The following is a 57,671-nucleotide window of genomic DNA, read 5'->3' on the forward strand; positions in this document are numbered from 1 at the left end:
CTGGCCTCCGTCCAGCCAGCATCTTGAATCACAATCACGCCGCTTTGGGAATCCTACGATTCTCTCAAGAGATGAAACGCTCTAGCCTGCAAGAGCAGGACTGCTGGCCAATCGATTTTGCTACAGAGCAAACTCGTCGGCGGTGTGGGCGACCCGAGCGATATTCTGAATTGAAGCGGCTTGGCCGACGAGCCGTGCCGCGAAAGTACGATTTGTCGCCTGGATGCCAAGCGGAACAGCTGCGATAGCTATGCAACGAATCGCTTGAGTTAACAGCCTCCGGAGGGCACGACTAACCTGTTGGGTTCACTGATCCTGATGCGGGTTCGCTACCCGCTCCAGCCGTCAGCCCACCTCTCTCAAAATGAAGTCGTGCAGCATCTTGGCCGCCGGCGACAGCACGCGATTCTTCACGGTGATCAGGCTGTAGGGCCTGACCTCGATGTCGAACTCGGTCTGGACTACGTCGATGGCGCCCGCCAGCCCCTCGGGGTTCTGGATGAATTTCGCCACCTGGATCGACACCGGCGCGATGGCATCCGACTGCGCGACCATGACCAGGGTGAGCAGCAGCGAGCTGGTGTTGAGGATGCGGTCCGGCAGCGCGATGTTGCGGTTCAGGAAATTGCTTTCCATCGCCTGACGCAGCGGCGAGCCGCCCGACTGGAAAACCCAGTCGTAGGCGGCGGTCTCCTCCAGCCGCACCGCCTTGCCCTTGGCGAGCGGGTGGCCGCGGCGCACGATCAGGCAGGCTTTTTCGACGCCGATGACGCGAGCCTCGAACAGCCGCGGATTGAGGTCGTCGGGGACGCGCGCGATGATGAAATCGTGACGCGTGGCGATCAGCTCGCGCGCCAGCACATTGGAGGTCTCGACCTGCATGGTGATCTCGATACGCGGATAGATGCGCCGGATTTCGCGGATCGCCGGCACGGCGAGCTCGATCGCAGGGGCAGTTACCGCGCCCAGGAACACCGAGCCGCCCTTGCCAGCCTTGAGCTCTGAAATTTCGCGGTCGACCTCACGCATCTCGAGCAGGATCGAACGCGCGCGCCTCGCCAAGGCCTTGCCGTAGGGCGTCAGCGTGATGCCGCGCGGCAGCCTGTCGCACAGCTTGACGTCGAGCACCGCCTCCATCTCGGCGATCATGCGCGAGGCGGCGGGCTGAGAAATGTTCATGACCTGGGCTGCCGCGCTGACCCGGCCATGGTCATCGAGGGCTGCGATCATGCGCATGTGACGCAGGCTGAGGCCGCTGCGCAGCAGGATCTCTCCGTCGCCGGGGGGCTCTTCGTAACTGGCTGAAAGTCCATCAGGATTCCGCAGCGCCGCCATGGTCTTTTCTTGTCCCGCTCGTGGCCGACCCGGCAATTCGGCCAAGTCTTCGTCGGCTTTCAATATATCAGTTTCGGTATAGCAACCATCAAAGATCGCATTTGACAGTTATGGCAAAGAGCCACACCCTTTGCACGTCCTGAGGCTTGACCGTCGCCAGCGAGAAAAATCGCATCGACAGGAACCAGAGTCTCAGGGCCGATTGGGAGGATACCGGAGATCGATATGACGGCAGCGGCGCGTTTGGGCGCTCCTGCACGATCGCGCGGCCCACGAAACCCAGGGTGCGCGTCCATCAACCAGGGAGAGTTAATGTGAAGATCATCAAGACACTGGCCGCCGTCGCGGCCCTTGGCATCGCGGCCATGACGCTGCCTGCACAGGCAGGCGAAGGCCTCGTCGGCGTGCTGATGCCCACCAAGACCTCGCAGCGCTGGATCAACGACGGCGACGCCGTCAAGTCCCAGCTCGAGGCTCTGGGCTACACTGTCGACCTGCAATATGCGCAGGACGATATCCCCAATCAGCTCAGCCAGCTGGAAAACGAAATCACCAAAGGACCGAAAGCGCTGATCATCGCCTCGATCGACGGCACCACGATGTCGGACGCACTGCAGAAGGCGGCTGACGCCGGCGTCGTCGTCGTCGCCTATGACCGTTTGATCAAGAAGACGGCGAATGTCGACTACTACACGACATTCGACAATTTCGGCGTCGGCGTCATCCAGGCCAAATCGCTGCTCAAGGGCCTCGGCTATCCCGAGAACAAAGGTCCGTTCAACATCGAGCTGTTCGGGGGTTCGCCGGACGACAACAACGCCTTCTTCTTCTACAACGGCGCCATGTCGGTGCTGCAGCCGCTGATCGACGACAAGACGCTGGTCGTGAAGTCGGGCCAGATGGGCATGGACAAGGTTGGCACGCTGCGCTGGCTGGCGGCGACCGCTCAGGCCCGCATGGATAATTTGCTCTCCGCCAACTACTCGGATGGCAGCCGCGTCGATGGCGTTCTTTCGCCCTATGACGGCCTGTCGCGCGGCATCATCGCCTCGCTGCGCGCCGTCGGTTACGGCACTGCCGACCAGCCATGGCCAATCGTCACCGGCCAGGACGCCGAGACCGCTTCGGTCAAGGCGATCATCGCCGGCGAGCAGTACTCGACCGTGTTCAAGGACACCCGCGAACTCGCCAAGGCGACGGTCGAGCTCGTCGACAAGGTGCTCTCGGGCGGCAAGCCGGAAGGCCTCGACACCACGACCTACAACAACGACGTCAAGGTCGTTCCCTCGATCCTGCTGACGCCACATGAGGTCGACAAGTCGAACTACCAGGCCCTGGTGGTCGACTCCGGCTACATCAAGGCCGACGAGCTGAAGTAATCTCTGATATAAAGACTGGGGTCCTGCGCAATGCAGGGCCCCTTTTCGTTAACCAGCGAGGCCGGTATGTTTTGCCGATCTCGGAGGAGCTTAATTCCTGATGACCTCGACGATTTTGGAGATGCGCGACATCACCAAGACGTTCCCCGGCGTCAAGGCGCTGTCCAACGTCAATTTGCGCGTCGAAGAAGGCGAGATCCACGCCGTGGTCGGAGAGAACGGTGCCGGCAAGTCGACGCTGATGAAGGTGCTGTCGGGCGTGTATGCGTCCGGCACCTATGACGGCGCGATCATCTACCGTGGCGAAGAATGCCATTTCAAAGGCATCCATGACAGCGAACACAAAGGCATCGTCATCATCCACCAGGAACTTGCTCTGGTGCCGATGCTGTCGATCACAGAGAACATTTTCCTCGGCAACGAACACGCAAAATATGGCGTCATCGACTGGAATGCCAACGAGACGCGCACCAGCGCCCTGCTGAAGAAGGTGGGCCTCAAGGAGGATCCCAAGACGCTGATCACCAATATCGGCGTCGGCAAGCAGCAACTGGTCGAGATCGCCAAGGCGCTCAGCAAGGAAGTGAAGCTGCTGATCCTTGACGAGCCGACCGCGAGCCTGTCCGAAAAGGACAGCCAGGCGCTGCTCGATCTATTGCTCGAATTCAAGCGGCAAGGCATCACCTCGATCCTGATCTCGCACAAGCTCAACGAGGTCAACCGGGTCGCCGACAAAGTTACGATCATCCGCGACGGGCGGACCATCGAGACGCTGGCCAAGAAAGACATCCGCGAGGACCGCATCATCACCTCGATGGTCGGCCGCTCGCTCGACAACCGTTTCCCGCCGCGCGAGCCGAAGATCGGCGAGACCGTGCTCGAAGTGAAGGACTGGTCGGTCTATCACCCGATCCACGCCGATCGGCAGGTGATCAAGGGCATCGACATCGACGTCCGCAAGGGCGAGGTGGTCGGCATCGCCGGGCTGATGGGCGCCGGACGTACGGAATTCGCGATGAGTCTGTTCGGCAGGTCGTACGGCCGCCGCATCACCGGCGAAGTGCGCCTCAAAGGCAAGCCGATCGATATCTCTTCGGTGAGCAAGGCGGTGGAGCACGGCATTGCCTATGTCACCGAAGACCGCAAGACCTACGGGCTCAACCTGATCGATCATATCAAGCACAATATCACGTTGGCCAATCTTCCCGGCGTGTCGCGCCATAGCGTGATCGACGATATGCGCGAACTTGCGGTCGCCAACGAATACAAGGCCAAGACCAACATCCGCTCGTCCAGCGTCTATCAGATGACGGGCAATTTGTCGGGCGGCAATCAGCAGAAGGTGGTGCTGTCGAAATGGCTGTTCGCCAATCCGGAAGTGCTGATCCTCGACGAGCCGACGCGTGGCATCGACGTCGGTGCCAAGTATGAAATCTATACGATCATCGCGCGTCTTGCCTCCGAGGGTAAGGCGATCATCGTCATTTCGTCCGAGATGCCCGAGCTGCTCGGCATCACCGACCGCATCTACGTCATGAATGAAGGGCGCATCGTGGGAGAAATGGCCGCGGCCGACGCGAATCAGGAAAAAATCATGCGCGCCATAGTCCGGGGAGAAGGAAAAGCATCATGAGCACCGAAAGCGCTCCCGGGCCGCAGAGCGGCGTCGCCCAGGACCTCCAACAGACACCTCGCGTTGCCGTCTCGGCCCTGGTCACCAATCTGCGCGAATACGGCCTGATCCTGGCGCTGATCGCCATCATGCTCTTCTTCCAGTTCACGACGTCCGGAACGCTGTTCAAGCCGGTGAACCTGAGCAACCTGGTGCAGCAGAACAGCTTCATCATCGTGATGGCGCTGGGCATGCTTTTGGTGATCGTCTCCGGCCATATCGATCTCAGCGTCGGCTCCGTCGCCGGCTTCATCGGCGCGCTCGCGGCGATGATGATGGTCATCTGGCCGCTCGGCCCTTTGAGCAATCCGCTGGTGGTGTCGATCATCTGCCTGATCGTCGGTGGCGCAATCGGCGCGGCGCAAGGCTACTGGATTGCGTATCACCGAATACCGAGCTTCATCGTCACACTGGCCGGGATGTTGATCTTCCGCGGCATCTGCCAGGCGCTGCTCGGTGGCGGGTCTTCCGTGGGGCCGCTTCCGGTCGGTTTCAAGGCGCTCAGCTCCGGCTTCATTCCTGACGTGATCGGCTCATTGACGCTGATCCCGCCGGTCGTCAACGCCGCCGGCAAGACGATCGTCGGCAGCGGGCTGACGCTGCACATGACGACGATCGTGATCGGCCTCGTCGCCGTATTCGCTTATGCCTATTTCGGGCTCAGGGCACGGCGCAGCCGCGAGCGGCATGGCTATGAAGCCGAACCTTTCATGCTGTTCGTCGTCAAGACCCTGGTGACCAGCGCCCTGGCGCTGTTCCTGGTCTACCAGTTCGCCACCTACAGAGGCCTGCCGATCGTCCTTGTGGTGATGGGCGCGCTGATCGCCCTGTTCGTCTTCGTCACCAAACGCATGACGATCGGCCGCCGCATCTATGCGATGGGCGGCAATGCCAAGGCGGCGCAGCTATCAGGCATCAAGACCGAACGGCTCACCCTTCTGGTGTTCGTCAATATGGGCGTGCTGTCGGCGCTTGGCGGCCTGATCATCGCGGCGCGCCTGGGGCAGGCCGTGCCGGCGGCGGGCCTCGGCAGCGAGCTCGATGTCATCGCCGCCGTGTTCATCGGCGGCGCTTCGGCGATGGGCGGCGTCGGCCAGGTCATCGGCGCTGTGGTCGGCGGTTTCATCATGGGTGTCATGAACAACGGCATGTCGATCATGGGCGTCAATGTCGACTGGCAGCAGGTAGTCAAAGGCCTGGTGCTGCTCGGTGCCGTGGTCTTCGACGTCTACAACAAGAACAAGGGTTGAGCCGGGAGAAACCTGGCCGGACGAGGAAACCATACGGGTCACATCGCGGCTGCCGGCAAGAGCCGGTGCGAAGAAGTCTCCTGAGAGACCAGGCCAGCGAGCGCAATCCGGACAAAGAATTTCACCCGTGGCACGGATTGGTCCCGAGCCGCGCAGGTCAGGGTTTGCCGAATGGGCAGCCGGGCCAAAGCACCAGAGAGAAGAGGGTACATCATGCTGATCTCCCAGATCCTCGACGACGCCGAAACGATTCGGGTCGTTGCCCGCAATGGCGGCAAGACCAGGATCATTAACGGCGCCCGCAGCGTTTATTCGCTGGCAATGGAGGCTGCACGCACCGGCAGCGGACTTGTCGCTCTCATCGAGCGCAAAGGATTCGGTGAAGCGATCGACCTCGATGCCGCCTATAAAAAGGGACGGCTTTTGTCGCCGATCAACCATCCGGATCCGGCGCATCTCCACCTCACCGGCACTGGATTGACGCATCTCGGTTCTGCCGCGACACGCGACGCCATGCACAAGAAGCTAAGCACCGACGGCGGGGAGCAGCTCACGGATTCCATGAAGATGTTCCGCATGGGACTGGAAGGCGGCAAGCCGGCCAAGGGCCAGACGGGGGTCCAGCCTGAGTGGTTCTATAAGGGAAACGGCACCATGGCGGTGGCGCCCGGTGCGGCGCTTCTGTCGCCCGCTTTCGCCCAGGATGCCGGCGAGGAACCGGAGGTTGCCGGCATCTATGTCATCGGCGACGACGGGGCGCCGTTCCGTGTCGGCTTCACGCTGTCGAACGAATTTTCAGACCACGTCACCGAGCGCGTGAACTATCTGTTCCTGGCGCACTCGAAGCTGCGCAACGCCTCTTTCGGGCCGGAGATCCTGATTGGCGATTTGCCGGCCGACATCAGGGGTTCGTCGCGCATCGTTCGCGACGGCAAGCTGCTGTGGGAAAAGCCGTTCCTGTCGGGCGAGGCGAACATGTCGCACACCATCGCCAATCTCGAACATCACCACTTCAAATACTCGGCCTTCCGCCAGCCGGGCGACGTGCATGTGCACATGTTCGGCACGGCGACGCTGTCCTTCGCCGACGGCGTCAGGACCGAGGCCGGCGACGTGTTCGAGATCGAGGCCAAGGATTTCGGCCTGCCGCTGCGCAACCCGCTGGAAATCGAGCAGCCGATGAAGGTGTCGGTGAAGGCACTGTAGCGGGTGATCTCCGGGGAGATGTCGCCGAAGGCGACAGAGGGGGTCGTCTCGCGTAGAGCGCCAGCCCCTGCGTCCGTGATAAGAGCCGAGCCCGGCCGGACCGACCCCCTCTGGCCTGCCGGCCATCTCCCCTCAAGGGGGGAGATTGGCAGTTCCTCAATAAATATCGAAGTCGAAATACTTGGCCTGGATCTTCTTGTAGGTTCCGTCGGCGACGATGGCGTCTATGGCGGCGTTGAGTTTTTCGCGCAGCGCATTGTCTTCCTGACGCACGGCGATGCCTGCTTCCGTCTCGGTGCCCTTGACGTCACCAACCATCTTGCAGCAGCCGTCGCTCGATTTCTTCATCCAGTCCATCAGCACGAACTTGTCTGAGAGGACCGCATCGAGGCGGCCGTTCATCAGGTCGGCAACCGCCTCCTCCTGGGTCGGATAGAGCTTAGCCTCGGCGCCGGCCTTGCCATAGACATCCTGTGCATAGTCGGCCTGGGTGGTCGAAGCCTGGGCGCCGACTGTCTTGCCGGCGAGTGCGGCGGGTTCGGTCGAGGCAATATCGCTGTCCTTCAAGGCCACCAGCGAAAGCGGTGTCGTATAGTATTTGTTGGTGAAGGAGACCTGCTTCTTGCGCTCCTCGGTAATGCTCATGGACGCGACGATGGCGTCGAATTTTCTGGCCTGGAGCGCCGGAATCATGCCGTCCCAGTCCTGCGTGACAAGTTCGCACTCGGCCTTCATCTGAGCGCAAAGCGCCTCGGCGATGTCGATATCGAAGCCGACGAGCTTGCCGTCCGCGGCGATGGTGTTGAACGGCGGATAGGCGCCTTCGGTGGCGATCTTCAATTTTTCCTGTGCTTGCGCCGACAAGGAGCCGGCCGATATCACCAGCATGGCGGCTGTTGCTGCCGATGCGATCCATCTTGAAATCTGCATTTTTTGTTCCCTTGGTTCAGAGCCACCCTGACGGCTGGGCATAGCCAAGCACGACCCGCATGGTTCAGGCAAGCACGGTCTCAGTCGTGATCGGCGATCAGCGCGGCGCGGAAATGCTTGGACAGTTTCAGGCCCTGCGCCTGGTAGTTCGAGCCGAGATCGGTGCCGTAGAGCGCCTGCGGCCGCTTCAGCATGTGCTCGTAGACCAGCCGTCCGACGATCTGGCCGTGGTCGAGGATGAACGGCACTTCGTGACTGCGCACTTCGAGCACCGCCCTGCTGCCGGTGCCGCCGGCCGCCGAATGGCCAAAGCCCGGATCGAAGAAGCCGGCATAATGGACGCGGAATTCGCCGACCAGCGGATCGAAGGGCGTCATCTCGGCGGCATAGAGCGGCGGCACATGCACCGCCTCCTGGCTGACGAGGATATAGAATTCGTCCGGATCGAGCACCAATTCGCCGGCACCGCTCTTGTAGAGCGGCTCCCAGAAGTCGACGACATCCTGCGCGGCGCGCTTGTCGACGTCGACCAGCCCGGTGTGGTGCTTGCCACGGTAACCGACCAGGCCATCCTTATCGCCATCGAGATCGATCGACAGCGCGATGCCGCCACCGGAAATATTGGGTGGCTCGGTGGCGACGAGCGTCTCGGCACGGTGCAATTCGTGCAGCTCGCCTTCCGACAAAAGCGCATTGCCGGTGCGGAACCTGATCTGCGACAGCCGCGAGCCGGCGCGGACGACGATCGGAAAGGTGCGCGGACTGACTTCCAGATAGAGCGGGCCGCTATAGCCGGCAGCGATCTTGTCGAACTCGTGGCCGCGATCGGTCATCACGCGGGTGAAGATGTCGAGCCGTCCGGTCGAGCTCTTCGGGTTGGCCGAGGCCGAAATGTTTGCCGGAAGCGCCAGGCTCTCGAGCAGCGGGACGATATAGACGCAGCCCGTCTCCAGCACCGCACCGTCGGCAAGATTGATTTCGTGCAGCTTCAGACGGTCGAGTTTTTCAGCGACCCTGTGGTTTGGGCCAGGCAGGAAAGAGGCGCGTACCCGCCAGGCCTTGTCGCCAAGCCTGAGGTCGAGGCTGGCTGGCTGGATCTGGTCGGCGTCGAGCGCGCGCAGCGACGTCAGCGCACCCGACTGGAACAGCGCGGAAATGTCCTGATCGGGAAGAATGCCTGTCTGCCGCAAAGTCTGGCTCCGCTTGAAGGCCGGGCAAGGTCTCGTTTCTTGCAGATTCGTGTCGCAAAACCGTGAGACACCCTCAGGGCGGACCCGAGGGCAGGCTTTTGCGGAACCTGCTGGTACAAACCTCTTAATCATGCCGGCAATTGACGCAAGCGAGGTCCGGGTCTAAAGGATCGTTATCCCGTGGTGATTTGGCCGGTCGGCTTGCAGCCACGTTAAACAAGTCGCTAAAGGACCGTCGGGCCGCAAGGCCGTATGGACCGGTTGCGACTTTCGCGGCCGGTTTTTTTGTGTCTGGAACAAAAGTGATGACAAGCAAGAAGCGTAACTGGAAACCTCAGACAGCACTCGTGCATAGCGGGACCTTGCGTTCCGGCTTCGGCGAGACCTCCGAGGCGATGTACCTCACCCAGGGCTATGTCTACGACACCGCGCAAGCGGCCGAGGCCCGCTTCAAGGGCGAGGAACCGGGCTTCATCTATTCGCGCTACGCCAATCCGACGGTCGACATGTTCGAGAAGCGCATGTGTGCGCTGGAAGGCGCCGAAGATGCCCGCGCCACAGCGTCCGGCATGGCTGCGGTGACGGCGGCGCTGCTGTGCAGCGCCAGGGCCGGCGACCATATCGTGGCGGCGCGCGCGCTGTTCGGCTCCTGCCGCTGGGTGGTCGAAACACTGGCGCCGAAATACGGCATCGAGGCGACGCTGGTCGACGGCACCGAAATCGGCAATTGGGAAAAGGCGGTCAGGCCCAACACCAAGCTGTTCTTCCTTGAAAGCCCGACCAATCCGACGCTGGAAGTCGTCGACATCGCAGCCGTTGCCTCGCTTGCCAATTCAATCGGCGCGCGGCTGATCGTCGACAATGTCTTTGCCACGCCCTTGCAGCAGAAGCCGTTGCAGCTCGGCGCCCATATCGTCGTCTACTCGGCGACCAAGCACATCGACGGCCAGGGCCGCTGCCTCGGCGGCGTCATCCTGTCGGACAAGAAGTGGATCGACGAGAACCTGCACGACTATTTCCGCCACACCGGCCCCAGCCTGTCGCCGTTTAACGCATGGACGCTGCTGAAGGGCCTCGAGACGCTGCCGCTGCGCGTGCGCCAGCAGACGGAAAGTGCCGGCCGGATCGCGGATTTTCTTGCCGAGCGGCCGGAGATCGCCCGCGTCATCTATCCGGGCCGCGCCGACCACCCGCAGGCGGCGGTCGTCAAGAAGCAGATGTCGGGCGGCTCGACGCTGATCTGCCTCGACGTCAAGGGCGGCAAGCAGGCGGCCTTCGCCTTCCAGAACGCGCTCGATATCGTGCTGATTTCCAACAATCTCGGCGACGCCAAGAGCCTGATCACCCATCCGGCGACAACGACGCACAAGAATCTGAGCGATGAGGCGCGCGCCGAACTCGGCATCGGGCCGGGCACGCTGAGGCTGTCCGTCGGACTTGAGGACACGGACGATCTGCTCGCGGATGTCGAGCAGGCACTTAAATCAGCCAAATAGCAGTCGCCGCGCGGCAGGGATTTCTCAGACGCTTTCTTCCAACTCGGTCATAGCCTTGGTGCGGATGGTCATGGCATTGCCGCGCCATTCGACAGCACCGCCCAGCCAGCCACGTGCCCAGATGGCGGGAAGCACCGTATCCCGCACGATCATCGCGGTGACGGTGCGTGGCGAGAGATACCAGCCCTTGGACCAGGCGAGCATGCATTCCGGCAGATAGGCAATCAGCAGTACGCATAAAGCCGTGGTGGGCAAGCTGACGCCGGCACTTGTCGCCGCAATCAGCGCCAACAGCAGTGGCATTGCCGCGCCGGTTAATATCTCGGGCGCGAAGAACAGCGGGAAGGTGACGCGGCGCAGCCGCGCCCAGCGGGCCTGGCGCGACCAAATTTCGCCAAATGTACGCTGGCCGAGCGGCTGCTCGAATGGCGAGGCGACGAGGTTGACGCGCAAACCGAGCCCATTGACCAGCTTGGTCGCAGCGGCGTCCTCAGCGATCTCGGCGGCGAGCGCGTGGATACCGCCGTTCGCGTCAAGCATCGGCTTGTTCCACAGCATGCTCTTGCCCTGGGCAAAGCCGAGGCCAAGTGCCTCACCGGCATATTGCCAGCGCGCCTGCAGCGTGTTGAGGAAAGCGCATTCGACTTCAGCCCAGAAGCCATCCGGCCGCGAGCCGATCGGGGTCGAGCAGACAAGGCCTGTGGTCGGCCGCCATGCGGCCATCAGGTGCTGGATATAGTCTTTGGGCATCAACACGTTGGAGTCGGCAAGGATGACCCAGTCGTGGCGTGCGGCTTCCCAACCCTTGGCGCAGTTATTGAGCTTGGGATTGGCGCTAATGCGGTCATCGCCGGTGAGCAGCCGCGCCGGCACATTGGGATAGCGGGCAATAGCGGCGTTGATGAGATTGACTACTGGATCGTCGGCATGGGCGACGCAGAAGATCAGTTCATAGTGTGGCCAATCGAGCGAGAAGGCGCGCTGAAGCGTCTCCTCGGTGAACGGCTCGACGCCACGCGACGGCACGACAATCGAGAGAGGCGGCGGCTTCCCGGAGGGTGCAGCGATGACATGCCGCTTCTTCAGCCGCGACGAGGCGAGCATGATGCTGGCGAGATTTGAAAGAAGAAGGGCTGAAGATGCAACGGCGGCTGCGAGAGTCAGTTCCATCGAGATCTGGTCACTCCGGAAAGGCCGCCTGCGGCCGTTTCATGAGAGCGCCGCGTCCATTTGGACGCGCAAAGGACGCTCTAACGCTTTTTGAGTCTACCGCATCGTGTTTTCCGAAAATCGAATTCGATTTACGGGCCGATGTGGTAGTCGACAGAGCGCCCGAGTCGCCCCGGCACGGTCTGTGCACACCAACATTGTCATGTGTCACTTAAATGACATTGTTTTTCGGCACGGGCGCTTTGAGGTCGGCAAACGGGGTCTGCGCTCCCGCATCAAACCGCGCAGCGGGACAAATGTTCCCTGCCGCAGCAACCGGAGTAATCCATGTACCGCGCCGTCACGCGCAACATCGAAGTGCTGGTCAGGCCGTTCTATCTGGAAGATCGCTCGGACCCGACGGAGAACCGCTATGTCTGGGGTTATCACGTAACCATAGACAATCAGTCGGACGAGTTCGTTCAGCTTCTGTCGCGCTATTGGCATATCACGGACGGCGCCGGCCGCGTCGAGGAAGTGCGCGGCGCCGGCGTCGTTGGCGACCAGCCCGAGCTCAACCCCGGCGACAGCTATCAATATACGTCCGGTTGCCCGTTGCCGACGCCTTCCGGCATCATGGTTGGCCACTACACGATGCGCAACAAGCGGGGCGAGACGTTCGATATCGCCATCCCCGCCTTTTCGCTCGACTTGCCGGGCACACGGCGCACCGTCAACTGACAGCTGTTACTGCGCCGCGGTAAATTCCGCTGGGTCGAAGTCATACTGCTTCGAGCAGAATTCGCAGGCGACGTGAATGCCGCCATCCTCGGTGCTGTCCCTGATCTCGTCGGCGGAGAAGCCTTCGAGAATGCCGCGGATCCTCTCCTTGGAACATGAGCACTGGTCAGCGACCGGAACGCCGCCGAAGACGCGGACGCCGTGCTCGTGGAACAGCCGGTAAAGCAGCCGCTCGGCGCCGATCGTCGGGTCGATCAGTTCCGTCGGTTCGATCGTACCGAGCAAAGCCAGCAATTCCTGCCAGGAATTGTCGGCGGGATCGTGGATCTCGCCGCGCGGATCGCCGTCGCCGCCCGGAAGGTCGGGCACGCGCATGCGCTCGGGCGATTGCGGCAGGAATTGCGCCAGGATGCCACCGGCGCGCCACTGCTCGCGGGCGCCGCCGATGCCGGGCGTCAACAGCTTGGCCACCGAGAGCCTGAGATCGGTCGGGATCTGTTCCGACTGGCGAAAATAGGTGCGCGCGGCCTCCTCCAGCGTCTCGCCGTCAAGCTGGACGATGCCCTGATAGCGCTGCGTGTGGGCGCCCTGGTCGATGGTCAGCGCCAGGACGCCGCTGCCGAGCAGCGTCTGCTGCGACGTCTCGCCGGCGGCGGTCAGCGCCTCCAGCCGGTCGGCATCGAAACGCGCATAGGCGCGCAGCGCCGACGGCGTGGAAAAATCCGCGACCAGCATGTCTACCGGCCCGTCGGTGCGGGTCTGCAGGATGAACTTGCCCTCGAACTTGAGCGAGGTGCCAAGCAGCACCGTCAGCACGCAGGCTTCCGCCAGCAGGCGGGCGACCGGCTCGGGATAGTCGTGACGGCTGAGGATCGCGTCGAGCATAGGCCCGAGCTGGACGGTGCGGCCGCGCACGTCGAGCGGGCCGACCTCGAAGGGCACGACATGATCGTCGCCGGCGTAGCCGAATTCGCCGAGTTTGGGTTGATGTTCAGCCAACTGATGAGTTTCCAACATGACAAAGCTCCGGGGCGCGGCCATGCCGCCCTCCGGGGCGCATGCGTCGAAACGCGCTCGATTTGCGTGATGCAGTTGAGATAGGCATCACGCGCTTCCGGATCAAGGCGGCCCGGATCAAGCGCCGAGGCACCAGGCCAAAACCGCCTTCTGGGCGTGGAGTCGATTCTCGGCCTCATCGAACACCACCGAATGCGGCCCGTCGATGACTTCGTCGGTGACCTCCTCGCCGCGATGCGCCGGCAGGCAATGCATGAATAATGCGTCCGGTTTTGCCTTCGCCATCAGCGCCGCATTGACCTGGTAGGGTGAAAAGACATTGTGGCCGCGCGCACGATGCTCCTGGCCCATAGACACCCAGCAGTCGGTGACGACGCAGTCGGCCTCGTGCACCGCCTCCTCGGGCGAGCGGGTGAAATGCAATTTACCGCCATGCGCTCTCGACCAGTCGATATGCTTCTGCGCCGGCTCACTGCCTTCCGGCACGGCGACATTCAGGTTGAAGCGAAACCGCGCCGAGGCTTCCAGCAGGGAATGCAGCACATTGTTGCCGTCGCCGGTCCAGGCGATGGTCTTGCCGGCAACCGGGCCGCGATGTTCCTCGAAGGTCATGATGTCGGCCATCAGCTGGCAGGGATGGGTATCGTCGGTCAGCCCGTTGATGACGGGAATGGTGGCGTTCTCGGTCAGCTCCAGCAGCCGGTCATGCGATGTCGTGCGGATCATGATCGCATCGACATAGCGCGACAGCACCTTGGCCGTGTCGGCGATGGTTTCGGAGCGGCCGAGCTGCATCTCGGTGCCGGTCAGCATGATGGTCTCGCCGCCGAGCTGGCGCATGCCGACGTCGAAGGACACGCGCGTGCGCGTCGACGGCTTGTCGAAGATCATGGCCAGCACCTTGCCTTCGAGCGGCTTGGTCCGCTCGCCGGCCTTGAGCTTTGTCTTCCGCACGACCGCATCGTCCAGCATGAAGCGCAGATCGCCTTCGGAAACGGCGGAAAGATCGGTGAAATGGCGAAGGCTCATTTGGGGTCTTTCGACTGTTACTTCGCGGCAGCCGCGGCGATGGCATCCGCCAGGCCCCGGGCGCCGGTGCGGATGCGGTCGAGCGCTTCATGGATCTCAGCATCGGTGACGGTGAGCGGCGGTAGCAGGCGGATGACATTGTCGCCCGCCGGAACCGTCAGCAGATGCTGATCGCGCAGCGCCGTGTTCACCTTGGTGTTGGGCATCGCACATTTCAGGCCGAGCATCAGCCCGGTTCCCCTGATGTCTTCTATGACATCAGGAAATTCATCGGCAACGCCCGCCAGCCCCTGCTTCAACAACAGCGCCTTGCGCTGGACATCCTCCAGGAAGCCGTCTTCCAGCACCACGTCGAGCACGGCGTTGCCGACCGCCATCGCCAGCGGATTGCCGCCGAAAGTGGTGCCATGCACGCCAGCGGTCATACCGACCGCCGCCTCGTCGGTGGCCAGGCAGGCGCCCATCGGAAAGCCACCGCCGATGCCCTTGGCGATTGCCATGATATCAGGCGTCACACCGGACCATTCATGCGCGAACAGTTTTCCGGTGCGGCCGATGCCGCACTGGACCTCATCGTAAATCAAGAGCAGGTCATGCTGCTCACAGAGCTGCCGGAGCCGCTTCAGCGACTGTGTCGGCACCGGGCGGATGCCGCCTTCGCCCTGTACCGGCTCGATCAGGATCGCTGCGGTCTCCGACGTGATCGCCTTTTCGGCGGCGTCGATGTCATCGAAACCGACCTGATCGAAGCCTTCGACCTTGGGCCCGAATCCTTCGAGATATTTGTATTGGCCGCCCGCTGCTATCGTCGCCAGGGTGCGGCCGTGGAAAGCGCCTTCGAAGGTGATAATACGAAAACGTTCTGGATGGCCCTTGACGAAGTGGTAGCGCCGCGCCGTTTTGATCGCACATTCCAGCGCCTCGGCGCCGGAATTGGTAAAGAACACCTTGTCGGCGAAGGTGGCGTCGACCAGCCGCTCACCCAGCCGTCTCTGCTGCGGAATCTCGTAGAGGTTGGAGATATGCCAGAGCTTGGCGGCCTGCTCTGTAAGTGCAGCGACCAGATGTGGATGGCTGTGGCCCAACGAATTCACGGCAATGCCGCCAGCAAAATCGAGATATCGTTCGCCCTTGTCGGTAATCAGCCAAGTGCCTTCCCCGTGGTCGAAGGCCAGGGGTGCGCGGGTAAAGGTCTCGAAAAGCGCCGAACCGCTCATTATATGCGTCTCCGGAACCGGAAAATCAAAAAGCCGCCAAAGCGGCGGCCTTTGCGGCTTATCGTGTTTTTCAGCCATGAAGTCAACGAAAACGTCGCGCAAAGACACGCGACAAGCCTCCCAGCCAGATGCCGGCTCATAAGCGACCGGGCAAGTTGGGGAAAACCGAAAAAACCGATTCGTGTTGCCCTCGGGACTCTTGTCACCGAGTCAGCGCATAAGGTAATTGTAGTCGAGAAATAACTAGATTTCGTGCGGCGGACCTAATCACCCGATATATGTGGTGTCTGCCCGGCAGAAGCCGGGTCGGGATTGGATTCCGATTGCCTCACGCCTCAGCAGGAGCGCGGTCATGAACTGGACTGACGAGCGAGTAGAACTTCTTAGAAAATTGTGGTCGGAGGGACTGAGCGCCAGCCAGATCGCCGCACAGCTTGGAGGCGTCAGCCGCAATGCGGTCATCGGCAAAGTGCATCGGCTGAAACTGTCGGGCCGCGGGCGTTCAACCGCCACGCCGGCGCGTCAGAAAAAGAGCGTACAGGGATCGACCGTCCAGAAATCGGTGTCACGGGCAGCAAGCACCGCGCGGCATATCACCACGTCGATCGGCGCGACGGCGCTGCAGGCGCAATTCGACGCCGAGCCTGTCGCGCGTCATTACATCCGCCCGGTCGAGAATGTCGTCGTGCCGATTTCACGGCATCTTCAACTCGTCGAGCTGACCGAGCGGACATGCAAATGGCCCAATGGCGATCCGCTTTCGGAAGAGTTCCATTTCTGCGGCAACGACGCGGCCGAAACCGGGCCCTATTGCAAGTACCACGCCCGGGTTGCGTTCCAGCCCGCTTCGGAGCGGCGGCGCAGCCGCTGAGCGAATGGCGAATAGGGAGTAGCGAATAGGGCAAGAAAGACCTTGCACCTTTCTGCAAAGGCCAAAGCTGTTTCTATTCACTATTCACTATTCGCTATTCGCTCTCTTTCACAGCCAGCCGCTCTTGCGGAAACGCCAGTAGAGAACTGAGCAGACCAAAATAATCGCTCCCAGAACGACCGGGTAGCCATATTCCATCCTAAGTTCCGGCATGTCGTTGAAGTTCATGCCGTAGATGCCTGCGAGCGCCGTCGGCACCGCCAGGATTGCAGCCCATGAGGCGAGCTTCTTGGTGATCGCCGTTTCCTGGCTCTGGCCAACCAGGAGGCTCGCCTCGAAGGCAAATGCGAGCACCTCCCGTAAGCTGTCGATCTTCTCCTGGACGGTGCGGATGTGGTCGGTGACGTCGCGGAACAGAGGGTGCATAGCCGCATGGATCTGCGGCAGGTCGGCGCTGGTCAGCCGGCGGCAGACTTCCACCAGCGGCAGTGCCGCATTGCGCAGGCGCAACAGGTCGCGGCGCAACATGTAAAGCCGTTCTATGTCGGAGCCGGCCATAGGTTTCAGCAGAACCTTGTCCTCGATCGCCTCGACCTCATCCTCGATCTGCTCGAGCACCGGCATGTAGTTATCGACGATGAAATCGAGAATGGCGTAGAGGACGAAATCCTCGCCCTTGGCCAGCGAATGCGGGCAACTTTCCCAGTGCTGACGAACCGCGGCATAAGAGGTTGATGGGCCGTGCCTGACGCTGACGATGTAGCCGGCACCGACGAACAGATGGGTTTCGCCGAAGGTGACACGACCGTCGATCAATTGAGCCGTGCGGGCAACGATGAACAAGGCGTCGCCATATTGCTCGATCTTGGGCCGCTGATGCGGATGCTCTGCGTCCTCGATCGCCAGATCATGCAGATGGAATTGCGCCTGGACGCGAAGCAACAGATTGCGGTCGGGCTCCAGCAGGCCGATCCAGACGACATGGTCTGGCTTCTTGGCCCATTCGCCAGCTTCCTCGATCGGAATGTCGGCGATACGCCGGCCGGCCGTTTAGACGCCGGAAGCGATGATGCTGGTCGGCGGCGGCGCAGGCATGAACTCCCGAACATATTCCATCGCAGCCTCCTGAAAGCGTGGCCTTCATCGCGGAACTGAGAAGCTTACGTCCGGATAGTTTAGCGCAGTTTCATGAAGCGTTCGAGAGGCAGAGCGAGATGAGTTCAGACGGGATCTTCTCGCTCTGGCCGTTTACTTAGCGGGTAGCGCTGCCGGAAGAACAATCTTGTCCGTCTTGTCGCCCTTTGGCCGCTCGGCCGGCATCTGGTCGCCGGTGACGATGTAATAGATCGTCTCGGCGATGTTGGTGGCGTGGTCGCCGATCCGTTCGATGTTCTTGGCGCAAAATAGCAGGTGCGTACAAGGCGTGATGTTGCGCGGATCTTCCATCATGTAGGTCAGCAACTCGCGAAACAGCGACGTGTACACCGCGTCGATCTGGTCGTCGCGGTCACGCACGAAACCGATCTTTTCCACCGAGCGCGATGCGTAGACGTCGAGCACTTCCTTGAGCTGCGTCAACGCCAGGTCGGCCAAGGCCTCGATGCCACGGAACAGGCTGGTCGGCTGGCGCCCTTCTGTGACGGCAACCACGCGCTTGGCGACATTCTTGCCGAGATCACCAACCCGTTCGAGGTCCGCCGAGATGCGGATCGCGCCGACGATCTCACGCAGATCCGTCGCCATCGGCTGACGCTTGGCGATGATGACGATCGCCTTGTCGTCGATCTCGCGCTGGCCTTCGTCCAGAACGAGATCGTCGCGGATCACCTTTTGGGCAAGGCCGGGGTCGGCATTGACCAGGGCCGCGATCGCTTGTTCGACCATGCGTTCGGCATGCCCGCCCATCGCGGCGATGCGCTTTGACAGGTATTTCAGCTCCTCGTCATAGGCGCTGACGATGTGCACGGACTGCATGGAAATGCCTTCCATAGTGAGTCGTTTCCTCGAATCCCCGCTGATACGCTAGCCGGATGACAGAAAAAAGAAAAAGCCCGTTGATACCTAGCGCAGCGCTAGTGTGCCGGCAAATGAACCGAGAAGACAGCACCCTTGCCCACCTCCGACTTGATCGAGAGCCTGGCGTTGTGACGTGTCAGGATATGCTTGACGATGGACAGGCCGAGGCCGGTGCCTTTCTGGGTCCTGCTGTTCTCGACATCGACACGGTAGAAGCGCTCGGTGATGCGCGGAATGTGCTCCTCGGGAATGCCGGGACCGAAGTCTCTGACAGTGACGTCGATGCCCGGCTCGGGGCCGGCATCGTTGTGCGCAATCGTCACCACGACACGCCCGCCCGACTGTCCGTATTTGCAAGCGTTTTCCAGCAGATTTTCGAAGACCTGGAAAAGTTCGTCGCGATCTCCGGGCACATCGAGCGGCCCTTCCGCGAACTCCCGTTCGATGGCGATGCCGTTCTCCCTGGCAAGCGGCCCGAGCGAATCGATGACGCTGTCGAGGGTCTGGCGGAGGTCGACCTCGGTTCCCGGCTTCAGATAGGGTTTCATCTCCAGTCGCGACAGCGACAACAGGTCGTCGATCAGCCGCGCCATGCGGCCGGTCTGGTTCTGCATGATCTGCAGGAACTGCTCGCGTGCTGCCGGGTCGTTGCGGGCCGGGCCGCGCAACGTCTCGATAAAGCCGGAGATCGAGGCGAGCGGAGTGCGCAGTTCGTGGCTGGCATTGGCGATGAAGTCGGCGCGCATCCGGTCGATCCGGCGCGCCTCACTCTGGTCCTTGAAGACCAGAACATAGAGGTCGGTGCCATGGCCGACCGAGGACGCACTCACCCGGTAGGCGCGTTCGACCGGCAGCTTTTCGGTATAGTCGACGACGTCCGAAGCGGCGACCCCCGTTAAAATGCTGTCCAGCAAGGCCTGCATCTCTGGCGCACGGAATTTCAGCGACAGCGACATGCCCGGTGCGATACCGCCGAAGGCAGCGAAGGCGGCGGCGTTGGCATGGACGATCGTGGCGGTGCGATCGAAAATGATCAGAGGATCTGCAACGGCCGCCGCGAGATATTCTCCCGACAGCTGTTGCAGCCCGCTCGTCTCTATCGCAGCGGCATCCTCGGCGGACTGGCGCGGTGCGCCGGCCGGCAGCATCGCGGCGACAAGCAGCAGCCCGGCACATGCCAGTATCACCGCGTAGCCGGATGCGAAAACATAGACCGTCAAGACCGCGACGATGCCGGCAGCCAGCAGCCAGCGGTTGTTCCACAGCCGGACGGCAACGGCTTGAGCCGCGCTTCGCTGTTCTGCGCCCATGTCAGCCATTGTCAGCCATTCGCGCGCGCCGTGCCTCCGCCTCAACCGGCCGGCCGGTTGGAAACTTGCCGCTGGACCGGCATTAGAGTGCCGTGCGTCCAATCGGACGCACAAGAACGCTCTTCCAGCTTTAGTCCGCTGCATCGTTCTTACCGAAAATCGATTCCGATTTTCGGGCTGATGCAGTAAGGCTCCCAATAGCATGAGTTCGGAAGCTGGAAAGGTTCGTCTCGATGAAAAATCCCAAGGAAGATGCCGCCGCGCCCGTTGCTGGTCCGCTGAAGATACGGATCGACGGCAAGGAGTTCGAGTTCGACATCGAGAATCCCGAGCTTCCGGGTTGGGTCGAGGACAACAAGCTGACCGCCGGCGGCTATCCCTACGACAAGAAAATGAATAGCGACGAGTATGACGAGACGCTCGAACGGCTGCAGATCGAGCTGGTCAAGGCGCAGGCATGGCTGCAATCGACCGGCAAGCGGGTGATGTCGCTGTTCGAAGGACGCGATGCCGCCGGCAAGGGCGGTACGATTTTCGTGCTGCGCCAATACCTGAACCCCCGGACAGCGCGCAACGTAGCGCTGACCAAGCCGACGCCTACCGAACTCGGACAGTGGTATTTCCAGCGCTATGTCGCGCAGTTTCCGACATCCGGCGAGTTCGTCACTTTCGATCGCTCCTGGTACAATCGTGCCGGCGTCGAGCCGGTCATGGGCTTCTGCACGCCGGAGCAGCATCAGAAGTTCCTAGACGAGACGCCGAATTTTGAACGGATGATCTGCAACGAAGGCATTTATTTCTTCAAGTTCTGGCTGAACATCGGTCGGGAAACACAGCTTGAGCGGTTTCACGATCGCCGTTGGAGTCCTTTGAAAAGCTGGAAATTCTCGCCGATCGACATTGCCGGCATCGCCAAATGGGACGACTACACCAAGGCGCGTGATCTGATGTTCGAACGCACGCACCGGGAATTTGCGCCCTGGATCATCGTGCGGGCCAATGACAAGCGGCGCGCGCGACTTGCCGTCATCCGGCGCATTCTGTTGTCGCTTCCCTATGAGGGGCGCGATCTCGACGGCATCGGCAAAGAAGACAAGAAGATCATCGGGGAAGGACCTTCGTTCCTGGGAACAGGGGCCTGAGCACTGCCGCGCGCCTCAAGGACGCGCGGCACGATTACGGATATTCTTGTCATTCTCCCGAATGACTTATCACGCCGCCAGCCGGGCAATCCGCTGCAGCCGCCGCAGTGTGGTGTCGTCCTGCAACGCCTGCTGAAACAGCGAAATCTCCTGGTCGATGCGATCGCAAAGCGCGCCTGTGTCGCCCTTGAGCAGGTCGCGCGTCTGCAGCAGTGCGGCGACCGGCTTCTTGGCGAGTTGCCTGGCTCTGCCAAGCGCAGCTTCCTCGACGCTGCCGTCCACAACGATCTCCGTGACCAGCCCAAGCATCCTGGCGTCCTCGGCACTGAGCGTGTCGCCCAGGCAGAAGAAACGGAAAGCGCCGGCATAACCGAGTTTCTGCGGCGCCAGGATGCTGGTCGCCGCGTCCGGCACGAGGCCGAAATCGACGAACGGCACCCGAAACGTGCTTTCATCAGATGCGATCACCATATCGCAATGGAACAGGATGGTGCAGCCGACGCCGACGGCGTCGCCATCGACACAGGCAAGCACCGGTTTGGGGAACGTCGCCAACGTGCGGAACATGTCGGTGACGGCGGCGATCAACCGTTGATGCTTGGTGGCATCGAGGAACTCGGAGAAGTCGCCCCCGAGGCAGAAGCAGCCGGCGAGGCCGCGCAGCACCACGACGCGTACGTCATCGTCGACTGCGGCTTCATGGAAGGTCTTGGCCAGGCTTTCATAGGCTCGCCTGTCCAAGACCGGCCGGCCGTCATCCGACGACACCGTGACGATCAGCGTATGGTTGCGGAACTCTGTTTGCGTGTGGGCGTTCATGGCCGTCTCCATCTCACGAGGCCTGCCTCAGTCCGAGCCTGTCGGGATATCCCCTGGCCAGCACCGGCGCGAAATGACTGCGACGCGAACGGATCACCTCAAGCGTATGGTCGTTGAAGGTGAGCAGCGTGGCGACGACCTGCTGGTTGCCATAGGTGCGCTGGTAGCCAAGCGGCTTCGCCAGGAAGTGCAATTGCAGCGCCCGCAGGACCCACATCGGCTCGAACTCGATGATCACCTGATTGACGTTGCGTTTCAGCCCCCACTCGACGAAGCCGGCAATGAGCTCGGTGCCGACCGTCGATACGCCGCGCTTGCCGTCTCGGAAGCCCGGGGCCACAGCATAGCGGGTCAGTTCCCAGACGCTCGGCCCGGACGGCGGCGTCCCTTCATAGAGGTCCGCCAGCACCTCGGTCAGAAGATGCGCCCGCGTTGTCGGCAACATCCGCTGATAGCCGGCAAGTTCGCCGTTGCGAATGACGAGCTGATGCACCGCCTCGTCGTGGTCGAACTGATCGACCTCAAGGCCGTCGGGACGTTGCAGGTCGGTCCACCCCATTTCCTCGACGAAAATCTTGTAGCGCAAACGATGAACGGCCTCCCAAAGGTCGGGGCGTTCCATAAGTTCCTGTGTGGTAAGGGAAAAAAGCATCTGCCGTCTCCTGGGTTCAATAGGAAGATACGGCCGGGCTTTCCCCAGAAAATTACGCGATCACGTAGGCAAGAATTTCTAGGCCGGCGCGGCCGAGCTAGCTAATATAGCCGCGCCTTATCGCTTCCGCGACCGCCTGCACTCGGTTGACGGCGCCGAGTTTGCTTTTGGCGTTAAGAAGGTGTTTCTCTGACGTGTGTTCCGAAATGCCGAGAATCTGTGAAATCTCCCATTCGGACTTGCCGACGGCGGCCCATTGCATGCATTCGCGCTCACGCGGCGTTAGTTCGACGTGGTCGATGGTCTTGGCCGCCATCGTATGGAGTTGCATGGCGCGGCCGATCGCATAGGTCGCCGCCAACGACACCTGCCCGAACTCGGCTTCCGACAGTTCCACGGCCTCGCCGCCGAGCGACACCATGACGATCTGGCCATCGAGCGTGACCAGGGGGAATGCCATGCCGTCGCGCAGCTTGAATTCGCTGGCGTCGCCCATGACTTCGCCACTGCTCTTGTCGATGCGAATGCCCTGAGATGCTTCCCGCCACTGGAACGGCGCCTGGAGCTGCTTCATATGGCTGACGACCGGGTCATGGTCGACGTAGTTGCGCGCCACATAGCGCTCCAGCCATTCTCCCGGCCAGTCACAAAGCAGCACATGGTTCTTTTGCTGGCCTCGCGGCGTGCCTGGCTGCGGAACCGTCCCGGCCATCAGCGCCGTCAGGCCGAACTCCGAGGTTATGCCAAGCAGTTTCTCGCAGACCGCCGCTGCCGTACTGGCATGCTGCAGCTGATCTATGAATTCCAGTGTTCTATCGAAGTGGCCCATCGCAACATCTACCCCATGTTGCCTTCCGCGTTGAGATCAACGGGTCCAGTGCATTGACCTGCACTTTGCCATCAACCCCGGATTACAAACCTGCTCTCCTCTGTTTACAGCGCCTTGCAACTGCCCTTCCAGCCGACGCCACACATGTTTGCAAGCTCGCCAAAGCATATCCCTAAATCGGCGTGATGAAATCAAAAACCGTTGTGCCTGTGTCATTTTCGTACCAAAAGCCACATTGGACAGGACAGGACGGAGCTCGATCGTGGTAATTCGGTGGATATCCATCGTCTTGATGCTGGCAATGACGGGAGCACAATGGCTCACGGGTGCGCGTGCCGCGGAGCCGCAAGTGCCGGTGCTGTGGGATGCCAAGGAGCGGCTGCCGAAGCCCGATCTTTCCGCGCTGCCACGTCTGAGATTCCTGACCACCACCGATTTCCCGCCTTTCAATTTCCTCGACGGCGCAGGCCGCTTGTCCGGCTTCCACGTCGATCTGGCGCGCGCGATCTGCACCGAACTCGGCGTTGCGGAAAAATGCCAGATCCAGGCGCTGCCCTGGGCTGAGCTCGAAGGAGCACTGCAGAAGGGCGAAGGCGAAGCGATCATTGCCGGCATCGCCGCCACGCCGGGGTCGCGGTCGAAATATGCCTTCTCGCGCTCTTACCTGCAGTTTCCGGCGCGTTTCATCATGCAGAAGACAAAAGCGCTCACAGAACCGATCTTCGACAGACTTCACGGCAAACACGTCGGCGTGGTCGCCGGCTCAGCGCATGAGCGGATGCTGCGCGATTATTTCGGCAGCGTTCAGGTCGTCCCCTTCGACCGACCGGAAGAGCTCTACGATGATCTCAAGGCCGGCAAGGTCGACGCGGCGTTCGGCGACGGCATGCGCTTCGCCTTCTGGCTGGGCGGTTCGGATGCCGCGGCCTGCTGCCGCTTTGCTGGAGGCCCCTATCTTGCGCCCGAATATCTGGGATCGGGCATGGCCATCGCCACAAGGGCCGGCGATCCGGCGCTGGCCGCGGCGTTCGATTACGCATTGCAAGAGATTTCGGTGAAGGGCATCTTCGCCGAATTCTATCTGCGCTATTTCCCGGTCAGTTTTTTCTGATCCGGCCCGCTCGGTTTTTTCTGATCCGGCCCGCTCGGTTTTTTCTGAACGTTCGGGGCTCGGATCAGGTCAGCGTGCGAAGGCGAGCCTTGGCGGCCCGGGCGATGGCGGCAACGGTGAGCGTGTCGAGATCGAGCTGGCGACGAATAAGCTGTAGCACCCTCACCTCCTCCAAGCGCATTTCGAGGTCGACGGCAGCAACCTCGAAAGCTGCGGCGTAGGCGGTGTCAAGCAGCCGCTCGGGCAGTGCCTCTGAGACGCGCGCTAACACGCCTTCCAGCCCGTCCTTTTCATGCAGCATCTTTTGGCAGTCCTGAGCGACGCCGACCAGCCGGTCGTGGTCGAAATCCTCGAACACCGGCCACGAGCGAACGACGTCGCCAATTCGCGCCAGTTCGACATCGGTCATGTCGCGATCGGACGCGGAGGTGATGACCATCAAGTAGATCAGGGCTTCATGCGGCGGCAACGACATCTGAAAACTCCTCAAACGGGCTCCGAAGTTAGGAACGAGGCATCGACGCCGCAAGGAAAAAGAGCCGCGATCGTTGACGCCCACGGCACGCGCGCCTAGAGACCGGTTGAAAAACCTGGTTCCGGCCCCCTTGTTTGCGGCGATGCCGGCGAATGATTTGGAAAACAGTGACATGGCGGGATCAAACATCATCGATCTCAATCCTGAGGTGCTTGCGGCAGCGGCTGAAAGCAAAGCATGGCCGTTCGAGGAAGCCAGGAAGATCGTAGAGCGCTACAAAGGCACCGACTTTCCCGAGACCGTACTGTTCGAGACCGGCTACGGTCCGTCGGGGCTGCCGCATATCGGTACTTTCGGCGAGGTCGCACGCACCTCGATGGTGCGCCACGCCTTCCGTGTGCTTACCGGGGACACGGTCAAGACCAAGATCTTGTGCTTTTCCGACGACATGGACGGTATGCGCAAGATTCCGGACAACGTCCCCGATCGCGCCGCACTCGAGCCGCACCTGCACAAGCCGCTCTCGTCCGTCCCCAATCCTTTCGGCGGCGACTATGCCAGCTTCGCAGACCACAACAACGCAATGCTTTGCCGCTTCCTGGACACGTTCGGCTTCGACTACGAGTTCGCCAGCGCGACGGAATACTACAAGGCTGGCCGTTTCGACGAAGTTCTGCTGCGTGCTGCCGAACGCTTCGACAAAATCATGGACGTGATGTTGCCGACGCTCGGCGAAGAGCGCCAGGCGACCTACAGTCCGTTCTTGCCGATTTCCCCAAAGAGCGGCCGCGTGCTTTACGTCCCCATGAAGCATGTCGACGCCACGGCCGGAACGATCACCTTCGACGATGACGGTACCGAGACGACGCTTCCCATAACCGGCGGCAAGGTGAAGCTGCAATGGAAGCCGGATTTCGGCATGCGTTGGGCGGCGCTCGGCGTCGATTTCGAAATGTTCGGCAAGGACCACCAGACGAATGCGGTGATCTACGACCGTATCTGCAACATCCTGGGTGGGCGGGCGCCGGAGCATTTTGTCTATGAGCTATTCCTGGACGAGAACGGCCAGAAGATCTCGAAGTCGAAGGGCAACGGACTGAGCATAGACGAGTGGCTGACTTACGCGCCGACCGAAAGCCTCGGGCTCTACATGTACCAACGGCCGCGGCAGGCCAAGAAGCTCTATTTCGACGTCATTCCGAAGGCGGTGGACGAGTATTACGCCTTTCTGTCCGCTTATCGCCGGCAGGAGTGGAAGGAGCGGCTGGGCAATCCAGTCTGGCATATGCACGATGGTAATCCGCCTGCCGTCGACCTGCCCGTGTCGTTTGCGCTGCTGCTCAATCTGGTCAGTGCTTCGAACGCGCAGAACAGGGACGTGCTGTGGGGGTTCATTTCGCGTCATGCACCGGGCGTCACGCCGAAGACCCACCCCGAGCTCGACCGGCTGGCCGAATATGCGATCCGTTATTTCGACGATTTCGTAAGGCCGGCCAAGGTGTACCGAGCCGCCGACGCGGTCGAGCGCGAGGCGCTGACGAAGCTCTCCGAAGCGCTCGCTGCATTGCCGTCAGACGCCGATGGCGAGGTGATCCAGAACGCCGCCCTCAACGTCGCGCGCAAAATCGAGCGCTATCAGGACCATTCGAAGCAGAGCCCGGAAGGCGGTCCCGGCGTCTCCGTCGCCTTCTTCCAGATGATCTATCAGGTGCTGATCGGACAGGAGCGCGGTCCACGCTTCGGTTCCTTCGCCGCGCTCTACGGCATCGCAGAAACCCGCGCGCTCATTCAGAAGGCGTTGGCTGGTCAGCTGGCGGCGTAGCCGTCTTCTCGGTTGGCGGTGTGGCCGTCGTCGCCGATGGATCGAGAATCGGCTGCGCCGGCTGCGATGTAGCCGCGACCGGGGCTGGCGCCGGAGGCAGGCCGGAGAGGCTGGGCGCCGGCCCGAAAATGCCCTTCCTCGCCGTACGCGCCTTCTCGCCGGCCTCGACGTAAGGACCGTTATTGGCGGCGCGTGCCCAGCCGTTTTCGATCAACCACTGGCCGACATCTTGGTTGCCAACGCGGCATTCGGCGGCGATCAGGTCGCGGCCGCCCTCGGGCGGCACTGTGCAGACCACCGCGCGGCCGCGCAGGAAGGCACGGAACGCCGTTCGTGCCCGGGTGCCGCACGTCCAGGACTTGGCGCCGTCGGTGCAAGTTTCGTCCTGCCTGACAATCTCGATACCGGAAATCGCGACCGAGTAGCCCTTGGCCTCGATCACTCCTGCGGCCGGCGCGACCGGCTGAAACAGTTTCGTCCCGTTCCAGTCGTCGGGCATTTTCGGCTTCGGCGGTTTGGGCGGTCTGGCCAGCGCCAGCTCGCTCAGCGGCGCGCGCGGCTCGACCCGCTCAAGCTCTTCGGCCTGAAGCTGCGGCGGCGCGACGACCTCGGGATCGATGGCCCTGGAATGCGCCTCCGGCCTTGCCACCTCGGATCGGGGAATCGCTGATGTAGCAGGCGCTTCTGATTGCGCCGCCATACTGGCCTGCGGCCGAGCTGCGACACGGCCGTTTTCGACACGCATTACGGCGCGGCCACCGGTGACGATCGCGGCCCCTATTGCCAGTATCGTCAACACCGCAGCGGCGGCGTGGAGCGGACGCACCGGCCGCCCCTACTGGCTTGCCCAGACAATCCGCGCCACCCATTCGACATCGCGCATCGGGATGTCGCGGTCGGGGTGATCAGGATTGAGCGAGACCAGCATGATCGACTTCGCCGTCTGACGGTCCAGGACCTTGGCCATCACCTCGCCGGCATTGGTCTTGACGACGACCCGGTCGCCCTTGCGGGTGGCGGCGCCCGGCTCGACGATCAGGACATCGCCGTCGCGGTAGAGTGGCAGCATGGAATCGCCCTGGACCTGCAGCGCATAGGAGGTTTCGGTCGCTTGTGCCGGCAGCTCGATCAGGTCCCAGCCCTGCCCCGCCGGAAAGCCGGCATCGTCGAAGAAGCCGCCGGCGCCGGCCTGGGCGAAGCCGAGCAGCGGCACGGAAGACCTCTGCGCGGGCAGGGATCCGAGCCCGGGCTTGCCCCGGCCTTCGACCAGGCCCGTGAATTCGTCGAGCGAGGCGCCCGTCGCCTCGATGATCTTGGCCAGCGATTCGGTCGACGGCCAGCGCGGCCGCCCGTCCGAGGACAGCCGCTTCGACTTGTTGAAGGCAGTCGAATCGAGGCCCGCGCGCTTCGCCAGCCCCGAGGCCGAGAGCGAATAGCGCTCGGCGAGAGCGTCGATAGCGGCCCATACGCGATCATGTGAGAGCACTTTCGCTCTCCTTCAGAACAGGAAAAAATACCTTCCCCGTTCTAACCGGTGGCCGTGATTTTGTCCACCACCGAAGGCGGCGTCATGCCGCCTTCTTCACCTCGCCCTTCGCGTAGGGATCGAAGCGCTGATAAAAGGTCTCGCCCTTCTCCGCCATGTCGAGCAGGAGCTTGGGCGCCTTGAACTCGGCTCCGTACTTCTTCTGCAGACCCTTGGCGATCTTGACGAATTTCTTCGCACCGAAGCCGTCGATGTAGGACAGCACGCCGCCGGTGAAGGGCGCGAAGCCGAAGGCGAGGATCGAGCCGACATCGGCTTCGCGCGGATCGGTGACGATGCCCTCCTCCATCACCCGCGCCGCCTCCAGCGCGATGGTGACCAGGAGCCGCTGCTTCAGTTCCTCGTAGTCGACTTTTTCGGGCGCCATCTGCGGATAGAGATCCTTCAGCCCCGGCCACAGCTTCTTCTTGGCAGGCTTTTGCGGATAGTCGTAGAAACCCTTGCCGTTCTTACGGCCGAAACGGCCATGCGTATCGACCAGCGTGTTTATCAGCGCCATCTGCTTCGGGTCGACCGCCTTGTCGCCGAGATCCCTGATGGTTTGCTTCATGATCTTCTGGGCAAGGTCGATCGCCGTTTCGTCCGTGAGCGCCAAAGGACCGACCGGCATGCCGGCGGCCTTCGCCGCATTCTCGATCATCGGCGCCGGAATGCCCTCGATCAGCATCTTGTAGGCTTCAGACATGTAGCGCAGCACGCAGCGGTTGACGTAGAAGCCGCGCGTGTCGTTGACGACGATCGGCGTCTTCTTGATGGCGCGGACGAAGTCGATCGCGGTGGCCAACGCCTTGTCGCCCGTCTTCTTGCCCAAAATGATCTCGACCAGCATCATCTTGTCGACCGGCGAGAAGAAATGGATGCCGATGAAATTCTTCGGCCGCGCCGAATTCTTCGCCAGCGAGGTGATCGGGATGGTGGAGGTGTTCGATGCAAAGACCGCGGACGGCTTCAACACGGCCTCTGCCTTTTCGGTGGCGTCCTTCTTGACGCCCGAGTCCTCGAACACCGCCTCGACCACCAGGTCGCAGCCGGCAAGATCGGCATAGTCCGCCGTCGGCGTGATCAGCGACAGCAGTCTGTCCTTGTCCTCTGGCTTGGCGCGGCCTTTCCTGACCTGATCCGAGATCAGGCCGTCCGAATGCGCCTTGCCCTTGGCGGCAGCTTCCGTATCGCGGTCGAGCAGCACCACCGGAATGCCGGCCTTGGCCGTGACATAGGCGATGCCAGCCCCCATGAAGCCGGCGCCGAGCACGCCGATCTTCTTGAACTTGGTTTCCGGCACGCCGGCCGGGCGGCGCGCACCCTTGTTCAATTCCTGCAGCGACACGAACAGCGAGCGGATCATCGCCGCCGCTTCCCTGGTCTGCATGATCTCGGTGAAATAACGCTGCTCGATGCGCAGGGCGGTGTCGAACGGCACCAGCAGGCCTTCATAGACGCATTTCAGGATGGCAGCGGCAGCAGGATAGTTGCCATAGGTCTCGCGACGCAGGATGGCGATTGCCGGCGGCCACAGATTGGCGCCGGCCACCGAATAGATCGGGCCGCCGGGCAGCTTGAAGCCCTTCTCGTCCCACGGCGCCACCGGCTTCAAGCCATTTTTGATCATGGCCTTGGCGGTCTCGACCAGCTTTTGCGGCTCAGCGATCTCGTGGATCAAGCCCATCGACTTGGCCTTCTGCGGCGACAGCGTCTGGCCGGAAGTCAGCATCTGCAGCGCCTGCTGCTGGTCGGTCAGCCGCGGCACGCGCTGGGTGCCGCCGGCACCCGGGAAGATACCGATCTTCACTTCGGGGAGCGCCATCTTGACCTTGTCGGAATCGGCCGCGACGCGGCCGTGGCAGGCGAGCGACAGCTCGAACGCGCCGCCCATGCAGGTGCCGTTGATCGCCGACACCCATGGCTTGCCTGAGGTTTCCAGCTTGCGGAACAGGCCCGTCATATAGCCGGCATTGTCGAACAGCACCTTGGTCGCCTTGTTCAGGTCCCTGGCTTTGTCGGCTGCGAAGGTCGACAGCATCTTCTGCAGCATGGTGATGTCGGCACCGCCGGAAAACGTGTCTTTGCCGGAGGTGATGACCGCCCCCTTTATCGCCGCGTCGCTCGCCACCTTGTCGACGATAGCGTTCAGTTCCAGCATCGCGTCTTCGGTGAAGACATTCATCGACCTGTCGGGCATATCCCAGGTGATCAGCGCGATGCCGTCTGCGTCGATGTCGAGGGTGAAATTGGTGTAGCTCATCGGTCTCTCTCCCGTCAGACGCGTTCGATGATCGTTGCGGTGCCCATGCCGGCGCCGATGCAAAGCGTCACCAGCGCGGTGTTCAGGTCGCGGCGCTCCAGTTCGTCCAGCACCGTTCCGAAGATCATCGCGCCGGTGGCGCCGAGCGGATGGCCCATGGCGATGGCGCCGCCATTGACGTTGATCCTGTCGTGCGAAATGTCGAACGCCTGCATGTAGCGCAGCACCACCGAGGCGAAAGCCTCGTTAAGCTCGAACAGATCGATGTCCGACAGCTTCATCTTGGCGCGCTTCAGCAGCTTTTCGGTCACGTCGACCGGACCGGTAAGCATCAGCACCGGTTCCGAGCCGATATTGGCAAATGCGCGGATGCGTGCGCGCGGCTTCAGGCCGAGCGTCTTTCCAGCCTTCTTGGACCCGAGCAGAACGGCCGCCGCGCCGTCGACGATGCCGGACGAATTGCCGGCGTGATGGACGTGATTGACCTCCTCCACCTCGGGGTGCTTCTGCACCGCGACTGCATCAAAGCCGCCCATTTCGCCGGGCATGACGAAAGACGGGTTGAGTGCCGCCAGCGACTGCATGTCGGTCGAAGGCCGCATATGCTCGTCATGGTCGAGGATGGTCAGACCATTCTGGTCCTTGATCGAGATCACCGAATTCTTGAAGCGGCCCTCGCCCCAGGCCTTGGCGGCACGCTTCTGGCTCTCGACCGCATAGGCGTCGACGTCGTCACGGGAAAAGCCGTATTTGGTGGCAATCAGATCAGCCGAAATGCCTTGCGGAACGAACCAGCCCGGCAGGCCAACCGAAGGGTCCATGAACCAGGCGCCACCGGATGCGCCCATGCCGACGCGCGACATCGATTCAACGCCGCCGGCAATCACGATCTCGTCGGCGCCTTGCGCGATCTTGGCCGCGCTGAAATTGATCGCGTCCAGGCCTGAGGCGCAGAAGCGCGAGATCTGCATGCCGGGCGCCGTGGTCGCATAGCCTGCCTCGAAGGCGGCAGCGCGCGGAATGACAGAACCGGCCTCGCCGACCGGATCGACGCAGCCGAAGATGATATCGTCGACGGAGCCGGTGTCCAGCCCGTTGCGGTCGCGGATCGCTTCGAGCACCTTGGCGCCGAGCCGCACCGCCGGCACTTCGTGCAGCGAGCCATCCTTCTTGCCCCTGCCACGCGGCGTGCGCACGGCGTCATAGACGTAAGCTTCGGCCATTTTCCTGCTCCTTGGGTTTGCTGAAAAGTCGCTCAGAGAGAGCGCCCGATCAGCAATTTCATGATCTCGTTGGTGCCGCCGTAGATACGCTGGACGCGGGCGTCGCGGAACATGCGGGCGATCGGGTACTCATTCATGTAGCCATAGCCGCCATGCAATTGAAGGCATTCGTCGACGACTTTTCCCTGCAGGTCGGAAAGCCAGTATTTGGCCATCGAGGCCGTGACCGGGTCGAGGCCGCCATCGATGTGGCGGGCGACGCAGTCATTGTAGAAGACGCGGCCGATGGTCGCCTCGGTCTTCAGTTCGGCCAGCTTGAACTGGGTATTCTGGAAATCGATGATCGCCTTGCCGAAGGCCTTGCGCTCCTTGACGTAGTCGATGGTCAGCGCCAGCGCCCGCTCGACCATCGCAATAGCGCCGGTGCCGATCTGCAGCCGCTCCTGCGGCAATTGCTGCATCAGCTGGACGAAGCCCTGGCCTTCCTCGTAGCCGAGCAGATTGGAGGTCGGCACGCGCATATCGTTGAAGAACAGTTCCGACGTGTCGTTGGCCTTGAGCCCGATCTTGTCGAGGTTGCGGCCGCGCTCGAACCCTTCCACCTCCTCGGTCTCGACGACGATCAGCGAAGTTCCCTTGGCGCCCTTGTCCGGGTCGGTCTTGGTAACGACGATGATGAAGTTGGCGAGCTGGCCATTGGTGATGAAAGTCTTCGAGCCGTTGACCTTGTACTGGTTGCCATCCTTCTCGGCTCGCGTCTTGACGCCCTGCAGGTCGGAGCCGGCGCCGGGCTCGGTCATGGCGATGGCGCCGATCAGCTCGCCGGTCGCCAGTTTCGGCAGCCACTTCTTCTTCTGCTCCTCCGAGCCGTAGTGGAGGATGTAAGGGGCGACGATCGAATTGTGCAGGCCGATGCCAAAACCGTCGACGCCGACATGACCGATCGCCTCGATGATGGCGCTCTCATGCGCGAATGTCCCGCCCGAACCGCCATATTCCTCCGGCATTGATGCGCAGAGCAGGCCGGCCGCACCCGCCTTTAGCCAGCACTCGCGGTCGACCATCTCGTTCTTCTCGAACTCGTCATAGCGCGGCGCGATCTCTTCCGACATGAAGCGGTGCGCCATGTCGTAGAGCATGCCGACCTCGTCCGCAGCCCAGGCGGGTTTGGGTAAAGCAAGCACTTCGGCAGGATTTGTCATGCCATTCCTCCGGCGCCAACGTTCCCCTCCCCCTCGAGGGGAGGGTGGCCGCGAAGCGGCCGGGTGGGGTTGCCGGTGACGTGCTCGGCCTTACCTTTTGCAACCTGTGTCATATGCCACGGCATTTGCGATCATTCTCCTCCCAAGGCACGTCACCGGAATAGAGGTTGGCGCACTGCACGCAGGCCCCCCCGGCCCTTCGGGCCACCCTCCCCTCAAGGGGAGGGGAACGTCGAACTTAGAACGCATCCGCCGGCAGTGCCATCAACGTATCGGCGCCGCTGGAGATGCGGGCGAGATGCGCCGACGTCTCCGGCATGATCCGCTCCATGAAGAAGCGCGCCGTCACCAGCTTGCTATCGTAGAAGGCCGAAGAACTATCGGCACCATTCGCCAATTTCGCCCTGGCTGCCTTGGCCATCTGCGCCCACATGTAGCCCAGCGCCACAAGGCCGAAGAGATGCATGTAGTCGGTCGATGCGGCACCGGCGTTGTCGGGCTTGGCCATGCCGTTCTGCATCAGCCACATCGTCGCCGCCTGCAGATCGTTGAGACCCTTCTTCAGCGCCTTGGTGAACGGCGCCATCTTCTCATCAGCGCGGTTTTCCTCGCAGAATTCGCCGACCTCCTTGAAGAAAGCCTGCACGGCGCGGCCGCCATTCAAGCCGAGCTTGCGGCCGACGAGGTCGAGCGCCTGGATACCGTTGGCGCCCTCGTAGATCATCGCGATTCGAGCATCACGCACGAACTGGCTCATGCCGTGCTCTTCGATATAGCCGTGGCCGCCGAACACTTGCTGCGCCATCACAGCGTGGTCGAAGCCCTTGTCGGTAAGCACGCCCTTGACCACCGGCGTCATCAGGCCGGTGTAGTCGTCGGCAGCCCGGCGGTCGTTGTCGTCGTCTGAGCGGTGGGCAATGTCCGACTTGATCGCTGTCCACAGCGCCAGGGCGCGACCTGCCTCGTTGAAGGCCTTCATCGTCATCAGGCTGCGGCGGATGTCGGGATGAACGATGATCGGGTCGGCTTTCTTGTCCGGCGCCTTCGGCCCGGACAGCGAGCGGCCCTGCAGGCGATCCTTGGCGTAGGATACAGCGTTCTGATAGGCGACCTCCGACAGCGAAAGCCCTTGCAGGCCAACGCCAAGCCGGGCCTCGTTCATCATCGTGAACATGGCCTTCAGCCCGCCATTGGCCTGGCCGAGCAGCACACCTTGCGCCTCGTCATAGTTCATGACGCAGGTCGAATTACCGTGGATGCCCATCTTCTCTTCAATCGAGCCGCAGGAGACGGTGTTCTTCTCACCCGGATTGCCTGATGCATCGAGCTTGAATTTCGGCACGATGAACAGCGAGATGCCTTTCACACCTTCCGGTGCGCCCTCGATGCGGGCCAGCACCAGGTGAACGATGTTGGCGGACATGTCGTGCTCGCCGGCCGATATGAATATCTTCTGGCCTGAAATCCTGTAGGTACCGTCGCCGTTGGGAACCGCCTTGGTGCGCAGCAGACCGAGATCGGTACCGCAATGCGGTTCGGTCAGGTTCATGGTGCCAGTCCAGACGCCTTCGACCAACTTTGGCAGCCATGTCGCCTTCTGCTCGTCGGTGCCGTGGGTAATGATCGCCGCGATCGCGCCCTGCGTCAGGCCGGGATACATCATCAGCGACATGTTGGCCGAAATCATATATTCGGAAACAGCCGTATGCACCGCGTAAGGCAGGCCCTGGCCGCCAAATTCGACCGGTGCGGCCAACCCCATCCAACCGCCCTCGCGGTACTGGTCAAAGGCTTCCTTGAAGCCTTTCGGCGTCGTCACCGAACCGTCGTCATGGCGCACGCAGCCCTCCATGTCCCCGACGCGGTTGAGCGGCTGCATGACATTTTCGGCGAGTTTCGCGCCCTCGGAGAGGATAGCCTCGACTACATCCGGCGTCGCGTCGGAAAATCCGGAAAGATTGGAGTAGCGTTGGTACCCAAGCACCTCGTTCAGCACGAACAGCGTGTCCTGGACCGGCGCCCTGTAGATCGGCATGCGTTTCCTCCACCATGCGGCTTGGCCCCGAAAAATCAGGCCCCAAAAATCATGTCGGGGACAGCATGCGGAGCACTACTCGGCTCGGAATAGCAAAAGTTGACGTTTGCGTAAACGTCAATCTTTTGCTGCGACAAATTTTCCCGGCGTCTCGCCCCGTAAGCGTAGCGGGTGCTACGCCATTGAAGCCAGTGGCAACGATTGGAACGTATTCTTCCAACGCAACGGAAAGACAGCGGAAACAGCCGCGCAGCCAAGGCCGCGCGGCTCTCACTCGCCAGAAGGACGTTGACCGGAAGCCGGCGAAGCCGAACTATCTGGCGGCGCTGGCCTGGAGCGCGGAACGTTCGCTCAGCATCTGACGCACCGCCGCCATCGAGTTGCTCAACTCGTTGATGGCGTCGTCGATCAACGCCCGCTGCTTCTGCAAGCGGGCAAGCTGCTTCTCCGACTTGTCGAGCGCCAGCCGCAACTGCTTGGTGTTGGAACCGGTCGGGTCATAAAGATCCATCATCTGCTTGACGTCGCGCAGCGAAAACCCGACCTTGCGGCCGAGCAGGATCAGCTTCAGACGCGCCTTGTCGCGGCGCGTGTAAAGACGGGTCGAGCCGTCGCGCTGCGGATTGAGGAGGCCCTTGTCCTCGTAGAAACGCAGCGTGCGCAGCGTTACTCCGTATTTCTTGGCCATCTCGCCGATGCGGACAAAATCCTCGCCGGCTTGATCAGACATGTCATTGGTATTGGCCGCGGCTTCGCCGGGCGAAACAAGTTTCATGGTCACTGGCTTTCCCCGTCTGGTGGCGCCGCGGTCCCGGACCAAGCGTCGCCTGAGTGGAAGCGGGGGCGTGCTTCCAGTCGTGGTTTCAACAAACAAATCGCAAACGGCACGGTCTGTGCACCTTTACGTTTACGTCAATTCTATATCGATAGCCGCCTCACGACGCAAGGGTGTTGTGTGGGCGGAACCTTATGCCGCATCCGCCAGCGCAACAGCTCGGCGCTTTAGGGGTCCACCAACACAACGTCGCAACTTCTTAAGCTTGGTTAACGCGTTGTTTACCACGTTGGGCGAAATGTGCGCATGTCGGTGACCCGTGTTTATCCTGTAGCGAATTTTTCACGGTTTTTCGGAGCGCGGGTGAAACCCGGGAAGATCGCCTTCCACCGCAGCAAAGCCGCGGCCGCCTTCGTTACCGGCAGGACTTGGGAAACTGGTCATAAGCCAGAAATTAGACGGACCAGTAATTCTGAACGGGCGCATCGATGAACAGCAAGCGGTCCTATCTCGATACACTCAACGCCGGCAGGCAGCGCAGGCCGCACACCACGCTTGAACAGCTCAACCGTTCCCTGGAAACCCTGGAGCAGCGGCTGGAGCGGACGCGCGAGGACATGAGCGAGCGTCCCGATCCGCGCCGGCCGGGCGCGGAGCCGCGCTACGCTGCCGCCCGGCCCTATGATGATCCTCGCCCCGCGCAGCCGCCGAAAAGTCCGGCGCCGGCCGCTTTCGACCAGAATTACCAGGCAATCGCCCGTGACATCGACCGCGTGCGCGGCCAAGAAGACGGCGTCGCCGTGGTCGGCAAGATCGCCGGAGAATTGCGCGGCTTGCGCGAGGAACTGCGCCACCAGATGACCACCGGCCTGCAGCGCGAATTCGAGGCGCTGCGCAAGGACATCGAGCGGGCTTTCCAGGCAAGCGCTCAGCCGGGCGGCCAGTCTGGCGGCGGCAAAGGCAGCGCCGAGCTGGCTGTCGAGTTCGAGCGGCTTTCCGGCGCCATCCAGACTCTGGCCGAAAAGAGCGACGACAGAAGCGTCAACATGCTCCGGCTCGAGCTGGAGCAGGTCAAGGCCGCGCTCGACACGCTGGCGCGCGAGGAGAGCGTGCAGGCGGTCGGCCGCCGCTGGGACGATTTCGACCGCCGCTGGACCGCGTTCGAGGATCGTGTCGATGCCGATCAGCGCAAGCGGTCCGATGCACCCGGCCTTGCGATGCTGACCGACCGGCTCGAACAGATCAGCAATGCCGTCAACAATCTGCCGGAATCGCTGTCGCTGCGGTCGCTTGAAGAGAAGGTCCGCACGCTTGCCGGCGCCGTCGATCATTTCGCCAGGCAGCAGGACAACCGCGGCAGCGGCACATTCGGTATGATCGACGAGCGGCTGGACGAGATATCCCGCGCCATCGTCGCCTCGACGGTCGCCGCGCAGTCCAATTCATTCGATCCTGAACTTTTTGAACGCATCGAGAAGCGGATTGCCTCGCTTGCCCAACAGATCGAGGAAGTCACGCAGGTTCACCCCAGTGGCGAGGTCATCGACCGCCTCAATATGCTGTCGAGCCGGGTGGACGAGCTCGCCGGCAGGGCCAATCTGCCGGAACAGGCGATGGAGCGTCTCGACAGGCAGATCGCGCTCATCGCCGACAAGATCGACCGCGCGCCTGCCATGCCGGACGCCGATTACATCTTCCAGGGGCTGGAACAGCGTTTCGACGTGCTGTCCGGTATGATGGAGCGCCGCCAGGGAGACGCGATCGAACAGGGCAACATGCTGTTTCGCGATCTCGAACGCCGGCTGGACGAAGTCGCCGACAGGCTGGACCAGCGCATGCCGCAGATCGATGGGGCCAGCATCATGGACGCCATCGACGCCCGCTTCAGCGCGCTGGCCAAGCACATGGAGACGCGTGTTCCCGATTCCGCAGGCGAGGCGGCAATTCGTGGTTTGGAAAGCCGTCTCGAAGACATTTCAAGCCGGCTGGATTCATCAGCGGCACAAGTCGCTGGCATCGACCCGGCGCTGATCCGCAGCCTGGAAGCGCAGGTCGCGGGGCTGTCGGCGCATCTTTCGAAGCCCGGCACGGCACTGCCAGAATTCGAGGACATCAGCCCGCGTCTCAACGAAATCGAGAAGTCGCTGGCTGGAACCCGCGATTCCATTCTCAGCGCGGCGCGCGAGGCAGCCGAGAGCGCTGTCCGTTCGCTGGCCGGTTCCAGTGCCAATACAGCGGCCGTTTCTGGCCTCGCCCAGGATCTGAAGACGCTCGAAGCCCTGACGCGCCGTTCCGACGAGCGCAATTCGAGGACCTTCGAGGCTATCCACGACACGCTGCTCAAAATCGTTGACCGACTGGGTTCGCTGGAGACCGGCGAACCGACCGACGCGGTGAGCGAACTTCTCACCACGAAACCGGCCGAAGCGGACAGCTGGCGCGGCGCGCGATCGTCAAAGATGGCCGTTCGGGACGTGCCGTCCATGGACATCGACCAGCCATTGCCGCTGACCGGGGACATGACCGACCTCGACAGCCGTGCACCTGCCGTCATGCGCAATGAGCCAGGTTCGCGTAGCGAACCAGGCACCCGCACGCCAGCCGAAGCCGCTGCGGCCGCGGCCATGGCGGCGCTTGGTTCGGACATGACGATGGAGAAAAGCGAGCAGACCGGGGGCCGGAGGTCTATGCTCGGCGGACTGGCGCGCGCCTTCAAGGGCAAGAAGGAGGCGGATGTTGCACCGCTTGCCGGCTCGGCGCCTGATGTCGAGATACCGAATGCCGATCTCGACGAGCCACTGGATCCGAAGGTTGCCAACCGGCCGCTGGAGCCCGGATCCGGCCCACCCGACCTCAACGCCATCATGAAACGCGTGCGCGACGAACGCGGACCGCCGGTCAGGACCGGCAATGCCGATGCATCGAAATCCGACTTCATCGCCGCAGCCAGACGCGCGGCGCAAGCCGCCGCTGCCGAGGCCGAAGCTCTCAAGCGGCAGTCGACGACGCGCGGCCCAGTGAAGGCGCTCAGGATCGGCGACCTGCTCAAGGCGCGGCGCAAGCCGATCCTGATGGCGGCCGCCGCAATCATGCTGGCGCTCGCCGGCCTGCAACTGGGCAAGGCCTTTTTCTCCGACCCCGTCGAAGTGGCCGGCAACGACGCGGCGTCGACCGTCGCCGCACAGCCAGCGCAAGCCGCGTCGGTTGGTACCGCCAGCGAGCCAAGGACGGACCCGCAAACTGCAGCGCCGGACAGCGCGCCGGCCCGCGCCGTCCGGCAGGCAGAGCCGTCCGAATCGGCAACCGAGGACGACATGCCGGCACAGACCGCCCTCGCCGCGCCGTCGGGCGCCGAAACGCCGATGGACACCGGATCCGAGACCGAGCCTGTTCCTGCGCCCATGGCTTCAGCGGCGTCGCCCGATCCGGCAGACGCAGCAGCATCGACACCTGGGGGCCCGGCGCCTTCAAACACCGCGCCAATGGCCACAGCGCTGGTTGCCACGCCCGCGACCCAGGAGATGACCGGCACCGTCACGCCCGCGGATGCTTCGACGGCCGCGGCCACTGCCAAGATCGACATCCCAGCCGATGCCGGTCCGGCTGCATTGCGTGACGCAGCGGCCGGCGGCGACGCCAGGGCGCTGTTCGAAATCGGCTCGCGTTACGCCGAATCGCGCGGCGTCAAGCAAGACATGGCAGCGGCCGCCAAATGGTACGAGAGATCAGCCGAACTCGGCTTCGCACCGGCGGAATACCGCATCGGCAATTTCTATGAGAAGGGCATCGGCATCGCGCGCGACGTCAAGAAAGCGAAGACCTGGTACCAGCTCGCCGCCGAGCAGGGCAACGCCAGCGCCATGCACAATCTGGCCGTGCTGTTCGCCATGGCGGCGGACGGCGTGACCGACAATGATTCGGCCGCGCACTGGTTCCAGGCCGCCGCCGATCTCGGCGTCAAGGACAGCCAGTTCAATCTCGGGATCCTGGCGGCGAAGGGCGTCGGCATGAAGCAGAATCTCGAAGAATCCTACAAATGGTTCGCGCTCGTCGCCAAGACCGGCGACAAGGATGCGGCTGCAAAGCGTGACGAGATCGCCAAGGCGCTCAGGCCCGATCAACTCGAACGTGCACGCGGCGCCACCGAACTGTGGAAGGCAAAGCCGCTCGATCCTGCGGCCAATTCGGCCGACATTCCCGAATCGTGGCAGGACGGCACGCCGCAGACGACCGCCAGCGTCGACATGAAGAAGGCCGTTCAGAACATCCAACGTATCCTCAATAAGAACGGCTATGAGGCCGGCTATGCCGATGGCGTGATGGGCCAGAAAACCAAGGACGCCATCATGGATTTCCAGACCGACAACGACATGAAGGCGACCGGTACGGTCGACGAAAAGCTGGTCAAGGCGCTGCTTGCGCGCAAATAACGGCAGATGCGTCGTTTACACGATGCCCTTGCCACACATTTGCCTGTTAACTGATTGAGTTGTTTTTTGTTTCGGCTGTATGGCGGGGTTTGACTTCGCCGTCCTGCCAGCGCAAGAACAATTTAGCTTTTTGGCGCAAAAATGCCCGCAACGGTTGCATTCGCCGAGAGGCAAACTGATCGAGACTGACGGGTGGGCATCTATCTCCCGATCGCGGAAATTTCCGTCAACATCTTCGTGCTGCTGGCCATGGGTGCGGCAGTGGGTTTCCTGTCGGGCATGTTCGGAGTGGGCGGCGGCTTCCTAATCACGCCGCTGCTGATCTTCTACAACATACCACCGGCGATCGCGGTCGCCACCGGCGCCAACCAGGTTATCGCCTCCTCTTTCTCCGGCGCATTGTCGCACGTGAAGCGCGGCACGCTCGACTTCAAGCTCGGCGGTGTGCTTTTGGCAGGCGGCATCGTCGGCTCAACCGGGGGCATCTTTGTCTTTGGCTTCTTGCGCCGGCTCGGCCAGCTCGACCTGTTCATCTCGCTGCTCTATGTCGTGCTGCTTGGAACCGTCGGTGGGCTGATGCTGGTCGAGAGCGTCAATGCGTTACGCGCCACCCGCAGCGGCGCGGCACCAGTGCTGAAGAAATCCGGCCAGCACAACTGGATCCACCGCTTGCCGCTGAAGATGCGGTTCAGGGCCTCGAAACTCTTCGTCAGCATTATCCCGGTGCTCGGCCTAGGCGCCGGCATTGGCTTCCTGTCATCGATCATGGGCGTCGGCGGCGGCTTCATCATGGTGCCGGCGTTGATCTATCTTTTGAAAGTGCCGACCAATGTCGTCATCGGCACTTCGCTGTTCCAGATCATCTTCACCTCGGCCTACACCACTCTGGTCCATGCCACGACCAACCAGACGGTCGACGTCATGCTCGCCTTCCTGTTGATGGCGGGCGGCGTCGCCGGCGCACAATACGGCGCCAAGGCCGGTCAAAGGCTGCGTGGTGAGCAGCTCAGGGCGTTGCTGGCACTGCTGGTGCTGGCGGTCGCCATCCGCCTTGCCATCGATCTGTTCGTGACGCCGCCCAATGTCTATTCCCTGTCCGGCGTGGATCTGACCTGATGGCGGGCTTGAGGGCGTTCTTGGCCGTTGTCTCGCTGTCGCTGTTCGCCGCCGTGTCACCAGGAAAAGCGCAGACGCCAGCTACCGAAAACATTCAGATCGGCCTGTCCACCGACCATGTCTCGATCACCGCCGGCTTTTCCGGTGCCGACCTCACCATCTTCGGCTCATTGGAAAATGCCGATCCACGTGTGGCACGCCAGGGTCGCTACGACATCATCGTGGTGCTGGAAGGGCCGGCGCGGCCGGTGGTCGTGCGCCGCAAGGACCGGGTGCTCGGCATCTGGATCAATCTGGAGTCCGAGACCTTCGAGAATGTGCCGGTGTCATATTCGGTGGCGACGACGCGCCCGCTGCAGGACGTCACCGATCCCAACAGCTACAAGCAACTGTCGCTCGGCGCCGCCAACCTCTACATGCAGCCGGCCGACGATGGCGACAGCCCGGCGACAATCCAGGAATTCACCGCAGCGCTGCGCGAGCGCAAAACGGCGACCGGGCTTTATAGCGAGAATGTCGGCGGCGTGCAGTTCCTGTCGCAGAACCTGTTCCGCGCCACTGTGAGACTCGCCCCCAATGTTCCGGTCGGCACCCACAAGGCACGCGCGTTCCTGTTCAAGAGCGGCCTGTTCATTAAGGAAAGCTCCGCCCAGCTCGAAATCCGCAAATCCGGTTTCGAACAGTCGATCTTCCGCATCGCCCATGATTATTCTTTCCTTTACGGCATATTCGCCGTGTCGCTGGCCATGCTGACGGGCTGGCTCGGAAGGCTTGTCTTCCGGAAAGATTAGATCCTTTCCAAAAGTTGGTTCCCCTTTTTGCGTTCGTGGGTTAGACCGCGCCCGGCCCGGCCGGAGTCGAGCTGCTGCTCCCGATTCAAAAATACAGGAATTCGCGATGCGACCAGCATTCGGCGGTATCGACTTCGGCACCTCGAATTCCACCGTGGGCGTGATCAGGAACGGGCAGCCGCGGCTCGTGGCGCTGGAAGACGGCCAAGTCACGCTGCCCAGCGCCGTGTTCTTCAACTTCGAGGACAACCGCACCTATTTCGGCCGCCGCGCGATTGCAGACTACACCGACAGCATCGAAGGCCGGCTGATGCGCTCGCTGAAGAGCGTGCTCGGCAGTTCGCTTGTCCATGAAAAGACGCGGATCAGGGCCCGGTCGATCGCCTTTACCGAGATCATCGGTCTGTTCGTCGGCCATCTCAGAAAAAAGCTGGAAGAGAATGCCGGCGACGTGGTCGAGAGCGTGGTGCTCGGCCGGCCGGTGCAGTTCGTCGACGACGATGCCGAGGCCGATGCCAAGGCCGAAGGTGAACTCGAAAACGCAGCCCGCGCCCAGGGCTTCAAGCATATCGCCTTCCAGTTCGAGCCGATCGCGGCGGCGCTCGACTACGAGCAGAAGGTCACGCGAGAAGAACTGGCGCTGATCGTCGACATGGGCGGCGGCACGTCCGATTTCTCGATCGTGCGGGTCTCGCCGCAGCGCGCCCGCTCTCTCGATCGCAAAGACGACATTCTGGCGAGCCGAGGCATCCACATCGGCGGCACCGACTTCGACCGGCTGTTGAGCATCGCCCATGTGATGCCGCAACTCGGCTATCTCTCGCCGACCAAGGACGGCAAACGAAACTTGCCGGCTAGCTACTTCATCGATCTGGCGACTTGGCAGCGCATCAATCTCGTCTACACCGCCCGGGCGATGACTCATCTGCGCCAGATCCGCTACGAAGCGGAACGCGCCGACCTGGTCGACCGTTTCATCCATATCGTCGAGCATCGTTTCGGGCACGCGCTGGCCGCTTTGGTTGAAAAGGCCAAGATCGAGCTGACGGAGCAATTGTCGGCACAGGTCGCGGTTGCGTTGCCCGGAGCGAAGTTCGCGGCAGAAATTTCACGCACCGGGCTTGAGGGCACGATCGCCAGGGCCATCGAACGGGTTGCCGCAACGGTTGACGAGACTATCCGCGACGCGCAGGTGAAACCGTCCGACATCACCGCGGTATTCCTGACCGGCGGATCGACCGCCATCCCTCTGGCGAGGCAACAGATACTCGCCTTGGTGCCGCAGGCGTCCGCGATCGAAGGCGACATGTTCGGATCGGTCGGGCTTGGGCTGGCGCTCGATGCGCAGCGGAAATTCGGCTGATCCAGCTTATACCCGGACGGTCTCGCCGGCCTTCTCACCCAGATGTGCCTTGAGGGCCATCTGGGCTAGGCTTGCCTGCCGGTCACGATGCGTGATCATGGCGAAATCGCGCTTCGGCAGCTCGATCGGCACGGACCGCAAGCTGCGCTCGGCTACCGCGCGCGCGACGACAAGCTCCGAAATGATGGTGGCGCCGGCGCCGGCCTCGACCGCCTGACGGACCGCCTCGTTGCTTGGCAGCACCAGGAATATCCTGAGGTCCGCGAACGAGATTCCCTCACGGCGGGCAAGATCTTCCAGCACCTCGCGCGTGCCCGACCCGCCTTCCCTGATGATCCAACGGAGCTCCCTGATGTCGGGATGCCCGCGCGAGACTTCAGCAATCTCTGGATGCGAATGCGCCACGACCAGCATCAGGCGATCCACATCGACCTTGGCACGCCGCAATATGTCGGATTCGGTTCGCCCCTCGACCAGGCCAAAATCCGCGGTGCCGTCCAGGACATTAGTCTCGACCTGCCTGGTGTTGCCGATGGTCACGCTCAGCCTGACCGCGGGGTAGGCTTCGTGGAAGGAGGCCAGCCGGCGCGGCAGCCAGTAGCTGGCGATGGTCTGGCTGGCGGCGATCGAAAGACTGCCTGATATCGTCTGCGAGACGTGCTCCAGCACGTTGTGGGCGGCAGCCGCCCGTTCGAGCACGGCCTTGGCCTCGGGCAGGAACCGGCGGCCGGTCTGCGCCAGCTCAATGTTGCGGCCGACCCGGTTGAACAACTGGACGCCGTGCTGCTGTTCGAGCGAGCGGATGGCGGCCGACGCCGCCGACTGGGAAATGCCCAGCAGCTCTGCCGCCTTGGTGACGTGTCCCCGTTCGGCGACAGCAACGAAGATCCGCAACTGGTCTAGAGTCATGAGCGGATTAAGAAAGAAATTCGATTGGAATTACAAGAGCAACTTGTTAGACGGATCGATTATTTTGTTCTAAGTTTTTGCGCAGAATTGGAAAAATATCGCGGCTAGTCCGCAAAGGGCAGAAAGTGATCGGGCGGTTCAAATCCCTGTTAGCCCACTGGACGCGCGGCTTGCGGCGGCGGCTCTCCAGCGACGGCTATCATCCGGAAGAGCATTATATGCGCGGCCCTGGACCAAAAACGCGAGCCAAACACTCGGACCGCAAAAGTAGATCATGAAGAACGGAGCGCCGCGCGGCGCCAATTCCGCACCGTCCCAACGGTCGCTTGCCGACACGCGCGCGCCGAACGAGGGGGACGGCGTCGACACCTCGCCCGACGTCTCCGACAGCATCGCCAAGACAACCTGCTACATGTGCGCCTGCCGCTGCGGCATCGACGTCCACATCAAAAACGGCAAGGTCCGCTACATCAACGGCAACAAGGACCATCCGGTCAATCGCGGCGTGCTGTGCGGCAAGGGTAGCGCCGGCATCATGCAGCACTACAGTCCGGCCCGATTAAAAAAACCATTGCTGCGGACAGGTCCGCGTGGCTCGGGAGAATTCTGTGAGATCGAGTGGGAGGAGGCTTTCTCGATCGCGACGGAACGGCTTTCGAAAATCCGCCGCACCGATCCGAAGAAACTCGCCTTCTTCACTGGGCGCGATCAGTCGCAATCGCTGACCGGCTGGTGGGCGAGCCAGTTCGGCACGCCGAATTTCGCCGCCCATGGCGGATTCTGCTCGGTCAACATGGCGGCCGGCGGCCTCTACACGATCGGCGGCTCGTTCTGGGAGTTTGGTGAGCCTGACTGGGACAACACCAAATACTTCATGCTGTTCGGCGTTGCAGAAGACCATGATTCCAATCCGATCAAGATCGGCCTCGGCAAGCTCAAGGCGCGCGGCGCCAAGGTGGTCTCGATCAATCCGTGTCGCACCGGCTACAATGCCATCGCCGACGACTGGGTCGGCATCCGGCCCGGCACCGATGGCCTGTTCGTTTTCGCCCTCATCCACGAATTGCTGAAGGCCGGCCGCGTCGATCTCGACTATTTGCTGCGCTACACCAATGCCCATGTCCTTGTTGTTCAGCAGCCGGGCGCGGCCGACGATGGGCTGTTCGCGCGCGACAGTGACGACAATCCGCTGGCCTGGGACAGGGTGGCGAAAGTGCCCGTCAGCGCCACCGATCCCGAGGCAAAGCCGGCGCTGACCGGCAACTTCCAGATCGACGGCCGCCGCTGCGTGCCGATCTTCCAGCTCATCGCCGACCGCTATCTGCACGAGAGCTATTCTCCCGATGCCGTTGCCGAACGCTGTGGCGTTTCAGCCGACACGATCCGACGCATGGCCGCCGAACTGGCGCATATCGCCTTCGAACAGGCGATCGAACTGCCTATAGCATGGACCGACTGGGCCGGCCGCCGGCACGAGACGATCAAGGGCCGGCCGGTGTCAATGCATGCCATGCGCGGCATCTCGGCCCATTCGAACGGATTTCACACCTGCCGCGCCATCCACCTGCTCCAGGTGCTACTCGGCACGGTAGACGTGCCGGGCGGGTTTCGCTTCAAGCCGCCCTATCCCAGGTCGGCGCCGCCGGGGCTAAAGCCGGCGGGCAAGGACGTCAGAGCGATGACGCCGCTCGAAGGCATGCCGCTTGGCTTCGTCTGCGGACCGGACGATCTGCTGGTCGATGACGCCGGCACGCCGATCCGTATCGACAAGGCCTATTCCTGGGACGCGCCGCTTGCCGCCCACGGGCTCATGCACACGGTCATCCGCAACGCCTGGGCCGGCGATCCCTACCCTATCGACACGCTGATGATGTATATGTCGAACATGGCCTGGAACTCGTCGATGAACACCGTCGAGACGATGGCGATGCTGACCGACAGCGACGAGGCCGGAAACTACAAGATCCCCTTCATCATCTATTCCGACGCCTATTATTCCGAGACCGTGCCGTTTGCCGATCTCGTGCTTCCCGACACCACCTATCTCGAAAGGCATGACTGCATCAGCCTGCTCGACCGGCCGATCAGCCATGCCGACGGCCCGGGCGATGCCATCCGCCATCCCGTGGTCGAGCCGGATCGAGACGTCAGGCCGTTCCAGTCGGTGCTGATCGAGCTCGGCGCGCGGCTCGGCCTGCCCGGTTTCGTCGACGACGACGGCTCGGCCAAATACCGCGACTACGCCGATTACATCGTCAATCATCAGCGCACGCCGGGCATCGGCCCGCTCGCCGGCTGGCGCGGCAAGGACGGCGCCTCGATCGGCAGGGGCGAGCCCAATCCTGACCAATTGCAGCGCTACATCGACAATGGCGGCTTCTGGCATCATGATTTTGCGGACGATCAACGTTATTACAAGATGGCCAACCGCTCCTATCTCGACTTCGCCGAGAACATGGGCTTCATCCCGAAAGCCGAGCCGATCGTCTTCCAGCTCTATTCGGAACCGATCCAGCGGTTTCGCCTTGCCGCGCGCGGCCATGGGCGGGTGCTGCCGCCGGAGGCGGAGCGCAGCCGCATCGAGACTTATATGGACCCGCTGCCGTTCTGGTACGCGCCGTTCGAGGAAGCGGCTGTCGACCTGGAGAACTATCCGCTGCATGCGCTGACGCAGCGGCCAATGCACATGTATCATTCCTGGGGGTCGCAGAACGCCTGGCTCAGACAGATCACCAGCCAAAACAGGCTGTTCGTGCACGACCGAACCGCCGCTGACCTCGGTCTTGTCGACGACGACTGGGTGTGGATCGAGAGTATCAACGGCAAGGTCAAAGGCCAGATCAAGCTGGTCGACGGCGTCAACGCGGATACGGTGTGGACCTGGAACGCCATCGGCAAACGGCGCGGCAGTTGGGGGCTCAAGGACGACGCCGCCGAGAGCAACCGCGGCTTCCTGCTCAACCATATCATCGGCGACCAGACCTCTGCCGATGCGAACGGCAAGCGCTATTCGAACTCCGATCCGGTCACCGGCCAGGCAGCATGGTTCGACCTGCGCGTCCGCATCGTCAAATGCGCGGCCGAGGAAGCCGGCTTCACCGAGCCGCAGTTCGAGCGCTTCCGACAGCCACCGCATTTCGAACCCTCGCCCGACAAGCTCAGTTTCGGCGCAGAGTTCCGTCGGGAAAGAGAAGCTGCCAGATCATGACCTGCCTTCCCGCCCATACAGACAGAAAGCTCGGCCTCGTCATCGACCTCGACACCTGTGTCGGCTGCCAAGCATGCGTCACCGCCTGCAAGGAATGGAATACCGGCGGCCACATGGCGCCGCTGACCGACATCGATCCTTATGGCGGCGATGCCGACGGGGTCTGGTTCAATCGCGTGCACAGCTATGAACACATGACGGAGATGGGTGGGCGCACGGTCAATTTCCCACGCTCCTGCCTGCATTGCGAGACACCGGCCTGTGTCACCGTCTGCCCGACCGGAGCCTCCTACAAACGGGCCTCGGACGGCATCGTGTTGGTCGACGAGGACAAGTGCATCGGCTGTAAATTATGCAGCTGGGCCTGCCCCTACGGCGCGCGCGAATTCGACACCGATGTCGGCGTGATGAAGAAATGCACGCTGTGCGTCGACCGTATCTACAACGACAATCTAGCCGAAGAGGACCGCGTGCCGGCCTGCGTAGCCGCCTGTCCAACCAGCGCGCGGCACTTCGGCGATCTCGGCGACCCGGCGTCGGCGATCTCGCAACTGGTGACTGAGCGCGGCGGCGTCGACCTGATGCCCGAACTCGGCTATCATCCGACCAACAAATATTTGCCGCCGCGCGCCCATACCACACGCGCCGCATCGGTGCCGGCACCGGCGCTCGAAGCGGTGCGGGCTGAAGGTGGTTTCCTCGGCTGGGTCGACCGCATGCTTTCGAACTGACCAGCAACCAGCCTCATGCATCCAGCCTTCTCCGTCGTCTTTTTCACCACTGCCACCGGCGCCGGTTATGGCCTGCTCGCGCTGCTTGGCGTGCTGGCCGGACTGGGGTTCGTCCCGCCCAATTTCTGGCTCGGCTTGGTCGGCATGGGGCTGGCGCTCGGCCTGATCTCGGCCGGCCTGCTGTCGTCGGCCGGCCACCTCGGCCGACCCGAACGCGCTTGGCGCGCGTTTTCGCAATGGCGCAGCTCATGGCTGTCGCGCGAAGGCGTTGCGTCGGTTGCGACCTTCGTACCGGCGGGGTTGTTCGCCATCGGCTGGGTGTTTCTCGGCCGCACGAACAGCTGGGTGGCTGTCGCCGGGCTGCTGGCTGCCATCGGCGCGATCGTCACCGTCTGCACCACCGGGATGATCTACGCATCGCTGAAGCCGATCGCCCAATGGCACAGCCGCTTCACTCTGCCCGGTTATCTGATCTTTTCGGCGATGACCGGCAGCGTGCTTCTCAACGCGCTGCTGCAGGGTTTCGCCATCGGCTCGACCACCCTCCTTGCAGGTTGCATGCTGCTGACCTTGCTCGGCTGGGGCTGGAAGCTGGCAACCTGGCGATACAATGACAGGCTGGAAATTCCGACCAATGCCAATACCGCGACCGGACTTGCCGGCGGTACGGTGCGGTCAATGGAATGGCCGCACACCGAGGAAAACTACCTGCTCAAGGAGATGGGCTTTCGCATTGCGCGCAAGCACAAGACGCGATTGCGCCAGATCACGCAAGCGCTGGCCTTCGCCCTGCCCGCCTTGTTGCTGATTGCCGCTGTCGCCCTCCCGTGGCCGTATGCGGCGGTGCTGTCGGCACTCGCCGCAATCGCCCAATTCGCCGGCATGCTGGTCGAACGCTGGCTGTTCTTCGCCGAGGCGAAGCACACTGTCGCCCTTTATTACGGTCGGTAGAGCTGCTCAGCCAGGCCTTAGCATCGCGTGGGAAATGGCGAAAATGCGCTCCGCGCCGAGCATGTAGGCCATCAGCGTTTCGTGACGGAATAGCCCGGCATAGGCGCGGTCGAGCACATTGAGCGAGCCGGTATAGGCGCCGAAGGCCGGCATGATCATGCGGCCACCGTCGCCGGCAAAGCAGCGCCGCCGCACCGAGCGGCCTTGCTGCACGATGCGGGCGCAAGGGTGCAGATGGCCGGCGACCTCGCCCTCCACCCTCACTGCCGAAGGCTCATGCCGGAATACGAGTGAGCCGATAGCCAGCTCGCGCACCGTCTCGCCGGGCAGGTCGGCCGGCGCGTCCGGGTCGTGATTGCCGGCGACCCAGAACCAGTCGCGGCCGGCCATCAGCCCCTCCAACCGTTCGCGGAAGCTCGAATGCATGCGCGCCGCGCCGCCGCCATCATGAAAGCTATCGCCCAGGCTGATGACGATTGCCGGCTGATAATCGGCAATCACCGCCTGCAGCCGCAGCAACGTCGCACCGGTATCATAAGGCGGGATCAACGTACCGCGTCGTGCCAGCGACGATCCCTTTTCCAGATGCAGATCCGACACCGCCAGCAATTTCAGCTCGGGGAAGTAGAGCACGCCGCGCCGATCGCAGATCGCGCGCTCGCCGGCGATGCCGATAAAATCGGCATCCGCCAGGGGTGCAGGCATGGCCAGCGCGCGCGTCATTTCGTCCCCATGGCCTCCTCGACCAGCGTTGCCGCATCCATCAGCAGCGTATCATCGGCCTCGCCATGCACCGGCATCTTGCCGATCTCGAGCATGATCGGCACGGCAAGCGGCGAGATCTGTTCGAGGTTCTTATGCACGATTCGTCCCTGGATGCGCGAGAGCATCTCGGCAAGTCTGCTGACATCCAGCAGACCCGTGGCCGCATCGGCACGCGTCGCCTGCAACAGGATATGGTCGGGCTCATGGCTGCGCAGAACGTCGTAAATGAGGTCGGTCGACACGGTGACCTGACGGCCGCTCTTCTCCTGGCCCGGATGGCGTTTTTCGATCAGCCCCGAGATCAGCGCGCAGTTGCGGAAGGTGCGCTTCAAGAGCCAGCTGCCGGCCAGCCAGGCTTCGAGGTCGTCGCCCAGCATGTCCTGGTCGAAAAGTTCGCTGAGCGAAGGTTTCTTCGCCCGGAACATCCCGCCCATATCGGCAAGCGACCAAATGGCAAGTGCATAGTCGGTGGCGACGAAGCCGAGCGGCCTGGCTCCCGTCCTGTCGAGACGGCGGGTGAGCAGCATGCCGAGCGTCTGGTGCGCCAGCCTGCCCTCGAACGGATAGGCCATCAGATAGTAGCGGTTGCCGCGCGGAAAGGTCTCGATCAGCAGGTCATCGCGTTTCGGCAGTACCGATTTGTCGGCCTGGAAGCGTAGCCAGTCGGCCACCTGTTCCGGCAGCTTCTTCCAGCGCTGCGGGTCGTCCAGCATGATGCGGACCTGCTCGGCGAGGTAGGTCGAAAGCGGGAATTTGCCGCCGCCATAGTATGGCACCTTGGCGTCGCTGCCAGGTGCATTCGATACGAAGCACTCATTCTCGCGGATGCCTTCGAAGCGCAGTACTTTGCCGGCAAACATGAATGTGTCGCCATGCGTCAGCGTTTCCAGGAACGCCTCCTCGATCTTGCCGAGGACGCGACCGCCGCGCGAGGCAGAGCCCTTGCTGCCAGCCTTGGTATAACGCACGTTGAGCGCCGGCACCTCGATGATGGTGCCGACATTCAGCCGATACTGCTGAGCAACCCGAGGATTGGACACGCGCCACAGCCCGTCCTTGTTCCGGCGGATACGGGCGTAGCGCTCATAGTTCTTCAGCGCATAGCCGCCGGTGGCGACGAAATCGACGACGCGGTCGAATGTCGGCCGATCGAGTTCGGCATAGGGCGCGGCTGTTCTTACTTCCTCAAAAAGCACGTCGGCATGGAATGGCGCGCCGCAGGCGCAACCAAGCACATGCTGCGCCAGCACGTCGAGCCCGCCGTTGACCAGCGGCGGCGTGTCCTGGGCGCCGAGATAATTGGCGTCGAGCGCCGCCCGGCATTCCAGCACCTCAAAGCGGTTGGCCGGAATCAGGATCGCCTTGGACGGCTCATCCATGCGGTGATTGGCGCGGCCGATGCGCTGCGCCAGCCGGCTCGCACCCTTCGGTGCGCCGACATGCACAACCAGGTCGACATCTCCCCAGTCGATGCCGAGGTCGAGCGTCGAAGTGGCGACGATGGCGCGCAACGCATTCTCGCCCATGGCTTTTTCGACGCGCCGGCGCTGGGCGACATCGAGCGAGCCGTGATGCAGGGCGATCGGTAATGTGTCTTCATTGACCCGCCACAACTCCTGGAACAGCAGCTCGGCCTGGCTGCGTGTGTTGACGAACAGCAGGGTCGTCTTGTGTCGCTTGATCTCGCTATAGATCTCCGGCGTCGCGTAGCGGGCCGAATGTCCAGCCCAAGGAACACGCTCTTCCGAGTCAAGAATGGAGATCTCGGGCTTGGCGCCGCCCGTCACGACGATCAATTCGGCCATGCCGCCGGGTGGGTTCTGGCTGACCAGCCAGCGCCGCAATTCGTCGGGCTCGGCGACCGTCGCGGACAGGCCAATCGTCTGCAAGCCCGGAACAAAGGATCCCAGCCGGGCCAGACCGAGCGACAGGAGATGCCCGCGTTTCGACGTCACCAGCGAATGCAGTTCGTCGAGCACGACGTAATGCAGGTCCTCGAAGAAGCGCCTGGCGTCAGGCGCCGCGATCAGCAACGCCAGTTGCTCGGGCGTGGTCAAGAGAATGTCGGGTGGCGCCAGCTTCTGCCGCTGGCGCTTATGCGCGGGCGTGTCGCCGGTGCGTGTCTCGATCGTGATAGGCAGACCTATTTCTTCGACCGGCTTGCCGAGATTGCGCTCGATGTCGACGGCAAGCGCCTTCAGGGGCGAGATGTAGAGCGTGTGGATGCCGCGACGCGCCTGCCCCGGTTTCTTCCTTGGCCGGCCTGCCAACTCGGTCAGCGACGGCAGGAACCCTGCCAGCGTCTTGCCGGCGCCGGTCGGTGCGATCAGCAGCACCGACTGCCCGGCTTGGGCAGTCGCCAGCAATTCGATCTGATGGGTACGCGGCGACCAGCCTTTTTGCGCGAACCATCTGAGGAATGGCTCGGCCAAGTGCACGGCGGCATTCTGTTCGGCAAGGCGCGGCTGCTCTGTCACGCGCCAGAGGTAGCGCGGCGGCGTGCAATCGCCAAGAAGAATCGGAACAAAAGGTGATCGAACGCATTCCTCTGGCCTGAGAAGAGCCGCTCTCGCGCTACGGTCGCCGAAATCCTGTCGGCTCGCCATAGAGGTAGCCGATGCGGGCGACGGCTTCTCTAAACCCTTCACGCGAGACCAGCATGGTGTGGCCGTTGGCGTGGATCATCGTTTCTGGGTCGGTCATAACAGCGACATGGCCTTTCCAGAATGCCAAATCGCCGCGCTGCAATCCGGCAAAATCCGGGCCCGGGTCGAGCGGTTCACCGATGGTCGCCGCCTGCATGTCGGTGTCGCGCAGCACTTGCCTGCCGGCCATGTGCATTGCGAGTTGCACGAGACCGGAACAGTCGATGCCGAAGCCGGAAGCTCCGCCCCACAGATAGGGCGTGCCGAGAAACGCCTCGGCAACCGTGACGTAGTCGGGGGCAACCTCGGCGACAGGCCTGAGATGGCCAGATATGACGGCCTCGCCGGATGGCAGCAGAGCATAGCGCGTGCCGCGTGTTTCAGCCGCGCCCGTCACCGTTACCGCCGATCCCATCGAGAGTTGTCCGCTGGCCGGGAACCGCAAATCCGGTCCCGGATAGAGGAAAGTGCGCGGCACCGAGACAACATGGGCGGGCGCATGGTCCCGACTGCCCAGCACGGTGTCGGCCACATAGCCGACATAGCCGTCGCGCTCGGCCTGTATCCAGGCCCAGCCCTCAACGTCTTCGAAGACGAGGACGTCGTCGCCGAACAGAAGCTGGGTATCGACGCCGGCATCCGGGCGCGGAGCCTTGCGGACATCGGCCACGGAGGCTGATATGCGCGCCGGCCGCCCGGCGACGAAGCGATCGGCAGCAACCTCGCCTTTCAGCCTGGCATCGGCGAGATCGGAACGGAAGGCGTGAAGGCGGGCGTCCCTGGCGGTCAAAATCGGCAACTCATTCAGAAAGGGCGGTTCGGTCAGATGGGAAGTTCCTGGGCTCTGGCGATGATAACATCGCCGAAGCGCTCGACAAAGAGAGCACCTTCGACGGTGCGCTTGACCAGAACGTTGCGCTTGTCGAGCTCGTCGCGATGGCGGGATACCAGCTTCAGCGCTCCCATAGTATCGAGCGCGCGGGTGATCACCGGCTTGGTGACATTGAGCCGGGCAGCGAGCCCGCGCACCGTGTGGGGCGGCGGGTCGAGATAGATGGTGAACAGGATCGCCGTCTGGCGCATGGTGAGATCGGGCGTGTCGTCGCGCACCTGGGACAGCATCACTTGCTGCCACAGTCGCAAGGCTTGGCTCGGGCGCATGGAAATCGACATCCAGCCAGCATGCCGGCAAATTGTTTCGGTTCCGTTTCAGTTTCAAGAATTTCTGGTTGGGCAGCAGCCATCAGGCGAAGCGCTTCGATTCGAGATGACCCTTTCCAGCGCCCGGATGCCTTGCGCCTCGCCGCCGGCGAGACCGTACGGACGATCGGACGGGTTCCAGGCGAAGATGTCGAAATGCGCCCAGGCCACGGTCTTCTCGACGAAGCGCCTCAGGAACAGCGCCGCCGTGATCGAACCGGCGAAACCGTCTGACGTAATGTTGTTGATGTCGGCGATCTTCGAGGACAGCTTTGCGTCATAAGGCTTCCACAGCGGCATGCGCCATAGCGGATCCTCAACCGCAGCGGAAGCCGCCGCCAGATCGGACGCCAGTGCTTCATCGCCGGTGTAGAAGGGCGGCAGGTCGGGGCCGAGCGCGACACGCGCGGCCCCCGTCAGGGTTGCCATGTCGATCAGCAGCTGCGGCTCGTCATCGTCGGCCAGCGACAGGGCATCCGCCAGCACCAGCCGCCCCTCCGCATCGGTGTTGCCGATCTCGACGGTGATGCCCTTGCGGCTCACCAACACGTCGCCGGGCCGGAAGGCGTTGCCGGCAATCGAATTCTCGACCGCCGGGATCAATACACGCAGCCGGACGTTCAGCCCGGCGGCCATGATCATCGCGGCAAGGCCCAAGACATTGGCGGCGCCACCCATGTCCTTCTTCATCAAGAGCATGCCCGAGGACGGCTTGATGTCGAGACCACCGGTGTCGAAGCAGACGCCCTTGCCGACCAGCGTCACCTTCGGAGCGTTCTTCGGCCCCCAAATCATGTCGATCAGACGCGGCGCGGCGACCGATGCGCGGCCGACCGCATGGATCATAGGGAAATTCTTCGTGAGCAGATCGTGTCCCTTGGTCACCGACATTTCGGCCTTGTGCTTTTCAGCCAAGGTCCGGACCGCCTTCTCCAGCTCGTCCGGTCCCATGTCGCTGGTCGGGGTATTGACCAGATCGCGCGTCAGGAAGACGCCATCGGCGATCCGGCGAACACGCGCCGCTTCAGCGCCGGACGGCAGCGAAAAACGCAGGGCCTTGCCGGGTTTCTTGCCGTAGCGGGTAAAGACATAACCACCGAGCGCCAGCGCGATGGCCGCAAGTTCCGGCTCGGCAAGTGCCGAGGCGAAATGCCAGTCGCCCTCCGGCAAGGCTCTCGCCAGCGCGCCGACGGCAAGCGCGCCATCGCCATCGCCCGTGCCAAACAGTGCTCCGGCAAGCGCGCCGTTTTCGCTGGGTATCACGAGCGTCCTGCCGGCCTCGCCGGAAAAGCCGTTGGCCCTGGCCCAGGCAAGGGTCGACGACGCAAGACCTGCGGCCTCCAGCCCATCCTTCGCCACCAGATGGACCGGCAGCGTGGTCTTCAATTCCTTCTCGACGAGTTCGACAGGCATTCAATGGTCTCCGGCTTTTGACTCGGCGTTTCTTAACTGTCCATTAGGGTTAACAGAATATTTCTGCGGGAGGGAAGATGGCCACGCAATGGCCACGTCTATGAATGGAGGCCTGATGCGATGCCGACCAACTGCATAATGAACGCCACGGGAAAGCGGCTGATCACCACGGCATTGATTATGGCGCTTGCAGCGAGCGTCGCCGGCTGCGGAACCAGCAAGCTCACGACCGGCTCGATCAGCCGCACCAGCAGCAGACCACTGGAAACCATGTCGGCCGGCGAGTTGCACAAAGCGACGATCACGCTCGGCCAGTCCTATGCCAAGAACCCCAACGACAAACGGATTGCGACGAACTACGCGGCGGCGCTGCAAATGGATGGCGACGCCGATCAGTCGCTCGCCGTGATGCGCAAGCTGGCGATCGCCCTGCCGAAGGACCGCGACGTGCTCGCCGCCTATGGCAAGGCGCTCGCCGCCAACGGACAGTTCGAGCCGGCACTCGACGCAGTGCGGCGCGCACAGACGCCGGAATATCCCGACTGGAAGCTGGTGTCGGCGGAAGCCGCGATTCTCGACCAGCTCGGCCAGAGAGACGAAGCGCGCCAGCATTATCGCAAGGCGCTGGACCTCAAGCCGAACGAACCTTCGATCCTTTCGAATCTCGGCATGTCCTACGTGTTGGAAGGCGATCTGCGCACGGCCGAAACCTATATGCGTTCGGCCGCACAGCAGCCGAATGCCGACAGCCGCGTACGCCAGAACCTGGCGCTGGTCGTCGGCCTGCAGGGCCGTTTCGACGAGGCCGAGAAGATCGCTTCGCAGGAGCTCTCGGCCGAGCAGGCGCAGGCGAATGTGGCTTACCTTCGCCAGATGCTTGCCCAGCAGAACGCCTGGAGCCAGCTCAAGGACCAGGACAAGGCAAAGCCTGCCACCAATTGAAGCGGCCTCAGTCCGCCGTTACTCATGCCGGAATACCAAAGCCGCGTTGCATCAGCACCGCGGCTTTGGCATGTATTGTCGCCTGGCGAGACTATTGGCCGCTGGATGTCGACGGATCACCGAAGATGCCGCGCTGGCTCACCTGGATGCCTGCGGGGCCTAGAATGATGGCGAACAGCACCGGCAAGAAGAACAGGATCATCGGCACGGTGAGCTTCGGCGGCAAGGCCGCGGCCTTCTTCTCGGCAGCGTTCATGCGCATGTCGCGGCTTTCGCTGGCAAGCACGCGCAGCGCATGCGCCACTGGCGTACCGTAGCGCTCGGCCTGGACCAGCGCCTGCGCCACCGACCTGACCGACTCCAGGCCGGTACGGCTTGCAAGGTTTTCGTAGGCCTGCTTGCGTTCCTGCAAGTAGGAAAGCTCGGCATTCGTCAGGATGAACTCTTCGGCAAGTGCCACCGATTGCGCGCCGATCTCGTCGGCGACCTTGCGAAACGCCGCCTCCACAGACATGCCTGATTCAACGCAGATCAGCATCAGATCGAGTGCGTCCGGCCACGCCATCTGGATCGACTGCTTGCGCTTGGTGGCGCGGTTGTTGACATAGAGCACCGGCGCATAAAAACCCGCATAGGCGACGACGACGCATACGAACAATTTGACGAGAACCGGCTGCTCCGGCAAACCCCCGACCACGAACACGTACATTGCGGCCAGCGCGAAGCCGACAAAGGGCAGAACCAGGCGGAAGAAAAGGAAGCGCGTCAGCGGATTCTGCCCGCGAAAGCCCGCCACCTTGAGTTTCTGCAAAGTGCCCTCATCGGCGAGAGCTCGCCTCAGGTCGAGCCGGTCGACAATATTGCGCATGCCGATCGACTGTTCCTCGCGCAGACCCTTGCGGCGGCGATCGGCTTCGACGGCAAGCCGCGCACGCTGCTTGGCGCGCAATTCCTCGCGCTCCAGCGCCACGGATTTCATGCGCGCCTTGAGCTGGTTCCCGCCAAACGCGGGCAGCAGCGTGAAGACGGTCGCAAACACCGCGATGCCGACCAGCAAGGCAATCAGGAATGTCGGGTCGGTAAGGGTTTTGATGACGCTCTCAGTCATGCGCTTGATGTCCTAAACTTCGAAGTTCATCATCTTGCGCATCACCAGGATGCCAATCGACATCCAGACCGCCGAGCAACCGAGGATCAGATTGCCGACGCTGGTGGTAAACAGAGGCATGATGTAGTTCGGGCTCGTCAGGTAGACGAGAAAGGCGACGATGAAAGGCAACGCGCCGATGATTACCGCGGACGCCTTCGCTTCCATGGACAGCGCCTGAACCTTGGCCTTCATTTTCTTGCGATCACGAAGCACGCGTGAAAGATTGCCCAGCGCCTCGGAAAGATTGCCGCCTGCCTGGGACTGGATCTGGATGACGATGCCGAAGAAACTCGCTTCCGAGCATGGCATCGTCTCGGCCATGCGCAAGCTTGCATCGGGGATCGACAGGCCCATCTGCTGCGAATCGACGATGCGG

Annotated in this window: 47 protein-coding genes and 1 riboswitch (1 of these 48 running past the window's edge); of the genes, 18 read left to right on the forward strand and 29 right to left on the reverse strand. The window is 62.4% G+C overall.

The annotated features are described in order from the left end of the window. Positions 1–345: 345 nt before the first annotated feature. Complete coding sequence (locus NKH73_RS17320) at positions 346–1,335, reverse strand: LysR family transcriptional regulator (protein ID WP_352933835.1); 990 nt, start codon at positions 1,333–1,335, stop codon at positions 346–348. 314 nt (positions 1,336–1,649) lie between these two features. On the opposite strand from NKH73_RS17320, the gene chvE reads away from it, so the two are divergent. From chvE to araD1, 4 genes are all read left to right on the forward strand, one after another. Further along, positions 1,650–2,714 (forward strand): multiple monosaccharide ABC transporter substrate-binding protein, encoded by a 1,065-nt coding sequence (gene chvE / locus NKH73_RS17325; protein WP_352933837.1) that lies wholly within the window; start codon positions 1,650–1,652, stop codon positions 2,712–2,714. Positions 2,715–2,814: 100 nt separating this feature from the next. Then, positions 2,815–4,347: a multiple monosaccharide ABC transporter ATP-binding protein gene (mmsA, locus tag NKH73_RS17330; RefSeq protein ID WP_352933840.1), complete on the forward strand. Its 1,533-nt coding sequence runs from the start codon at positions 2,815–2,817 to the stop codon at positions 4,345–4,347. Beyond that, the gene (gene mmsB / locus NKH73_RS17335; protein ID WP_352933843.1) at positions 4,344–5,636 is read left to right on the forward strand and encodes a multiple monosaccharide ABC transporter permease; all 1,293 of its coding nucleotides are present in this window, start codon (positions 4,344–4,346) and stop codon (positions 5,634–5,636) included. Before mmsA ends, mmsB begins: the two co-directional genes overlap by 4 nt. 213 nt (positions 5,637–5,849) lie before the next feature. Then, complete coding sequence (gene araD1 / locus NKH73_RS17340) at positions 5,850–6,842, forward strand: AraD1 family protein (RefSeq protein WP_352933846.1); 993 nt, start codon at positions 5,850–5,852, stop codon at positions 6,840–6,842. A gap of 156 nt (positions 6,843–6,998) precedes the next feature. Here the strand turns inward: araD1 and NKH73_RS17345 are convergent, their stop codons facing one another. After that, positions 6,999–7,772, reverse strand: coding sequence for an ABC transporter substrate-binding protein (locus tag NKH73_RS17345; RefSeq protein WP_352933850.1), 774 nt, complete (start codon positions 7,770–7,772; stop codon positions 6,999–7,001). An 80-nt stretch (positions 7,773–7,852) separates the two neighbouring features. Continuing rightward, on the reverse strand, positions 7,853–8,962 hold the full coding sequence (locus NKH73_RS17350) for a 2'-deoxycytidine 5'-triphosphate deaminase (protein ID WP_352933853.1): 1,110 nt from the start codon (positions 8,960–8,962) through the stop codon (positions 7,853–7,855). 170 nt (positions 8,963–9,132) lie between these two features. Further along, positions 9,133–9,210: riboswitch (SAM riboswitch) on the forward strand. 57 nt (positions 9,211–9,267) lie between these two features. On the opposite strand from NKH73_RS17350, the gene NKH73_RS17355 reads away from it, so the two are divergent. Further along, positions 9,268–10,458, forward strand: a complete 1,191-nt coding sequence (locus tag NKH73_RS17355; RefSeq protein ID WP_352933856.1) for an O-succinylhomoserine sulfhydrylase — start codon at positions 9,268–9,270, stop codon at positions 10,456–10,458. Between the two features lie 24 nt (positions 10,459–10,482). Here the strand turns inward: NKH73_RS17355 and NKH73_RS17360 are convergent, their stop codons facing one another. Next, positions 10,483–11,628, reverse strand: coding sequence for a ceramide glucosyltransferase (locus tag NKH73_RS17360; RefSeq protein ID WP_352933859.1), 1,146 nt, complete (start codon positions 11,626–11,628; stop codon positions 10,483–10,485). Between the two features lie 327 nt (positions 11,629–11,955). On the opposite strand from NKH73_RS17360, the gene apaG reads away from it, so the two are divergent. Further along, on the forward strand, positions 11,956–12,348 hold the full coding sequence (gene apaG, locus NKH73_RS17365; protein WP_352933862.1) for a Co2+/Mg2+ efflux facilitator ApaG/CorD: 393 nt from the start codon (positions 11,956–11,958) through the stop codon (positions 12,346–12,348). 6 nt (positions 12,349–12,354) lie between these two features. On the opposite strand, the gene NKH73_RS17370 is transcribed toward apaG, so the two are convergent. From NKH73_RS17370 to NKH73_RS17380, 3 genes are all read right to left on the reverse strand, one after another. Beyond that, positions 12,355–13,389 (reverse strand): Hsp33 family molecular chaperone, encoded by a 1,035-nt coding sequence (locus NKH73_RS17370; RefSeq protein WP_352933865.1) that lies wholly within the window; start codon positions 13,387–13,389, stop codon positions 12,355–12,357. 93 nt (positions 13,390–13,482) lie between these two features. After that, positions 13,483–14,394 carry an ornithine carbamoyltransferase gene (argF, locus tag NKH73_RS17375; RefSeq protein ID WP_352933868.1) on the reverse strand — a complete coding sequence of 304 codons (912 nt, stop codon included), beginning with the start codon at positions 14,392–14,394 and terminating at the stop codon, positions 13,483–13,485. Between the two features lie 17 nt (positions 14,395–14,411). Beyond that, positions 14,412–15,611 carry an aspartate aminotransferase family protein gene (locus tag NKH73_RS17380; RefSeq protein ID WP_352933871.1) on the reverse strand — a complete coding sequence of 400 codons (1,200 nt, stop codon included), beginning with the start codon at positions 15,609–15,611 and terminating at the stop codon, positions 14,412–14,414. Positions 15,612–15,963: 352 nt separating this feature from the next. Here NKH73_RS17380 and NKH73_RS17385 point away from each other — a divergent pair, with 352 nt between their 5' ends. Next, positions 15,964–16,482: a GcrA family cell cycle regulator gene (locus tag NKH73_RS17385; protein WP_352933874.1), complete on the forward strand. Its 519-nt coding sequence runs from the start codon at positions 15,964–15,966 to the stop codon at positions 16,480–16,482. 108 nt (positions 16,483–16,590) lie between these two features. Here the strand turns inward: NKH73_RS17385 and NKH73_RS17390 are convergent, their stop codons facing one another. From NKH73_RS17390 to NKH73_RS17400, 3 genes are all read right to left on the reverse strand, one after another. Further along, positions 16,591–17,517 (reverse strand): magnesium and cobalt transport protein CorA, encoded by a 927-nt coding sequence (locus NKH73_RS17390; protein ID WP_352934450.1) that lies wholly within the window; start codon positions 17,515–17,517, stop codon positions 16,591–16,593. A gap of 213 nt (positions 17,518–17,730) precedes the next feature. Then, complete coding sequence (phoU, locus tag NKH73_RS17395; protein WP_352934453.1) at positions 17,731–18,456, reverse strand: phosphate signaling complex protein PhoU; 726 nt, start codon at positions 18,454–18,456, stop codon at positions 17,731–17,733. 98 nt (positions 18,457–18,554) lie between these two features. Continuing rightward, complete coding sequence (locus tag NKH73_RS17400) at positions 18,555–19,817, reverse strand: ATP-binding protein (protein ID WP_352933877.1); 1,263 nt, start codon at positions 19,815–19,817, stop codon at positions 18,555–18,557. A gap of 224 nt (positions 19,818–20,041) precedes the next feature. Here NKH73_RS17400 and ppk2 point away from each other — a divergent pair, with 224 nt between their 5' ends. Further along, positions 20,042–20,950, forward strand: coding sequence for a polyphosphate kinase 2 (gene ppk2, locus NKH73_RS17405; protein WP_352933880.1), 909 nt, complete (start codon positions 20,042–20,044; stop codon positions 20,948–20,950). Between the two features lie 69 nt (positions 20,951–21,019). Here the strand turns inward: ppk2 and NKH73_RS17410 are convergent, their stop codons facing one another. The 3 genes from NKH73_RS17410 to NKH73_RS17420 form a co-directional block, all read right to left on the reverse strand. Continuing rightward, entirely contained in the window at positions 21,020–21,769 is a 750-nt protein-coding gene (locus tag NKH73_RS17410) for an enoyl-CoA hydratase-related protein (RefSeq protein ID WP_352933883.1), read from the reverse strand. Positions 21,770–21,782: 13 nt separating this feature from the next. Then, positions 21,783–22,421 (reverse strand): acyl-homoserine-lactone synthase, encoded by a 639-nt coding sequence (locus NKH73_RS17415; protein WP_352933886.1) that lies wholly within the window; start codon positions 22,419–22,421, stop codon positions 21,783–21,785. 97 nt (positions 22,422–22,518) lie between these two features. Continuing rightward, positions 22,519–23,250, reverse strand: a complete 732-nt coding sequence (locus NKH73_RS17420) for a helix-turn-helix transcriptional regulator (protein WP_352933889.1) — start codon at positions 23,248–23,250, stop codon at positions 22,519–22,521. Between the two features lie 292 nt (positions 23,251–23,542). Between NKH73_RS17420 and NKH73_RS17425 the strand changes: the two genes are divergently transcribed. Further along, entirely contained in the window at positions 23,543–24,361 is an 819-nt protein-coding gene (locus tag NKH73_RS17425) for an ABC transporter substrate-binding protein (RefSeq protein WP_352934456.1), read from the forward strand. Positions 24,362–24,425: 64 nt separating this feature from the next. On the opposite strand, the gene NKH73_RS17430 is transcribed toward NKH73_RS17425, so the two are convergent. After that, on the reverse strand, positions 24,426–24,836 hold the full coding sequence (locus NKH73_RS17430; RefSeq protein WP_352933892.1) for a tellurite resistance TerB family protein: 411 nt from the start codon (positions 24,834–24,836) through the stop codon (positions 24,426–24,428). A gap of 172 nt (positions 24,837–25,008) precedes the next feature. Here NKH73_RS17430 and NKH73_RS17435 point away from each other — a divergent pair, with 172 nt between their 5' ends. After that, positions 25,009–26,658, forward strand: coding sequence for a lysine--tRNA ligase (locus NKH73_RS17435; RefSeq protein ID WP_352933894.1), 1,650 nt, complete (start codon positions 25,009–25,011; stop codon positions 26,656–26,658). Here NKH73_RS17435 and NKH73_RS17440 read toward each other — a convergent pair. The 7 genes from NKH73_RS17440 to NKH73_RS17470 all read right to left on the reverse strand — a co-directional run bounded on the left by NKH73_RS17440 (position 26,621) and on the right by NKH73_RS17470 (position 35,681). Next, complete coding sequence (locus NKH73_RS17440) at positions 26,621–27,484, reverse strand: thermonuclease family protein (RefSeq protein ID WP_352933897.1); 864 nt, start codon at positions 27,482–27,484, stop codon at positions 26,621–26,623. The genes NKH73_RS17435 and NKH73_RS17440 overlap by 38 nt on opposite strands. A 9-nt stretch (positions 27,485–27,493) precedes the next feature. After that, positions 27,494–28,144, reverse strand: a complete 651-nt coding sequence (locus NKH73_RS17445; RefSeq protein ID WP_352933900.1) for a S24 family peptidase — start codon at positions 28,142–28,144, stop codon at positions 27,494–27,496. Positions 28,145–28,226: 82 nt separating this feature from the next. After that, a complete protein-coding gene (locus tag NKH73_RS17450) occupies positions 28,227–30,446 on the reverse strand; it encodes an FAD-dependent oxidoreductase (RefSeq protein WP_352933903.1) in 2,220 nt (739 codons plus the stop codon). A 14-nt stretch (positions 30,447–30,460) separates the two neighbouring features. Further along, positions 30,461–31,669, reverse strand: a complete 1,209-nt coding sequence (locus tag NKH73_RS17455) for an acetyl-CoA C-acetyltransferase (protein WP_352933906.1) — start codon at positions 31,667–31,669, stop codon at positions 30,461–30,463. Positions 31,670–31,701: 32 nt separating this feature from the next. Next, entirely contained in the window at positions 31,702–32,871 is a 1,170-nt protein-coding gene (locus NKH73_RS17460) for an acyl-CoA dehydrogenase family protein (protein ID WP_352933909.1), read from the reverse strand. Positions 32,872–33,109: 238 nt separating this feature from the next. Next, the gene (locus NKH73_RS17465) at positions 33,110–34,906 is read right to left on the reverse strand and encodes an acyl-CoA dehydrogenase (protein WP_352933912.1); all 1,797 of its coding nucleotides are present in this window, start codon (positions 34,904–34,906) and stop codon (positions 33,110–33,112) included. A 313-nt stretch (positions 34,907–35,219) separates the two neighbouring features. Further along, positions 35,220–35,681, reverse strand: coding sequence for a MerR family transcriptional regulator (locus tag NKH73_RS17470; protein ID WP_352934459.1), 462 nt, complete (start codon positions 35,679–35,681; stop codon positions 35,220–35,222). A gap of 488 nt (positions 35,682–36,169) precedes the next feature. Between NKH73_RS17470 and NKH73_RS17475 the strand changes: the two genes are divergently transcribed. The 4 genes from NKH73_RS17475 to NKH73_RS17490 all read left to right on the forward strand — a co-directional run bounded on the left by NKH73_RS17475 (position 36,170) and on the right by NKH73_RS17490 (position 43,381). Next, entirely contained in the window at positions 36,170–40,111 is a 3,942-nt protein-coding gene (locus tag NKH73_RS17475) for a peptidoglycan-binding protein (protein WP_352933915.1), read from the forward strand. Between the two features lie 192 nt (positions 40,112–40,303). After that, complete coding sequence (locus tag NKH73_RS17480) at positions 40,304–41,227, forward strand: sulfite exporter TauE/SafE family protein (protein WP_352933918.1); 924 nt, start codon at positions 40,304–40,306, stop codon at positions 41,225–41,227. Beyond that, a complete protein-coding gene (locus NKH73_RS17485; protein WP_352933920.1) occupies positions 41,227–42,018 on the forward strand; it encodes a TIGR02186 family protein in 792 nt (263 codons plus the stop codon). The genes NKH73_RS17480 and NKH73_RS17485 overlap by 1 nt, the downstream gene beginning before the upstream one ends. A gap of 106 nt (positions 42,019–42,124) precedes the next feature. Next, positions 42,125–43,381: an Hsp70 family protein gene (locus tag NKH73_RS17490; protein WP_352933923.1), complete on the forward strand. Its 1,257-nt coding sequence runs from the start codon at positions 42,125–42,127 to the stop codon at positions 43,379–43,381. Between the two features lie 6 nt (positions 43,382–43,387). Here the strand turns inward: NKH73_RS17490 and NKH73_RS17495 are convergent, their stop codons facing one another. Next, positions 43,388–44,290, reverse strand: coding sequence for a LysR substrate-binding domain-containing protein (locus tag NKH73_RS17495; protein ID WP_352933926.1), 903 nt, complete (start codon positions 44,288–44,290; stop codon positions 43,388–43,390). A 274-nt stretch (positions 44,291–44,564) separates the two neighbouring features. Between NKH73_RS17495 and NKH73_RS17500 the strand changes: the two genes are divergently transcribed. From NKH73_RS17500 to NKH73_RS17510, 3 genes are read left to right on the forward strand one after another with little or no spacing between them, the layout of a single operon-like run. Further along, positions 44,565–47,498: a molybdopterin oxidoreductase family protein gene (locus NKH73_RS17500; RefSeq protein WP_352933929.1), complete on the forward strand. Its 2,934-nt coding sequence runs from the start codon at positions 44,565–44,567 to the stop codon at positions 47,496–47,498. Beyond that, entirely contained in the window at positions 47,495–48,229 is a 735-nt protein-coding gene (locus NKH73_RS17505; protein ID WP_352933932.1) for a 4Fe-4S dicluster domain-containing protein, read from the forward strand. The genes NKH73_RS17500 and NKH73_RS17505 overlap by 4 nt, the downstream gene beginning before the upstream one ends. A 15-nt stretch (positions 48,230–48,244) precedes the next feature. Further along, positions 48,245–49,180, forward strand: a complete 936-nt coding sequence (locus tag NKH73_RS17510) for a dimethyl sulfoxide reductase anchor subunit family protein (RefSeq protein ID WP_352933935.1) — start codon at positions 48,245–48,247, stop codon at positions 49,178–49,180. A gap of 6 nt (positions 49,181–49,186) precedes the next feature. Here the strand turns inward: NKH73_RS17510 and pdeM are convergent, their stop codons facing one another. From pdeM to NKH73_RS17535, 5 genes are all read right to left on the reverse strand, one after another. Continuing rightward, on the reverse strand, positions 49,187–49,903 hold the full coding sequence (gene pdeM, locus NKH73_RS17515; RefSeq protein ID WP_352933938.1) for a ligase-associated DNA damage response endonuclease PdeM: 717 nt from the start codon (positions 49,901–49,903) through the stop codon (positions 49,187–49,189). Further along, the gene (locus tag NKH73_RS17520; RefSeq protein ID WP_352933941.1) at positions 49,900–52,422 is read right to left on the reverse strand and encodes a ligase-associated DNA damage response DEXH box helicase; all 2,523 of its coding nucleotides are present in this window, start codon (positions 52,420–52,422) and stop codon (positions 49,900–49,902) included. The genes pdeM and NKH73_RS17520 overlap by 4 nt, the downstream gene beginning before the upstream one ends. Before the next feature lie 97 nt (positions 52,423–52,519). Beyond that, the gene (locus tag NKH73_RS17525) at positions 52,520–53,380 is read right to left on the reverse strand and encodes a C40 family peptidase (RefSeq protein ID WP_352933944.1); all 861 of its coding nucleotides are present in this window, start codon (positions 53,378–53,380) and stop codon (positions 52,520–52,522) included. A gap of 32 nt (positions 53,381–53,412) precedes the next feature. Next, entirely contained in the window at positions 53,413–53,763 is a 351-nt protein-coding gene (locus NKH73_RS17530; protein ID WP_095487941.1) for a MarR family winged helix-turn-helix transcriptional regulator, read from the reverse strand. 42 nt (positions 53,764–53,805) lie between these two features. Next, entirely contained in the window at positions 53,806–55,203 is a 1,398-nt protein-coding gene (locus NKH73_RS17535) for a leucyl aminopeptidase family protein (RefSeq protein ID WP_352933948.1), read from the reverse strand. A gap of 120 nt (positions 55,204–55,323) precedes the next feature. On the opposite strand from NKH73_RS17535, the gene NKH73_RS17540 reads away from it, so the two are divergent. Next, positions 55,324–56,145 carry a tetratricopeptide repeat protein gene (locus NKH73_RS17540; protein ID WP_352933951.1) on the forward strand — a complete coding sequence of 274 codons (822 nt, stop codon included), beginning with the start codon at positions 55,324–55,326 and terminating at the stop codon, positions 56,143–56,145. A gap of 91 nt (positions 56,146–56,236) precedes the next feature. Here the strand turns inward: NKH73_RS17540 and NKH73_RS17545 are convergent, their stop codons facing one another. Beyond that, positions 56,237–57,253 (reverse strand): type II secretion system F family protein, encoded by a 1,017-nt coding sequence (locus tag NKH73_RS17545; RefSeq protein WP_352933954.1) that lies wholly within the window; start codon positions 57,251–57,253, stop codon positions 56,237–56,239. Between the two features lie 12 nt (positions 57,254–57,265). Beyond that, a protein-coding gene (locus NKH73_RS17550) for a type II secretion system F family protein (RefSeq protein WP_352933957.1) crosses the window boundary here: on the reverse strand, positions 57,266–57,671 show its 3' portion. It continues 608 nt past the right edge of the window; 406 of the gene's 1,014 nt are visible here — the last part of the coding sequence; the start codon falls outside the window, past its right edge; the stop codon is at positions 57,266–57,268.

This window comes from Mesorhizobium sp. M0938 (assembly GCF_040319125.1).
GTDB lineage: Bacteria > Pseudomonadota > Alphaproteobacteria > Rhizobiales > Rhizobiaceae > Mesorhizobium > Mesorhizobium robiniae.

What these genes read in the sequence shown, in the direction of transcription:
- NKH73_RS17530 (WP_095487941.1), bottom strand. Translation starts at nt 53,763, where the DNA reads ATGTCGATTTCCATGCGCCCGAGCCAAGCCTTGCGACTGTGGCAGCAA.
- NKH73_RS17510 (WP_352933935.1), top strand. Translation starts at nt 48,245, where the DNA reads ATGCATCCAGCCTTCTCCGTCGTCTTTTTCACCACTGCCACCGGCGCC.
- NKH73_RS17435 (WP_352933894.1), top strand. Translation starts at nt 25,009, where the DNA reads ATGGCGGGATCAAACATCATCGATCTCAATCCTGAGGTGCTTGCGGCA.
- NKH73_RS17345 (WP_352933850.1), bottom strand. Translation starts at nt 7,772, where the DNA reads ATGCAGATTTCAAGATGGATCGCATCGGCAGCAACAGCCGCCATGCTG.
- NKH73_RS17420 (WP_352933889.1), bottom strand. Translation starts at nt 23,250, where the DNA reads ATGGGCCACTTCGATAGAACACTGGAATTCATAGATCAGCTGCAGCAT.
- NKH73_RS17370 (WP_352933865.1), bottom strand. Translation starts at nt 13,389, where the DNA reads ATGGCCGCGCCCCGGAGCTTTGTCATGTTGGAAACTCATCAGTTGGCT.
- ppk2 (WP_352933880.1), top strand. Translation starts at nt 20,042, where the DNA reads ATGAAAAATCCCAAGGAAGATGCCGCCGCGCCCGTTGCTGGTCCGCTG.
- NKH73_RS17535 (WP_352933948.1), bottom strand. Translation starts at nt 55,203, where the DNA reads ATGCCTGTCGAACTCGTCGAGAAGGAATTGAAGACCACGCTGCCGGTC.
- NKH73_RS17430 (WP_352933892.1), bottom strand. Translation starts at nt 24,836, where the DNA reads ATGTCGTTGCCGCCGCATGAAGCCCTGATCTACTTGATGGTCATCACC.
- NKH73_RS17415 (WP_352933886.1), bottom strand. Translation starts at nt 22,421, where the DNA reads ATGCTTTTTTCCCTTACCACACAGGAACTTATGGAACGCCCCGACCTT.
- NKH73_RS17425 (WP_352934456.1), top strand. Translation starts at nt 23,543, where the DNA reads ATGCTGGCAATGACGGGAGCACAATGGCTCACGGGTGCGCGTGCCGCG.
- NKH73_RS17460 (WP_352933909.1), bottom strand. Translation starts at nt 32,871, where the DNA reads ATGACAAATCCTGCCGAAGTGCTTGCTTTACCCAAACCCGCCTGGGCT.
- araD1 (WP_352933846.1), top strand. Translation starts at nt 5,850, where the DNA reads ATGCTGATCTCCCAGATCCTCGACGACGCCGAAACGATTCGGGTCGTT.
- NKH73_RS17540 (WP_352933951.1), top strand. Translation starts at nt 55,324, where the DNA reads ATGCCGACCAACTGCATAATGAACGCCACGGGAAAGCGGCTGATCACC.
- NKH73_RS17355 (WP_352933856.1), top strand. Translation starts at nt 9,268, where the DNA reads ATGACAAGCAAGAAGCGTAACTGGAAACCTCAGACAGCACTCGTGCAT.
- NKH73_RS17465 (WP_352933912.1), bottom strand. Translation starts at nt 34,906, where the DNA reads ATGCCGATCTACAGGGCGCCGGTCCAGGACACGCTGTTCGTGCTGAAC.
- NKH73_RS17495 (WP_352933926.1), bottom strand. Translation starts at nt 44,290, where the DNA reads ATGACTCTAGACCAGTTGCGGATCTTCGTTGCTGTCGCCGAACGGGGA.
- NKH73_RS17320 (WP_352933835.1), bottom strand. Translation starts at nt 1,335, where the DNA reads ATGGCGGCGCTGCGGAATCCTGATGGACTTTCAGCCAGTTACGAAGAG.
- NKH73_RS17490 (WP_352933923.1), top strand. Translation starts at nt 42,125, where the DNA reads ATGCGACCAGCATTCGGCGGTATCGACTTCGGCACCTCGAATTCCACC.
- phoU (WP_352934453.1), bottom strand. Translation starts at nt 18,456, where the DNA reads ATGCAGTCCGTGCACATCGTCAGCGCCTATGACGAGGAGCTGAAATAC.
- NKH73_RS17410 (WP_352933883.1), bottom strand. Translation starts at nt 21,769, where the DNA reads ATGAACGCCCACACGCAAACAGAGTTCCGCAACCATACGCTGATCGTC.
- NKH73_RS17400 (WP_352933877.1), bottom strand. Translation starts at nt 19,817, where the DNA reads ATGGCTGACATGGGCGCAGAACAGCGAAGCGCGGCTCAAGCCGTTGCC.
- NKH73_RS17360 (WP_352933859.1), bottom strand. Translation starts at nt 11,628, where the DNA reads ATGGAACTGACTCTCGCAGCCGCCGTTGCATCTTCAGCCCTTCTTCTT.
- apaG (WP_352933862.1), top strand. Translation starts at nt 11,956, where the DNA reads ATGTACCGCGCCGTCACGCGCAACATCGAAGTGCTGGTCAGGCCGTTC.
- NKH73_RS17475 (WP_352933915.1), top strand. Translation starts at nt 36,170, where the DNA reads ATGAACAGCAAGCGGTCCTATCTCGATACACTCAACGCCGGCAGGCAG.
- NKH73_RS17485 (WP_352933920.1), top strand. Translation starts at nt 41,227, where the DNA reads ATGGCGGGCTTGAGGGCGTTCTTGGCCGTTGTCTCGCTGTCGCTGTTC.
- NKH73_RS17545 (WP_352933954.1), bottom strand. Translation starts at nt 57,253, where the DNA reads ATGACTGAGAGCGTCATCAAAACCCTTACCGACCCGACATTCCTGATT.
- NKH73_RS17385 (WP_352933874.1), top strand. Translation starts at nt 15,964, where the DNA reads ATGAACTGGACTGACGAGCGAGTAGAACTTCTTAGAAAATTGTGGTCG.
- argF (WP_352933868.1), bottom strand. Translation starts at nt 14,394, where the DNA reads ATGAGCCTTCGCCATTTCACCGATCTTTCCGCCGTTTCCGAAGGCGAT.
- NKH73_RS17450 (WP_352933903.1), bottom strand. Translation starts at nt 30,446, where the DNA reads ATGAGCTACACCAATTTCACCCTCGACATCGACGCAGACGGCATCGCG.
- mmsB (WP_352933843.1), top strand. Translation starts at nt 4,344, where the DNA reads ATGAGCACCGAAAGCGCTCCCGGGCCGCAGAGCGGCGTCGCCCAGGAC.
- NKH73_RS17500 (WP_352933929.1), top strand. Translation starts at nt 44,565, where the DNA reads ATGAAGAACGGAGCGCCGCGCGGCGCCAATTCCGCACCGTCCCAACGG.
- mmsA (WP_352933840.1), top strand. Translation starts at nt 2,815, where the DNA reads ATGACCTCGACGATTTTGGAGATGCGCGACATCACCAAGACGTTCCCC.
- NKH73_RS17470 (WP_352934459.1), bottom strand. Translation starts at nt 35,681, where the DNA reads ATGAAACTTGTTTCGCCCGGCGAAGCCGCGGCCAATACCAATGACATG.
- NKH73_RS17455 (WP_352933906.1), bottom strand. Translation starts at nt 31,669, where the DNA reads ATGGCCGAAGCTTACGTCTATGACGCCGTGCGCACGCCGCGTGGCAGG.
- NKH73_RS17505 (WP_352933932.1), top strand. Translation starts at nt 47,495, where the DNA reads ATGACCTGCCTTCCCGCCCATACAGACAGAAAGCTCGGCCTCGTCATC.
- NKH73_RS17380 (WP_352933871.1), bottom strand. Translation starts at nt 15,611, where the DNA reads ATGAGCGGTTCGGCGCTTTTCGAGACCTTTACCCGCGCACCCCTGGCC.
- pdeM (WP_352933938.1), bottom strand. Translation starts at nt 49,903, where the DNA reads ATGACGCGCGCGCTGGCCATGCCTGCACCCCTGGCGGATGCCGATTTT.